Origin of the sequence: Kribbella orskensis (assembly GCF_004342085.1) — a bacterium.
In the GTDB taxonomy this organism is placed as follows: Bacteria; Actinomycetota; Actinomycetes; order Propionibacteriales; family Kribbellaceae; genus Kribbella; species Kribbella orskensis.
The window spans coordinates 1-54890 of the sequence record NZ_SLWM01000023.1; the positions used below are offsets into that span (position 1 = coordinate 1).

Sequence of the window (54890 nt, forward strand, 5' to 3'; positions counted from 1 at the left end):
GCTCCGGGCGAGCTCCCAAGGGCAGCCAGCGGGACACCGGCCAACCAACCAAAAAACAACAAAACTGAAGTCTCTACGGTTTCAGGGGATTGCCGCGACCCTGAGCAGGGCCCCGCCCGCGCTCGTCGACGCGCGGAGCGGTGCGGAGGGGTTGGCGAAGACCCCGACGACGTCGGTGCGGCGCTTGATCTCCTTGTTCACCCTCTCCAGCGGGTTGGTCGACCAGATTCCTTCCAGTGGCTGATCGGGAAGTCGGCGAAGGCGGTGACGTCGTCGGCGGCCTGGCGCAGCATCGTCTCGACCTTGGGGAGTTGCCGTCCGAGCATGGTGGCGATCACGTCGAGTTGTTCGCGGACATGCAGCGGGTCGGGTTGGGCGAAGATGGTGCGGATCGCGGCGGCGACCATCTCGGCGTGGCCCTTTGGGCACCTGGCTGAGCACGTTGCGCAGGAAGTGGACCCGGCATCGCTGCCACGCCGCGCCGAGCAGGTCGGCCTCGATCGCTTGCTTGAGGCCGGCGTGGGCGTCGGAGATGACAAGCTGGACTCCGTGCAGGCCGCCGGGTCTTCAGGCTGCGCAGGAACGCGGTCCAGAACACGCCGTCTTCTGAGTCGCCGACATCGAACCCGAGCACCTCCCGGCGCCCGTCAGCCGCACACCCGGTGGCCACCACAACGGCCTGCGAGACCACCCGTCAAGGTCGCTGGCTTCCAAAGCATTGAGAGTGCCGCCGGGGGTGAACATGAAGATCATCCGTGTGACCGTGTGGGCCCTATTCCGCGATCAGGTCGAACTGGTTTCCCTCGACGTCGAGGAAGGTGATCGATTCGGTGGAATGCCACTCGCCGCGACGGACCTCGGTTGCCCCAAGTTCACGAAGGCGGGTGGCGTCGGCGTCGAGATCATCGGTGGTGAGGTCAAGATGGATGTTGTTCTCAACGGTCGTTTCGGATGTGGACCGGCGAAAGTACAGCGGGATCGCAGCCAGGATCGCCGCAGATCCTGAGTCCGCTGAAGCCGCAACGTGGCGGCCCAGGGCGTGGGCCCAGAACTCGGCCACCTTGTGCGGATCTTGACAGCTGAAGGTAACTGCCCCGATGTTTGTCGTCATCTAGCTGTCCGTGATCTAACGATTCGCCCCGGCGGTGATTGAAGCCCGGTGCAAACAGGTCATGTGTGCCCATGACTCTCATTCGATTAGTGCCCGGGAGGCTGCGTCTCTTTCGTCTCATGTACCGGGCTCTTCGTCACTTCAGCCGGCGCGGCCGAAATGGACGACTTCGTCCAATACGGGATAGCGTCATCAACCGCTAAGCGCGCCGTCGGTGCGCCCCGTCCCCGCATCGAGGAGCAGCGTTGACTCACGAGGTAACTATCATCGGTTCGACCATCAGTACGCCCCGGTTGCAACTGCGTCCGTGGCATCACGATGACTCAGCCGGGGCGCTCGACATCTACGGCAGCCTGGAGGTCTCCCGGTGGCTGGCCCCGGCGATGGATCGCGTCAACGACCTCGACCAGATGTGCGCGGTGATCACCGGATGGATCGCCGCACCTCTGGGATCCGACGGGCGCCCAAGTGGCCGGTGGGTGATCGAAGAGACCGAGAGCGGGCGCGTCGCAGGCTCGGGCCAGATTCTTCCGCTGCCGCCGGAAGGCGACGACCTGGAGTTGGGCTACCAGCTCGCTCCATGGGCGTGGGGCCGGGGGTTGGCGGCCGAGGCGGGGCACGCACTGGCCCACTATGCCTTCAGCAACGGCGAGGAAGAGGTCTTCGCCGTCGTACGGTCCAATAACGCACGCGGCACACACGCCGCCCGCCGTATCGGGATGGAATGGGTCGGGGAAACGGACAAGTACTACGACCTTCGCCTTCAGGTCTTCCGGCTCCGCAAGGGCGACTTGGACACCTCCACGCTCGAGCCAGGCCCCGTCGAACGCTGATCCCTGATCGGGTCCATTGACTGTTCTCGAGCAGCACCGCCATACCCTGCCCTGAGCCCGCTGGACCTCCACGCGATTGGCGCATTAAGTGGACTGTATAGTCCTAACGCGTGGCAGGATGCGTGAGCGGCGCCGGGCTGGCCTTAGGGAGGAACAGATGAGGACACACTTCGCGGAAATCTTGGCCCGCGAGGGCGCTTGTCTGGCTGGAGTCACTGACGGGGCGAAGCTGGCCGGTTGGCGACGTCGGGTGGTCGAGGAGCTCATGACGCCGCGCTCACCGTACGCGCTGGCACTGCGGCAGACCGGTGATGTGCCCGAGCGAGCCGACTTCCTCGGTCGGTGGCGGGGATTCATCGAGGAGGCAGTCGATCGCTTGCTGCAGGCCGACGTGACACTCAGCACCACCCGTTCTGCAATACAGGCAACGAGCAACGGCCACGACGTCGACCCCCACAAGACCGCGGTTCTGATCCTCGCCGCGCTTCATGGCGGCAGCACCCTGAGCCAGATTGCGCAAGACCCATGGCCCCTCAACGCCGCGCTCGACATCGCGCTCGCGCCCCTGGGGGGGCCAGAGGACGCCAACAGCGGTGACACCACAACGGAACGAGCCAATCAGTAACATGAGTCCGTGATGACGACCGCTGACTCGCACAATGGCCGACGCCTGACGGCGCGCGGTGCAAAGACGCGGGCCAGAATCGTGGCCGCAGCAGCCGACCTCATGTACATCCAAGGAGTCGGAGCTACCACGCTTGATGACGTGCTCGCGGCGAGTGGTGCGAGCAAGTCACAGCTCTACCACCACTTCGACGGTAAAGAGGCACTCGTGCGCGCCGTCGTCGAGCATGTGGGCCAACGCGTCATCGAGCGCGAGCGCGACGCACTCGGCCATGTATCGACGTTCCGGGGCCTGCGACGCTGGAGGGACGCGTTGGTCCAGAACAACGCGCTCCGGCATGGCGCCTACGGGTGCGCGCTCGGCTCACTGGCCTCTGAGGTTTCCGATCACGACGCTCTCGCACGCCAAGCCCTGGCCGGGTTGTTCAGCGAGTGGCAGGGACTCCTGGCAGGTGTGTTGCAGAGGCTTCAAGACGGTGGTGCCCTTCCGCCCGACGTCTCGATCGATCAGCTCGCAACCGGGCTCATGGCCGCCCTCCAGGGTGGCTACATGCTGTCTCAGACCGCGCGGAACGTCACCCCGATGGCAACCTCGATCGATATGGCGCTTGCGCACATCGAGAGCTTGTCTGAACGAACCAACTGATTGAAAGCCAAGATCCCTACGCTGCGAGCCTCGCTTCCCCGCGGTCAAACGAGGGCGCAGCGAAGATCGCGGCGGGCACCATCGTGGCCGGCCACACCGCGACCCCGGGCCTTGGGCTGCAGATGCCATCTCATCACGAGCTTGGGGATCGCCGGGGCCCGAAGGGAAGCAGGGTCGCGCCGACGAGCTGACCGTCATCGGCGGCCTCCACTGCCCACAGGCCCTGCGGCAGAGAACTCTGAGACGATTGCACCTCCCACTGGCCCAACAGCTTCCGCATCTCGGCGAGGTCACGCACAGGCTTTCGCATTCCGGTCGCCTCGGCGGTTCCGGGGTCGCCGTAGATCTCGAACGCAGCCTGGGCATCTTCGGCAGACCAGGACCGCAGGATGAGGGTCGAGGTGACGATGCGATCAGGCTCGATGGTGACGTGCAAGCCGTCCATGGCGTCAGCGCCCGCTGGTCGTGTCTCGGGCGGTGCGAGTGGCGATGAAAGACGAGCGGTTGATCTCGACGGCGTTGTTCCATTCGGGGTGATCTTGGACGTAGTCAGCAACAAAGCCGCAGTAGATACCTGTCTTGGTCTGACTCTGGCTCAGGTCTTCTAGCGCATAGCGCGTCAGGGCCGAAGCGACACCTCGATGCCGTTGGTCTTGGTCCACGTAGGAGTGCGTGAGCGAGACCCGCCCGCCGGTAGTCTCATAAGCCAGGTTACCGACGACCTGGCCATCGATCAGTGCCTCGTAGAGGCGGGTGGACTCGTCCTTGCGCACCTCGACGGCGGCCGGTGATGGCTTCATGCTCTCTTCTCGCCTCGTTCGTCTCTAGTCGGTAGGCCTAGCCAGCACCCGCGAGGGCGTGTGCGGACTATCCAGTCCAAACTTACGGCATTGCAGCGTTGCATCGCGAGCATCCCACGCCATACTTGGACTGCAGAGTCCGAAGTGGGCACTGCCCGATTGCAAGCCGGAGATACACGTTGAGGGAGTGGGCCGATGAGCAGTGAAGGACAGGCAGCGGCTGCCGAAGACCTGATTGACAACACCGGCCAAGGCCGCTTCGAGCTCTGCCGGGACGGCGAGCTGGTCGGCTGGCTCTACTACACCCATCTGAGGCCCAACCGGTACGCCCTCCAGCACACCGAAGTCGAGTCGAGTCATCAACACCAGGGCGTGGCGGGCGCGATGGTGCGTCGAGTGCTCGATGAGATCCGCTCCCGCGAGGGCACGATCACCGCAATCTGCCCCTTTGTGGTCGACTACCTCTCGCGAACGACCACCTATGCCGATCTGATCGACGGCCGACACCCGGGCTACTCCAATCGTGCTGCTGCCGAGTCAGCGGCGCGCGCGAAGGCTGGTGGCTGAGCCCACGCAGCCGCGCTCAGGAGATCCCTCGGAGGATCTCCACACTCGGGACGTTCCTCTACGAGACGCATGAAGACCGCCCCTAGGGTCGCAGGGGGCGCTGCAACGTTCGGGAGGACTTACGGCGGTCAGGTCGTCCGCCGATCGAGGTACCAGACCGCAGGGCCGGCTAGCGCTTCCTCGGAAAGTGCGCGCCCGCGTCCAGGTCCGGCGCAGACGGTCGGCTGTCTCCTGCTGGTAGGGACCCCCATTCGACAAGACCTCAGTCCCTCCACCTGCTGCTCCGACCGAAACGGTGCTGATCGTCGGGGACGACGGAGGCGGCGGCTATCAATCGTCGGGCTCGGTCGGTTTGCCTTCTTTTGCGGGGTGTTCCACCAGGGCAACGACTCGACTCGCCATGAACCGTGCTGTGCGGACTACGGCGCCACTACGGGTCAGCTCGGTGACCTCGACCAAGCCACGTCGTACCGCAGTCTCTACTCGACGTCCGGCCTTGGTCGCCACCACCTCGTAAGTGCGGGTGGCATCTCCGACATCGACGACGATCTCGACTCGATCACCCTTCATCGGAGGCCTCCTGCCGTCTGCCCGCCGCCTGCGCGCCGCGTATCAGCACGCCCTCCGAGGATATTCGATTGCTTGGCCCGGCAACTCCACGTGAAGTCTGGTCGGCAAAGAGTAATCAAGGGAGGTGACAAGGAGAGTGAGGACGGTGGCGGCGGACTTGCGCCCGGTATCAGGATCGCGTTCGGACTCAGCGGGCTCGGGCTCGTCGCGGCTGGGCTACTGCTCGCGATCGCGGTGCCACGATGCACTGTCGGCGTCCTCGTCAGAGCACGTAGCCGAGCACGCGACCGCGGTCGTCAACGTCGGTGGCCAGCGACCCGTTGCCGGCGGCGCCGCGCGGTTTGATCTCGGTGAAGCGGCCCTGGTCGAATAGGAAGCAGTTGTCGATTCACGGAATGGTGCGACTTGTATGGCGGCATACACCAGGTCGACCCCGACCTGGGCGTTCTCGATCCGGCCCGCGGTCCCGGTGTACTGACGCTGCACCCAACGGTGTGAGTGCCTTTCTTCAGGTCGCCGGTCTCATCCACCACCGCACCGCGTCGGGATCGGCCAGGTGATCCACGACATAACCCCGTAGATCGTCACGGACCGCGTCGGCGTCCCAGGCCGCGCGAGCAAGCAGGTGCTGCATGCAGTCCGGGGACACCTCACCAGCGTGCTCGGCGATCGTCCAGCAGTTCACCCGCGGCAGCCCAGCCAGCAACCCCAGCAGGAACAACCCGAGCTGCCAACGATCAGGGTCTTCGCTATGGCACGCAGCCACCGCGCGACCGTCTTGACTCCACACAACCCGAGATCATCAACCGGTGGCTGCGCTACGTCCCGGACCGCCACACCGCCACATCACGACCTACGGCTGGACCTCCTAGACCCTGGGAAGACGCCAGGGAGGAAGAAACAGGCGATCCCCAACGAGCCGACCATGGCATAGATCCGATGAACAGCCAGCCAAGATGTTGTGAACCGACATAGCTCGCGACCCCTCACGGGTCCAACTGAGGAACTAGTCCATGCCATCGAACTGATGGGCGTTGAGCGCCGCGACGTAGCGCAGGTACCAGCCATGCAGATGGTTTCAGTCCTTGCTTGCCCCTTACCAGCTCAACGTCCCAAGTTCGTCCTGAAAGGTCCCCGTCGGGCCGTCCGCGCCGAGCGTGGCCAAGTGCACGATGGTCTTGGCGCTTTCCGCCGGTGGCCTTCCGCCTCCGAGGGCGGCCGTCAGGTCGGTGGCGGTGTAGCCGGGCTCGATCGCGTTGAACTTGATATCCGGCTGGAACTTGGCGTACTGGACGGTGAGCATGGTGGCCGCTGACTTGGACGCCGAGTAGAGCGCGGCCGGCACATTGAACTCCGGCCGGTCCGGATTCGTCACCGCCCAGAACGATCCCGTGCTGCTCGAAACGGTGACCACCGTGGGATTCGAGGACTTCCGCAGCAGGGGCAGTGCCGCCTCCGTGACGCGGACAATCCCCACCACGTTTGTGTCGAACACTTCGAGGGCCGTCGGTCCGTCGACAGTTCCGACTCCGAAGACGCCCGCGTTGTTCACCAAGACGTCTAGTCGACCCTCGGCCGATGCAATGGTTGCCAGCGCGTCGCTCACCGACGCGTCGTCGGTCACATCGAGCTGCACGAATCGTGCGCCCAGCGTCGCCGCGGCCTTCTCGCCTCGAGGCCTGGCCTGCTCGCCCGAGAACGCCCGGATCTCCGAGATCCTGGCCACCGGCCGGGCCGCCACCGAGTCCGCTCTCGAAGAACGGCTGTCCCGCGCGGCGAGGGAGGGGGGACCTCCCGGCCGGTGTGGAGGCGCGGGCGCTGGCGCGATTCGTGATGGCGCTCAGCGAGGGTCACGCCGTCCACGCCGCGGCGGGTATCGGCCGCGAAGAGCTCCAGGCCTCCGTCGACATCGCTCTGCGAGCCGTCATCGCGCCCCACTGCTGACGAGCGGCTACCCGCGGCGACACCTCCGACGATGAGATCAGCTACGCCTTCTTGGGCAAACTCCGCGCCCTGGCCCAACGACTCGAAGGTCCCACTCAACCAGGTCAAGGCCGCCGTCAACTATTTCCGCGAGAGTGCCGGAGAACGCTGGGACGGCGTCGAGTGGAAGCCCTGGCCCGCAGAGAGTCCGATCTGATTCGACTAGTTGCCTAAGGCACCCATCACTCGTGATTGAGCGTCGCCGACCTCGGCCGCGGAAGGTCCAAGCTGTCGTCGCTCACTGGATGTATACGCCCGATGTCGACCTGGACCATGTTGTTCCGTCCTCCAGGACCGGATACTCCAGCCGCGTACGTACGAGTTCCTTACGACGTGATCTCTCCAAGACCCTGCAGGTGTTGGGTCTCGTTCAGAGACACGACCTGATGGCTGAAGTGGGTGTCGTTGCGCAGGAGGGTGGTGATACCGCCTGAAGTCAGCGGAAAGAAGACCCGGTCTGTCGACGTCATCGGCATGCCGATCCAGGCAGCAATCAGATAGCTCGACGCGGACCCGTGAGACACCAGTATCTGGTTCGCGACTGGTCGACGGAGGATGTCATCGAGAGCCGGGTACAGGCGTTCGACCAATGCCATTCGTGTCTCCGCACCAGCTGGTCCGTCGTGGTGGCCGAGTCGGTCGCCGTATTCCGGAAGTGGGATGCGGCGCTCGGCGAGCCACGCTTGGGGACGCCCGTCAGCCTCACCGTTGGACCTCTCGCGAAGCCGCGCATCAGTCCGGACCTCGACGAAGAACCTGCGAGCAATTCGCTCTGCCGCTTGGCTGGCTCGACGCAGATCAGAGGAGTAGACCTCGACCGGCTGGTGTCCGATCCTGCTCGCCAGGACCTCGGCGATGCGTTCGGCCTGCAGGCGCCCACGGGCTGTCAGATCTGAGTCGTGCCAGCCTCCAACGATGCCGTCAACGTGATGCTGGGCCTCGGGATGCGTGACGAGGTAGATGTGTCTCATTACCCTCCTTCGACCCACCTTTGCGGGCTCAGAGCCTCTCACGAGTCAGCACGACAGGCCTGGGAGACGCTCTGCACGGGTCCCATCTGGGTCCGTCAGAGATCACAAGCCCTTCCCATGCTGACGGTGCAGGAGTGACGTTCGCCGACGTGCACGATCGGCCGGACGGCAGTGCCAGGGGGCGGCGCTGAGCACGATGACACGGTGGGCTCCGCTGCGGAGCTGCAGACCCGGGTCTCGCTCGCGTTGGCGGCGAGCCGGATGAGCACCGGGCGCGCCTGGTGGAGCAGCGCCGGCCGTGGCCCGACGAGCGAGGCCAGTGCGACTGCGCGACCGCCCACCCGGTAGCCGCTGCGCCCGATGTGGTCGACGTAGCCGTGTTCCTGGAGGTCTCGCAGCACCCGGTAGGCCTTGGTCCGGGGCATGCCGGCGCGCTCGGCGATGCGGGCTGCTGTAGGCCGGCGAGCGTCTCGAGGATCCGGAGCGCACGGATGTGCCCGTCCTCGGCCATGACCAGACCCCTTCTCCGGTGGTTGCATATTCTGCATCGATCGCAGGATGGCGCTGATCGCCATTCTCCAGGGCACAGTGAACTGCTCAAACCACGGCGTCGAGGCATACGAGCTCATGCACGCGGTCCGCAACCTCTGCGCGGGAGCAGAGGAGGATCCTGATCAACTAACTTCGTTGCAGAACCGCGGTAGCGGATGCACTTGGCGGGAATAGCCCTAGCAAAGGGCTGGCGCCAGTCCCAGGGGCTCCCGGTCGGCGGGCCGTCAAGTTCGCCAGGGCGCATGACTCCCACGTCCGGACGGTTGACCATCAGGGCGCGTGCGCACGGCCGCTCGCTTGAAGCGCCGGCACCTCTGTCGCCGGAAGCGCTCGACTCGAGGATTTCAGCCCGGCTGCGCCGCAGTTTGTACGACGACGGACGCGTCGCGGCGACCCAGAATTCCTTCGACGCCAAGCCGGAACGTCTCGCAGATCGGCTCCGGAGCCGACAGGCAGCCAGCGGCCATCGCGCCATCCCGCAACATGACGAAATGCCTTGCGGCAGGCTCGGGCGCCGACTCGCCAGCCTGTGCCAGCAGTTCGGTCATGGTGTCCAAAAACCATTGCCGGTGTTTCAAGACGGCTTGGTGCACCGGATGGTCCAGAGAGGGGTACTCTGCCGCTGCGTTGAGAAATGCGCACCCGCGGAAGCCATCGGAGCGAATGCCGTCTGTGATGGTCTCACCGACAGCCCGAACCACATCGGATGCCGAGTGCCCTGCAGCGCGAGCCTTTTCGACCTGCGCGCGGATCGCGTGATCCGCCCCATCCAGATAGGCAACGACCAGATCGTCCTTGCTCGGGAAATGCCGGTACAGCGTGGCGCGCGTGACATGCGCTTCAGCGACGATCCGGTCGATGCCGACCGAATGCAGCCCCTCGGCATAGAACAGCCGGCTTGCTGTGCGAAGTAGCCGGGACCGTGCTTCGGACAATTTGTTTCACCTGTCTCCTGGTCGGCCTCCAGTGTAGGTAGAACGTTCGGTGTTGACAATCTCGAGACGCGCTGACAGCGTCTTCCAACCGGCTCAACGAGCCCGAGATGTCGCCGGCGCCGTGACCTACCTTCTGCGCGCCAGCGGCACGCGGATGGTCCTCGACGGTGGCTGGAGCGCGTCCTAGCGACGCCGAGCTCGTTGCCGATCCTCGGCGAAACCGCGGACCAGTGCGACGAACGCGGGTACGTGAGACACGTACGTCGTACCGTCGAAGCTGGTGGCCACCGACAGGCCGTCGGTCATCGCCCTGCCGAGCACCGCCAGCCGCTCGACGAGTTCCGTGTCTTCCGGGGAGTCCACGGGCGCGAAGACCGGGGTGAGCGCCTCGACCCACGATGTGTAGCCGTAGGCGCGAATCCGGCGCACCGTTCCCCGCACGGTGTCGGCGTCGGCGTGTGAACCGATGCTGACCGCGATCAGCAGCCGGAGGTACTCCGGCCGCTGATCGAGAGCGGTGCAGGCTGCGGTGAACCAAAGCTCGAAGCGCTCGAGGGGCGGGCTGCCGTCGAAGGCCGACGGGCTCGGGAACGAGGCGTGCAGGTCCTCGAACGTCCGCTCCAGGAGCGCGACGAGCACGCCCAGCTTGTTCCCGAAGTGGTAGTAGATCGAGCTCGGCGGCAGCCCCGACTGTTCGGACAGGTCGGAGATGACCATTCCGTCGTACCCATGGCTAGAGATGAGAGTGCGAGCGGTGTTGAGGATCAGGTCGCGGCTGCTGAGCGCACCGCTCCCGTTGCCCCACCGTGAGTTTGCGGTGTCCGCAATGCGAAGACGCCGTCCTGGCGCAATGCGTCCAAGCCCTCGCCGGCAGGCCGCTCGTTCTGTTCCACGTTTCCGGCATGGGCGCGCAGGATCTCAGTGGTCTCGGCGCTCGCGTAGTCGATCACCCTACTAACTCAAGCACCGGTCACGCGTGCCGTGCCATGCGCGAACGGCACCGGTTCATACGCGGCTGTGCGCGGATGAGTGCGTCGTCAAGTTCGTCGGCATGGATCTGATCAGCGAGGTGATCCGCACCGTGCGGATCGGCTACGCCGGCGCTCGGCTGACCAGGCAAGCTGCACCGGGGGGCGTCCGGTTCCCCGCGTTCGAGGGCAGTGGATCCCACATCGTCATGCACGGCGCTTGCTGGCTGATCGGCCAGGACGATCCCGTGCCCCTGTGTCCGGGCGACATCGTGCTCACCTCGTCCGGCGCTGAGCACGGTCTCAGCCAGGCGCCCTGCGCGCTGCGGGACCTTCCGCTCCTGGAAATGGACCCGCGCCCGCCATCTCCAGAGCCTGCATCCTTCGAATTCCTTTGCGGCATCTACCGGCTCGAACACGGCCAGGCGCCCCAGTACCTCCGCGCGCTGCCCGACCTCATCGTGTTGTCGCCGGACTACGACCGCCATCCGGCGATGCGGTCTCTCATCGACCTCCTCGCCGCAAACGTCTCCATGGCCCAGCCGGGCTCCGGCGCAACGCTACGGGCGCTACTGGATCTGATTCTTGTTCAGATACTCCGTCAATGGCACGGAGACAACACGTCGTGGTGGCCGGAGGTCGCCCATCCAGGTATCGCTGCCGCTCTGCGCGAGATCCACGAGAACCCGCACCGGCAGTGGACGGTGGGCCGGCTGAGCGAGGTCGCAAGTATGCCCCGCACTGCTTTCTCCAAGCTCTTCACGACCGTGGTGAGCCAGCCTCCGATGCGCTACCTGACCGGCTGGCGGCTCAGCCGCGCCGCCCAACTGCTCCATGAGACCGACGCCTCGCTGGCGAGGATCGCCCCCCAGGTCGGCTATTCGACAGAATTCGCCTTCTCGGCAGCCTTCCGCCGCGAGTACAGGTCACGTACTCGCAGTTCCGCAAGCTAGCCACGGCGCGCGCGCAGTCAACTGCACCGCCGCAGGGGCCGCGACGTATATCGTCCGAGTTGTTCGCTGCGATATACGCCGAAGGGATGGCCAAGTGAGCGACAGGTCATTGCTGCTCTCTCTCCGCCCCCGCTCCGCCGGAGCGATCCCTCAGCGGCGCCACGACCGTCGAACTTCGACGACTCCTCGTCAAGGCCTCCCCCGGCACAGTCGTAGTCCTCTACGCAAGCGCACCAACGATGGCCGTCGTCGGGATAGCAGTGCTCGTCGATGTCGTTGCCTTGAGCCCCCACACCGCGTGGCGGCGATATCGGCACACGCTCTCGCTGTCATGGGCCGAGTTGACCGAGTACCTCGCCGGGGCTGAGCAGGCGCACCTACTTCGTCTCGACGACGTCAAAGAACTCGACCGACCGCTGACGCTCCACAGACTCCGCGGCGCGAGCTTCGCGCGGCCGGTCAGGCCCGCGCTGCAGCGACGACATCTGCTTCCAGCTCGGCCGCTATGCCGAGGAAGAGGCTCGGAGACGACGCGACGACCTGCTCGGCGCTACGGCGGCCGGACCATCGGTAAAATGTCGGCGTTCGGCAGCAGGCAGCCGCTACAGTGCCTCCATGTTGGATGCTCGCGAGCGATTTGTGGCCTCCGGACCGCTGCGGATTTGGACTGACCGGGTCGGGGATCCTGGGCTTCCCGCTGTTTTGATGGTTATGGGGTCGGCTGCTCAGGGGGTCCTTTGCCCTGATGCGCTGGTTGGTCGGCTTGTGGAGCGTGGGGTTCAGGTGATCCGGTTCGATCATCGAGACACCGGTCGGTCCAGCGTTGTCGACTTCGATGCTCACCCGTACACGATCGGGGACATGGCTCGCGACTGCCTGGCCGTGCTGGACGGTTATGGATTGGGATCCGCCCATGTGGCTGGGACTTCCCTGGGCGGCATGATCGCGCAGTGGCTGGGTGTGCACGCGCCGGACCGGGTCCGGTCTTTGACGCTGATGTCCAGCTCGCAGATGGGTCATGATCCGAGCCCGGCGTGGGCACGGGCGCGGGCCGGGGAGCCGGCCGACCCGGATGATCTGCCGCCACCGTCGCCGGCGTTTCTCGCGCATCTGGCCGCCGGGCTGCCGCCGGGCGTGGAGTCCGACGTGGCCTTGTTCCGGGTCTTCAACGGGCCGGTTCGGCCGTTCGACGAGCCGGCCGCCCGGGCGATGCTGGAACTGGCGCTGTCGCGGGCTACCGACCCGGCGGCCGCGGCCAACCACGGCCGGGCCGTGTGGATGGACGCCCCTGACCTGCTCGCCCCGCTGTCGTCGATCACCGCGCCGACCTCGATCGTGCACGGCGATCAGGATCCGGTCTATCCGCTCGGTCACGGGGAGGCCCTGGCGGTCGCGATTCCGGGCGCGGTACTGCACGTCGTGCCCGGGATGGGCCACGTCATGACGTCACCCGGCCTGCCCGAGGAGGTCGCCGACCTGATCCGGCTGTGACCCGCCTTGCGGGGGCGGCGCCGCGCCGACATCACCCGGCTGACGACCACGCCCAGGTGACCCGTCATGGCTTGTGCTGTCAGGCACCCTCGTGGAGAACCAGAAGCCCCACCGGGGCGCTCCACTTCTCGTGACTGTGCGTCACATCACTGTGGGCCTCGCCTGGATCACCTCGACGCCTTCAGCAAATCCACAGCCACCGTCCTCGACAACGACGGCCAATCCGCCCGCCAAATCGCAGACCACGGCGAGGAGCACCAGGTCCAGATGGCGACCCAGTAGGTGGCGAACATCGACGCCGTCATCAGGCAGTACGACGTGAGCGTCATACGCCAGCCCGTCCGCTCGGAGAAGCGCAGGGCCGGCCGCTGCGGTCAGCTGCTCATAGCCCTCGGACTCGCATCACGACGCCGGCGTGGTCGGACGGCCACAGCCCGGTCGTCGGGTCGCGCGGGTCGCCGTCGCGGCCGGTCACCTGGCCACGGTCGGTGGTGAGCGCCTCCCCGTCCGCCGTACGGCCGAACACCATGTCGATGCGGTGTGTCCATGATCCGGGAACCGCCTCGTCCACCGTCTCGTTGAGGCCGGAGGTGTCGCCGGCGTCGAAGCCGGGCAAGTCCGCGGGCCGGCCGGAGTCCTTCCACAGGTCGGTGTAGCCGCCGGCGCCAGTGATCAGTTCGTACGGCGCCTTGTGCGGCACATGGTCGATCGGCTTGATCGAGCTGTTCACCGGGTCGGAGTTGCAGTCGCAGACGAACACCGTGCTCAGGTTCGGCGACGTGGCCTCGGTGACCAACTCGTTGGCCTGGGCCAGCGCGATGTCGGAGCTGAACGCCTCGAGGTGCGTGTTCACGAATCGGAACCGCTGCGCGCCCGCCCGGACGTCGACCCACTGGTAGCCGCGGTCGAAGTCGAAGCCCACTCCGGCAACGCCGACCTGCAGGTTCACGTCGTAGATGTCCTGGCCCTCGTCCAACGTGGTGAGGCTGCTCGACGCGCGCATCAGGACGACGTCGCGCATCGTCAGGCGGATGTCGCGGGGGTTGCCACCAGGCGCGGCGATCGAGCCGGTGAAGCTCGGCGACTCGACATCCGCCCGGTTCGCGATGCTGGCCGCGACGTACGGCGTGCCGCGCTCGGCCAGCTCGTCGAGCAGGATCTGCAGGAAGTCGTAGTCGACGGTCCCCGCGTTCGGCACGCCCACCTGATTCAGCTGCAACGGCCCCTGCCGCCACAGGGCGACCTCCTGAAGGCCGACCAGGTCCGGCCGTGCATCGACGATCTCGTCGGCCAACAGCCGTCCGCGCACGTCGAAGTCGGTGCGGTCGACGATCGCGCGGGTCACATGGGTCGCATTCGCCAGGGCGGTGACGATCGTGAGCTGGTTTGCTCCTGGTTGCGCCGCCGCGCGGAGAGCCGCCTCGACCGGTCGGTTGATGTCCGCGCCGAGGTAGATATTGCGCGTCATCACCGTGACCGGCTTGGCCGGCGGATCCTGCGCCTGCGCCGTACCAGTCACCGCCAGGGGTCCCAGCAGCAGCCCGATCGACCACCCGACTGCCATGACCCGTCGCCTCGTCATCCTCATGCGCCTCTCCCAAAAGCTCGATGATTCCTTGCATCCTCGACCTGGGAGCACGGGTTGTCCATGACCCGTGTCCGGAGTGACTGCGGTCGGCCGGCGCTGAACGCCTCTTGGTAGCGGCAGCCCAGCATGACAGCCTCCACTACCGCGCAAGCACCGTGAGCAAAATGGTGACTTTCCATCGGTACGGACTTCTCAAGCCGATTGAACTTCGGGGTCGTGGGTCGAGTTGACGGTGAGCTCGCCGACTGGCAGGTCCGCAGGCACCGTGTTGCCTGCTGGTGCGAGCGGGCAGGTCCAGAGCGGGCTGTAGGCACACGAGGGGTTGTAGGCGAAGTTCAGGTCGACGACGAGCCAGCCCTCTCGGAAATCACCGCCCAGGTCCGCACCCTTGACCGTGTCCAACAGATAGCGGCCGCCGCCATAGGTGCGGGCGCCGGCGAGGGCATCCTTGACGGGCACAAACACACCACCGCCGTACGACTCGAGCCACCACACATCCAAGTCGCCAACCGCCGGAAGGTGCAGGGCCCCGATTCGGGTGAAGGGAATCACGCCATCGGTTGCCGAAGGCACCTCCCACCGCACCGGCTCCACATCCGTGTCGATGGCGACCTCGAACCGCAGTTGCGGCTGGTAGTCCCCGATCTGAACACCACGAAACACGTCACGTTCCTCGACCGGCAGGGGCGACGCAGCGTGTCTCGCCAGCAACTCGTCCCTCCCAGCCCGCCAGATCGCGTGTGCCTCGGCTCGGTCGGTTGCCTCCCGCACGTCGCCGTACAGTGCGAACACCCTGCGGCGCCAGTCCGCAGTGTCAAGTGCCGATGGCACGGACTGCTGATTCACGCTGTGCCCCTTGCTTTCGGTGATCCGTCCACCACGACAGTACGGGGGTCAGTGGACGCACCCGAGCGGTCACAGGCCAGAGCGACAAGGCGGCAGACGACAATGAGGTCCGCGCCGCGACCTGGGAAGCCGTACGCCAAGGTCGGCACAAGCTGACCCCCACCGCCGGCCGCGTGCGTGCGGAGTTGGTCTCCGCACGTACGCGGGTAGTGCTCAGTTGGTTGCTTGGACGGCTCGTTCGATGACTGCGGTGACCTGTTGCGGTTGGGTGATCATGCTGAGGTGGCCTGCCTTGACGCGGGTGATCTCGGCGTGGGCGCGCTCGGCCATGAACTGCTGGGCTGTAGGGGTGATGATGGCGTCCTGGGTGCCGAGGACGTACCACGACGGGATGGTCGCCCAGGCCGGCGGTCCGGAGGGCTGGCTTCCGGAGCTCAGGGTGAGTGGGCGCTGGCTCGCGTACAGAAGTTCGGCTTCGGGGCGGGGTACTCCGGTCGCGAACGAGGTCAGGAACACGTCGTGCTTCAGGTACAGGTCGACGTCGCCCGGAGGTGCTCCGGGGTAGGGGACGAAGTCGAAGACGGTCGTCGGATCGGCTGCCAGCGCTGAGTCCGCCCCGGCGAGCGAGAGGATGATCTCGCCCTCGGCAGGCGCGAAAGCGTCGACGTAGACCAGGGCCTTGACGTTCGGGTTGCCGGTGGCGGCATTGGTGATCACGGCGCCGCCGTACGAGTGGGCGACCAGGACGATTGGTCCGGACAGCGTCGAGAGGAAGTCCCTGATCGTTGCCGCGTCGCCGGGGAGACTGCGCAACGGGTTGGGTGGGACGCGGACGGTGAATCCGTCGTTCTGCAACCGGCGGGTGACCTTCGACCAGCCGGAACCGTCCGCCCAGGCGCCGTGGACGAGCACGAGCGTCGGTTTCGTGCCCGGCTTGTGGGACTGGTCCGTCGCGACGGCGGTGGATGTCTGGGTTGCTTTCTGCTGCGGTGCGGCCGAGGCCGGGGCTGCGGCGGCGACCAGGACGGCGAGGAACCCGGCAACGGCCAGGAGCCGGTGGCCTCGCGTCTTGCTGGTGCTGTTCATGCGACATGTCCTTTCGTCGAGCGTCGCCCCCCTGAGCGGGGAGTGGAGTTTCGCCGTGGAGTGCCGCCTCCAGGACCGCGGTACGCCGGCCGCGCGGTGGTCGGTGGTGCAGGTACGGCGCGGTCTCGGTGTCCCCCTTGATCAACCCACGGTTTCGTGAGCCGTCCCTCCCATTGGCTCAGGGTAGGACGATTCGGCCCGGCTGAACACGACAGCCGCCCCCGGTGAGGTCCACTGGACCGTGCTCGCCGGGGCGACGGCGTACCCGCGCAAGTTCTTACCGTCCGCGAGGAAGGCGACGAGCGGACGGCCTGGCCTCTAACGGCGGATGATGCCGAGTCCGGTGGCGGTCGCAACAGCCGCGGTGCGGGAATCTACGTCGAGCTTGACGTAGATACGGGCCAGATGGGACTTGACCGTTCCTTCGGTGAGGTGGAGCCGGGCGCCGATGGCCTGATTGGACAGGCCCTCGGCGACCAGCGCCAGAACTTCGGACTCACGCCGGGTCAGGGCGGTGCCGGGAGTACGCAGCCGGTTCATCAGCCGGTCCGCGACGGCCGGGGCCAGCGTGGTTCGGCCCGCCGCGGCGGTGCGCACGGCGGCGGCCAGGTCTTCGGGTGGGGCGTCTTTGAGGAGGTAGCCGGTGGCTCCGGCCTCGATGGCAGGCAGGGTGTCGGCGTCGGAGTCGTAGGTGGTGACGATCAGAACGCGTGGAGCGGCAGGTCGGGCGGTGATCGCGGCGGTGGCCTCGGCACCCCCCATCCCCTTGCCGAACTGCAGGTCCATCAGTACGACGTCGATGCCACCCTCGGCGGCGCGGGCGACAGCGTCCTCGGCGGTGGCGGCTTCGGCCACCACGACGAGGCCGGGTTCGGTCTCGAGCACGGCGCGCAGCCCGGCTCGCACCACGGGGTGGTCGTCGGCCAGTAGTAGTCGGATGGGGTTGTCGGTCACCGGCGGGCCTCGGACTTGGTCTCGGCAGGCTGTGGCAGGGGGAGTTGGGCGGCCAGGGCAGTGCCATGGCCGGCGGCGGACTCGATGGCGAGAGTCCCGCCGAGAGCGTGGACGCGGGCACGCATGGCGTTCAGGCCGAAGCCACCGCTCTCGGGATCGGGGACGGGCAACTGGCCGGGGTCGAAGCCGGTGCCGTCGTCGACGATCTCGATGACGATGTGATCGCCCAGGTAGCTGAGGGTGACGTCGGCGGTGGTGGCGTGCGCGTGGCGAACAGTGTTCGTCAGGGCGGACTGGGCGACACGCAGCAGCGCGACCTCGTGCGCGGTGGGCAGCGATACAGGATCGCCGGTGAGGTGGAACCGTGCGGTGAGCGGGTGCCTGGTGGAGGTGGTGGCGCAGAGTCGCTTCAGAGCGTCGGTCAGGGTGGTGCCCTCCAGAGCCGGCGGGGTGAGGGCGGCAACGAATCGGCGGGCTTCGGCGAGGTTGTCGACGGCGGCCTGGCGGGCCTGGCCGACGTAGCGGACGGCGTTCTCCGGCGCGTGCGGCAGGGCGCGTTCGGCGGCGCGCAGCAGCAACTGGATACTGGACAGCCCCTGGGCGATGGTGTCGTGAATCTCGCGGGCCAGGCGTTCGCGCTCGGCCAGCACACCGGCGGTGTGCTGCACCTGGGCGAGGTCGGCGCGGGTGGCGGTGAGCTCTTCGATCAGGCGCCTGCGTTGTTCGCTCTCCCGATACAGGGCCTGATACCCCCACACCACCGCCACCGCCACCGCGGCACCGAGGGCAGGTCCGATCACCACCGCCGCGCTGAAGGAGCCCTGGTGAGCGGCGAAGCCGACGATAGCCGCTGCCGCTGTGGTCACCACGGCGACCAGGCCGGCCCGGCGCGGTAGCAGGTGCAGCTGGAGAAAGTACAGGGGGAACGCCAGCCACACCCCGTCGGCGGAGAGCGTCAACAGCAGCAGCCAGACGGCACCCACGGCAGCCAGCCACAGCGCGGCGGCCCTCCGCGAGCGGCTTACGCGGGGCAGCAGCGGACCGGCCGCATACACCAGGGCGCACGCTGCGGCCGCGGCGACGATCAATCCGGCGTGCGGACGGCTGTCGGCGAGGGCCCGACCGGCGGCCAGGGCGAGCAGCCCGACGATCAACAGGTGCAGGCACCAGGCCAGTGGCCGGGTGGGAGTCAGGGTGTTGGCGGTGGCGTTCACAGTCCTTCCAGCCTAAGGAGCGCCGCCCGGCCATGCCTCCATCGAAAGTTAGAGCCGGCATGCCGCCTTTCGACGCGCCAAGTACTGTCCTGGGCCAGATGCCGATAAACAGAGTGGCCGCGAAGGTGGAGACACACCAATTCCACCCCTGAAAGGGCAGGCCGCAGCGTGTTCGTCGCATGGAGAGATCTGAAGTTCGCCAAGGGGCGCTTCGCCCTGATGGGCGCCGTCATCGTGCTGATAACCCTGCTGGTCGGGCTGCTGTCCGGTCTGACCGCCGGCCTGGGGCAGCAGAACATCTCGGCCATCACGTCCCTGCCCGCCGACGAGATCGCGTTCAACAGTGGAGAAGAACTGTCATACTCCAACTCCACCGTCACAGAGAAACAGTGGCGGCAGTGGGCCAAGACCCCGGGCGTGGTCAGCGCCGAGCCGCTGGGCATCACCACCACGAAGGCCACCGCCGGAACCAAGAGCGCCGGTGTGGCCGCCTTCGGCGTCCGGCCCGGATCCGCGATCGCCTCTGACAGCGACAAGCTCGACGACCAGACGGCGGTCCTGTCCACCACCGCCGCAGACGACCTCGGCCTCGCGGCGGGTGACACCTTCACCCTCGCCGGGCAGGAGGTAACCGTCGCTGCCGTCAGCGGTGATGCTTCCTTCAGCCACACCCCGGTCATCTGGATCAGCCTCGGCGCCTGGCAGAAGACCGCGCCCCCCACAGGCAAGGCCGGCGAGCAGACCGCCACCGTCATCGCGGTGATCACCACCTCCGGCGCCGATCTCAAGGCCGCCGACCGGGCAGCGGGCACCAAGACGGTCTCCCTGGACGACTCGCTGCCTGCGATCGGCTCCTACTCGTCCGAGAACGGCTCCCTGCAACTGATGCGTGGCTTCCTGTTCGCGATCTCGGCCCTCGTCATCGGTGCCTTCTTCACCGTGTGGACCATCCAGCGCAGCGGCGACGTCGCCGTCCTGAAGGCTCTGGGTGCCTCCACCGCCAATCTGCTGAAGGACGCCCTGGGCCAGGCGGTCGTCCTGCTGGCCGGTGGCAGCTTGGTCGGCACCGGCATCGCCGCCGGTCTCGGAGTTCTCGTCGCCGGCTCAGCCGTGCCGTTCCTTCTCACCCCCGCAACGGTCCTCGTGCCGGCCGCCGTGATCATCGCACTCGGCGCGCTAGGCGCCGCGCTGTCCATCCGCCGAATCACCTCGGTCGACCCGCTGACCGCCCTGGGGAGCACCCGATGAGCCTGAACCTGACCGACATCACCCTCACCTACCCCGACGGCGGTTCCCGGTTGACCGCCCTCGACCAGGTCACCGTGGACGTACCCGAAGGCACCCTCACCGCCGTCGTCGGCCCTTCCGGATCCGGCAAGTCCAGCCTCCTCGCCGTCGCCGCCACCCTCATCAGCCCCGATGCCGGCACCGTCACCATCGACGGCACCGCCACCACCGCCCTGACCCGCGCGGAACTGACAGACCTGCGTCGCCACAAGATCGGGATCGTCTTTCAACAGCCTAACCTGCTGCCATCCCTCACCGCTGCCGAGCAGCTCCAGGTGATGGCACAGATCGACGGCCGCAAGCCGCGCACCGCCCGGAACCGGGCCATGGAACTGCTCGACGCCGTCGGACTGGCCGACCAGGCCGGCCGACGGCCCCACCAGCTCTCCGGCGGACAGCGTCAGCGTGTGAACATCGCCCGCGCCCTGATCAACGATCCCAGGGTGCTCCTGGTCGACGAACCGACCAGCGCCCTCGACCACGAACGCGGCGCCGCCGTCATCGACCTGATCACCCGCCTCACCCGCCAACAGGCCACCGCCACCGTCCTGGTCACCCACGACCGCACCAATCTCAACGCGGTCGACCAGATCGCCGAAGTCCACGACGGACGTCTCCACCTACCCGCCTCAGCCCGACAGTCCACCCGACCAGGACCCGCGCACGCAGCGCAGGGCCGTGCGAGGTGATCCATTCAGCTCTCAGCACCGGGCGGGTCCGAACGGCAGATCCCTCGATGCTGCGACGGCGGCGATAGTTCAGCATCCTGTCCGTCGTTTGTGCTGCTCCGGAGGTCATCAGGGCGTTGAGGCGTCCGATCCTGATGCGGGCGTTGCCTGTTCGGCTTCGGACACGGGTCTGACGTGTACACGGCTGCCCGTCAGAGCCGCTTTGCGGACCAGTTCGGTAACGCCGGCCGCGTCGGTCACGGTGGATTCAGTGGCGTCCTGCCCTGGCAGGTAGTGAGTCACTACGTAGCGCATCGTTGCCTTCCATGCGTCATCGTGCGGGGGGCGGGGCGGCGATTTTCACAGTGCTGCAGATCAGCGCAGATCCTGCGGGTGTGGGTGAGCAGGCTCCGACGGGACGACGACGCCGTTCTCCATCGCCAGTCGAAGCAGGCTGTCGAGTTCTCCGGCGTAGACCCGCTCGGCGTCGAGCTCACCGGCATCTTCTGCGTTCGACAAGGCTTGCCGGGCGCGGGCGATCCTCTGCAGCAGTTCGTCAGCGAACGAGCTCATCGGGTTCCCTACTCCTCGCAGGTTGCTGCTGATCTCGGCCGAAACTGACCGCTGGGTGCGACTACATGGCAAGACTTGCAGAATTCTTCAATTCATGATGCCATCCATCGTGCATGCTGTGAAGACGTGTGCCTGTCCCTGACGATGAGCCTCGTCACGGTCGTCTGCCGGAGACGATCTCCGGACCGCGGCGGAGAGGTGCGTGATGGAAGATCCCGCGGGATCGCAAGCCCAGTTCGCAGTTCAGGCGATCGGCCGCCCTCGGCGAACGCGACAAGGGCAGGCTCCGCTGCGAGGCCTTGGAAGGAGGAGAAGTGACCACACCGCTGCATCAATTGAAGGCTGAGTTCTTCAAGACACTGGGGCATCCCGCCCGCATCCGAGTTCTGGAGCTGTTGAGCGAGCGGGAGATGTCGGTGGGAGAGATCCTCCCGGAGGTCCGGCTCGAGGCGTCGAACCTGTCCCAGCAGTTGGCCGTACTGCGGCGCGCTGGGCTGGTCACGACCCGCAAGGAGGGCTCGGCGGTGTATTACTCGCTGACCAGCCCTCACGTCGCCGAACTGTTGGCGGTCGCCAGGGTGATCCTCACCAGTGTGCTGACCGACCAGACCGAACTGCTCGACGGTCTGAAGGCCGATGCCCAGGCAACGGGTCGGGCACGGGTTCCGCGAGGCTCGGAATGAGAAGCCTGTTCCGCAAGATCCTCACGACCGGTCGGGTCGCCCAGCCGGCTCCGGCTCGCGCCACAGGCCTGGCCGCGGACGCCGGCGTACTGCGCGGCTCTGTGCAGATACGCCACGTCGATGCCGGGTCCTGCAACGGTTGCGAACTGGAGATCGCCTCGGCGTTCGGCCCGGTGTATGACGCCGAACGCTACGGCGCCCGGCTCGTCGCATCCCCACGGCACGCGGACGTGCTGCTGGTGACCGGTCCGGTGACGCGCAATATGGAGGACCCTCTGCGCAAGGCGTTCGAGGCGACGCCGGCACCCAAGCGGGTCGTCGCCGTGGGTGACTGCGCCCACAACTGTGGCGTGTTCGCGGGGGGTTACGGAGTCGTCGGAGCAGTCGGTGACGTCGTGCCCGTGGACGTCGAGATCCGTGGCTGCCCACCGGAGCCGGACGTGATCGTCGCCGCGTTGCGGGATCTGACCGGTCGATGAACCTGGTTGCACAAGCCCTGCTGGGCGGCACCTTTTTCGCCCTGGCGGGAGCTGTCGGCGCGGCCCTGACCGGTCCCCGGGTTCGTGCAGTCGTGGCTGGTGTGTCGACCAGCGCTTGTGGCGCCGGCGGCTTGCTGGCCGGCATCGCGCTGTTGGACGGTCAGACCTACTCCGCAACGATGCCCGGTCTGCTGCCTCTGGGCACTGCGGCAGTGGCGGGCGATGCTCTCTCGGGAGTGTTCGTGGCCCTGGTGGGTGCGGTCGCGGTGATCGCCGGGATCTACAGCATCGGGTACACAAGCCCGGGCTCGCCGCTCGATCATGGTCCTGGATCCGGGGCAGGGTCCAGGACGGTTCAAGCAGTTCTACCGCTCTTCGTGGCGACGATGGTCTGGGTTCCGATCGCGGGCAACGTCACCACGTTCCTGGTGTTGTGGGAGCTGATGGCGCTCACCTCGCTGGTACTGGTGCTGGCTGAGCACCGTGCCCGCCCGCAGGTGCGCACCGCCGCCGCGTGGTACGCGTCCATGACCCACGCGGGCTTCGTCGCGATCCTCCTCGCCCTGGTGCTGTTCTCTTCCCAGGTCGGCGGCGATTCATTCGCCGCACTGCGGGTGGGTGCGGCCGAACTGCCGACCACGCTGCGGTCTGTGATCTTCCTGCTGGCCTTCGTCGGATTCGGATCCAAGGCCGGGATCGTGCCGCTGCATGTCTGGCTGCCCAGGGCGCACCCGGAAGCTCCAAGTCACGTCTCGGCGCTGATGTCAGCGGCAATGGTGACGCTCGGCCTCTACGGGATCCTGCGGGTCGGTTTCGATCTGCTCGGTGGTGGACAGCGCTGGTGGTGGGTGCTCGTTCTCGCCGCCGGCGCCGTGTCGGCCCTGTACGGCGTACTGCAGGCGTGCGTCGCGGTAGATCTGAAGCGGCTGCTCGGTTACTCGACCACCGAGAACATGGGCCTGGTCTTGATGGGAGTCGGCGCCGCCGGGATCTTCGCCGCCGACGGTGACCGGCTGCTGGCGACACTGTTGCTGGCAGCATCAGTGCTCCACGCGATCAACCACGCCGGATTCAAGACGTTGCTCTTCCTCGGTGCTGGGTCCGTACTGCGCTCGACCGGGTTGCGCGATCTCGACAGCCTCGGCGGTCTGGTGTCGAGGATGCCGATCACCACTGCGCTGTTCGGTGTTGGTGCACTGGCCGCGGCCGCACTGCCACCAGGGAACGGGTTCGTATCGGAGTGGCTGTTGCTGCAAGGTCTCATCCACAGCCTGCCCGCGGCCGGATCGCCATCCGTCCTGATCGCCGTGGCGATGCCCCTGGCGGTCGGCGTCGTCGCCTTGACTGCCGGCTTGGGGGTCGCGACGTACGTGAAGGCGTTCGGGGTCGGATTCCTCGCCCGACCTCGCTCGGTGGCCGCCGGCGACGCCATCGAGAGCCCGGTCAGCATGCGCGCGGCGATGGCGCTGGCCGCCTCCGGTTGTGCCGTGCTCGCGATCCTCCCCGCCATGGTGGGACCGTCCCTCAACAGGGTCGCGGCCACCTTCCCGACGGTTCGCGATGGCGCACCGTTGCAGGGCGGAGTGACCTTGCGGCTGACCAGGATCGCGGGTTCGATGTCGCCGCTACTGATCCTTTGCGGGCTGTTCGCCGCAGCACTTGTCATAGTCGTGACGCTCCGTTTCGCCGGTCGCCGGCTGCCGCGTCGCCAGGCACTGGTGTGGGGCTGCGGCGGCACGCGGCTCGATCCCCGGATGGAGTACACGGCGACGTCCTTCGCCGAACCGCTGACGCGAGTCTTCGACGACGTTCTCGCACCGGAGCAGGACATCGACGTCACGCATCATGCCGAGTCGCGCTACCTGATCGAGAGTGTCCAGTACCGCCAGAAGGTCGCCGACCGCGTCGAAGTCGCGTTGTATCCGCCGCTGCTCGGCGCAGCGATCGGTTGGGGTCGCCAGGCCGGCCGATTGCAGAACGGCAGCGTGCACCGGTACCTCGCGTTCGGGTTGGTGGGCCTGCTCATCGTCCTGGTCGTTGTGGGGGTGACGTCATGACCCCGGGCGCGATAGCCGGTGTGCTGCTCCAGTTGGTGCTTCTGATCGCGGTCGCGCCGTACGTCGTTGGCGTGATGCGGCAGGTCAGGGCCCGCTTGGAGGGCCGTGCCGGCGCAGGGATCGGGCAGCCGTGGCGGGATCTGCGCAAGCAGCTCGCCAAGGAGGCAATCAGCCCAGAGGGCTCGAGCTGGGTGTTCACCGCCGCGCCGGTGGTTCTGCTGGCCTCGACGCTGGTAATCGCCGCCGTCGGCCCATTCATCAGCACCGCGTCACCGCTGGATCGAGTCGCAGACCTTTTCGCCGTTGTCGCCTTGCTGCTGCTCGGCACCGTCGCACTCGCCCTGGCCGGTCTGGACACCGGAACGGCCTTCGGCGGCATGGGCGCCAGCCGGGAGATCACCGTCGCGGCACTGGCGGAACCGACGATTCTGCTCGTCGGCTTCGCTCTGTCAGCGAGGGTCGATTCATCCAATCTTGCGGCGATCGTCGACCGCATCCAGCACCAGCCCGCCCAGATCCTCTCGCCGGCGAGTCTGCTCGCTGCTGTCGCCCTCGCGGTCGTCGTTGTCGCAGAGGCCGGCCGGCTCCCGGTGGACAACCCGTCCACGCACCTGGAACTGACCATGATCCACGAGGCGATGATTCTGGAGTACTCCGGACGCGACCTGGCCACGATCGAGCTCGGATCCGCGCTGCGGCTGACCGTTCTCCTCGGACTCTGGGCCAACCTGTTCCTACCCTGGGGCGTGGCGACCAGCACGTCACCGTCGGCACTGGGGATCGGTGCGGCTGTGTTCGTCGGCAAGGTGGCCATCCTTGCTGTCGCGCTCGCCGTAGCAGAGGTGTTCATGGCAAAGCTGCGCCTCTTCCGGGTCCCGGAATTGCTTGCCGGGTCGTTCCTGTTCGGTGTCCTGGCCGTGTCCTCGTCGTTCTTCCTCGCCTGATGAGCGCCGAAAGGAGACTGCTCCGATGAGCAACAGCTTGTACGGGCAACTGCTGTACCTGGCTGTGGGTGGCTTGCTGCTGTCCTCTGTGCTGGTTCTCTGGCGGCGCGAGTTGTCGGCCATCGTTCGGCTCCTCGTCGTCCAGGGCGCACTGATGGCCGTCGTCGCGTTGCTGCTCGCGACCGAGCGCGACAGCATCGAACTGGTCGTCGTCGCAGCTGAAGTTGTGGCACTCAAAGCGTTGCTTATCCCCGCAATCCTCCGCCGGGCACTGCGTGACAGCGCCGAGGCACGCGAGACCGAACCGCTCATCAACGTCACCGCCTCCATCCTCACCGCGGCTGTACTCACCCTCGTTGCCTACGGCATCAGCCGCCCACTGGTCCGGCTGGCACCGTCGATCGAGACCCAGGCAGTGCCGGTGGGCTTCGCAATGGTGCTGATCGGCTTCTTCGTCCTGGTCACGCGGCGCCGCGCCTTGTCACAGATCGTCGGATTCCTGCTGCTGGACAACGGAATCGCGACCACCGCATTCCTGCTCACCGGTGGGGTCCCCGGCGTGGTCGAGCTCGCCGTGTCTCTCGACGTACTGCTGATCGTGCTCGTTCTGCAAGTCCTCACCGCCCGAGTGCGGCTGACCTTCGGCGGCACCGACATCGACGAACTACGCGACCTCCACGACTGAGCATGAACCAGACCATGAACGAGACGAGACCCCGATGATCCCCGCCCTCACCACCGGGAGCGGCGCGACCGACGCCCTACTGGTCGTTGCTCCGCTCCTTGCGCCGTTGGCCGCCGCGGCTACGGCCGCAGTACTACGGTGGCGCCTGGCAACCGGACTCGTCACCATCGGCGCGGCCGGGATCATCCTGGCCACCGGCATCACAGCCGCCACCCGGACCATTGACGGCACCGCCCTGACCATCGGCGACTGGTTGCGCGTCGACGCGCTCACCGCCCTGATGCTGATCGTCATCGGCGCCGTCGGACTCATCGCCACCTGCGCCGGCCTCGGCCACCTTGACGGCGAACTCGAACGCGGACACATCGACGATACCGGGGCACACCTCTACAGCGTCCTGGTGCCGTTGTTCCTGGCGGCGATGGTGCTCGCCGTGCTTGCGAACAACCTCGGCCTGCTCTGGGCCGCCATCGAGGCGACCACCATCGTGACCGCGTTCCTCGTCGGACATCGCCGCACCCGCGCCGCACTGGAAGCAACCTGGAAGTACGTCATCATCTGCTCTGTGGGCATCGCCTTGGCCTACCTCGGTACGGTGCTGGTCCATTACGCCGCCCAGCAGGCCGGCGTCGCCGAACACGGCAGCCTCGACTGGACCCAACTCTCCGCCCATGCCGAAGATCTCGATCCCGGCGTGATGAGACTGGCATTCGCCCTGCTCGTGCTCGGCTTCGGCACCAAAGCCGGCCTGGTGCCCTTGCACAGCTGGCTCCCCGACGCCCACAGCCAAGCGCCCGCACCCGTATCCGCGCTGATGTCCGGCGTGCTGCTCCCGGTCGCGGTCTACGCGCTCCTGCGGTACCGCGTCATCGCCATGGCCAGCATCAGTCCGGGGTTCGTCCGGGCCCTCCTGCTGACCATCGCGCTCGCGTCCCTACTGCTGGCCGCCTCTCTGCTCATCACCCAACGGGACTACAAGCGTCTCCTGGCCTACTCCAGCATCGAGCACATGGCGCTGGTGATCATCGGCGTAGCCATCGGAACACGCCTCGCGATCGCAGCCGCCCTGCTGCAGATAGTCGGACACGGCATCAGCAAAGCAACGCTGTTCTGTGGCGCGGGCGAGATCCTGTCCCGGACCGGAACCACCTCGATCGCCGAGGTGCGCGGCCTGCTCACTCGGGCGCCAGTGCTGGGCGGCGCCTTCGCCCTGGGTCTCGCCGCCCTACTCGGATTGCCGCCCTTCAGCTTGTTCATCAGCGAAATCGGGCTCGTACGGGCCGGCTTGACCGCAGGGCTCGGCTGGGCGATGGCTGTGATGCTCGTCCTCTTGCTCATAGTGTTCGTCGCCATCGCCGTCAAAGCCAGCGGGATGTTGTTCGGCGAACCCACCACCCAGCCGCGTCCGACCGTTCGCACAGTTGCGGCACTGCCGTTCGCCACTGCGGCGCCGATCATCGCCGGACTCGGTGTGGTCGCGACGCTGGGCATTGTCGACTGGCCGCTGGGGCCGCTGCTGCACAGCGCCAGTCTGATTGCGGGGACTCCATGACTCAGATCGGCAGGACTCCGCGCCCACACCGGCCGGCGGACCAACGTTCCTACCCCAACCGGCGACAAATACCCGTCACCGCGGCCGACCTCCTGGACCGCGCCGGCGCCCTGCTGGCCGATGGCCACCGACTGGCACTGATTGCCGCTCACGACGACCTCGACAGCTTTCGCGTCGTCTACCTGTTCATGGCCGGCCAACCCGACCGACGCGTCGAGCTGATCTTGAGCACAAACCACGCGCGACCACAGATCCCCAGCCTGGCCGGGTTGTCGTTCCCGGCCGGACGGTTCGAACGCGAACTGTCCGACCTGTACGGCATCGAAGTACTGAACCATCCCCTGCCGCGACGGCTGGTGCTGCACCAGCACTGGCCGACCGAATGGCACCCGATGCGCCACGACGCCGGCGCGGCTCCCGCGTTCGGTTCACCTGACGAGCCGTACCCGTTCCTGACCGTCGCCGGACCCGGTGTGTACGAGATACCGGTCGGCCCGATCCACGCCGGATTGATCGAACCAGGCCACTTCCGCTTCTCCGTCGTCGGCGAGACCATCCTCAAACTCAAGGCTCGTCTGTGGTTCACCCACAAGGGCATCGAGAAGCTTGCCGAGGGCCGGCTGCTGGCCGACGTGCTGCCACTCGCCGAGCGAATCTCGGGCGACACCGCAGTCGGCCACGCGCTGGCCTACTGTCTTGCCATCGAGGAAGCACGCGACTGGCCGGTCCCGGATCCCGCGTCCATTCTGCGTTCGGTACTACTCGAGCTGGAGCGGCTCTACAACCACATCGCCGATATCGGGGCCCTCTGCAACGATGTCGGTTACGGCATCATCAACGCTCACGCATTGCGGATACGCGAGCAGTTGCTGCGTGTCAACAAGGAAGTCACCGGCCACCGGCTGCTCCGCGGCGCGATCGTGCCCGGCGGAGTCCACCTCCTGGCGTTGCCCGATCCTGCTCTGTTGTCAGCCATCGCCGCCGACATCCAGCAGGTCGTCGACATCGCCCTCGAGAACAGCGTCGTCCTGGACCGAATGACCAATACCGCCATCCTGAGCATGGAACAAGCCCATGACATCGGCACCCTCGGCTATGTCGCCCGCGCGAGCGGACTCCGGCAGGACGCCCGCCTGGACCATCCCATCACCCCTGCCACCACGGCTGCTGATCTCCCGGACCACAGCGACGGCGACGTCCTCGCCCGCTTCCTCACCCGCGCCGACGAAGTACAGGCCTCCGTGTCGCTGATCATCGAACTCCTCCGCACCCAGCCACCCAGGAGTGCGGACACGCCCAAGCCGACCTGGCTTCAGGCCGGACGCTCCTCGGGGGTCGGCATCGTCGAAGGATGGCGCGGCACGATCGCCCATCGCGTCGAAATGGCCCCTGACGGCACGGTGTCCAGACTGAAGATCGTCGACCCCTCGTTCTTCAACTGGCCGGCCCTACCGGTCGCGCTGGCCGACACGATCGTCCCCGACTTTCCCCTCACCAACAAGAGCTTCAACCTCTCCTACGCCGGGAACGACCTGTGAACCAGCACCTCGAGCACCAGCCGGGACCTCACCGGCCAACCTTGCGCAGCCACCCGTCGAAGCGGCGGGGAATGAAGATCGAGACTGTCCAGCGATGGGTCGTCTCGGTCATCCTCATCCACATCGGCGGATCCCCGACCCTGGCCCTCGCGGCCTACAGCCCTCACCTGGAACAGATCAAGCACTCCTCCGGCGTGGGCCTCTGGGTGATGTCCGGTGTGGTCGGCATCGCCACGGCGGCCGGCGTCCTCCTCATCTTCCAGCGCTCCCTGCTGTCCCCCTGGCTCATCATCGGAACGCTCCCGATGATCGTCTCGGCCTTCTACGTCTTCTGACCCGCCGGGTTCCGCCGTTGTTACCTAGCCTTGACAACGCCAGCACTGGACCTCGGAGAGCGACCCGACGCATGATCGAATATGGCCCGGTACGACGTGATTGTGCGGGTGCGATCCGGCTGGCCACCGTCCGGCTCGGACCTGTACGCGATGCGCCGCGCTGCCCGGCAGATGCCGGGACCACTGCGGCTCCGTTCTGTGCTGTTCTTCGTCGACGGTGACAGCGAGATTTCGCTTCGGGTCCGCGGTCCTCTACCCACCGCGATGGCAATCCAGCAAGTCCGCCTCGCACTGCCGATGCTCGGCCTGCGCCGTGACGCCGTACGCCGCATCGACGTGGTTCGGGTGCACCTACTTCGATCCCATCGTGAGGTGCTCACCAGTTGGCTCCCCACAACCCGCGATCGCACCAGCCCACCGCCTCCACCCTGGCCAGGAAGGCGACGCTCGGACACACTCAGCGCCGGCTGACACCACTCGTCCAGCACACAGCGCTGTCGCCGGGCCGCAGTCGGGCCGAGTCGCGGCGAGGCAGGAATGTGCGCCCCGGCCCCTGTAGATCTTGGGTATTGATCCATCCGGATCATCCAGTTGGACAGGATTGTGCAATAACTAGATCGATCTGGTCTCACACCTTCGGGCGTCGGGTCGTTCTGATTGATACATGACCAGTTCAGGAGAATCACCCAAGAAGATCGCCGTCGTGACCGGATCCAGTTCGGGGATCGGGCCGGCTGCCGCTGTCCGGATCGCTGAGCGCGGCGCCGGCGAAAACGTCGAGGTCCCGGGTGGCTTCAACCTCTAGCTGGACTCGGCCAGCAGGTTGATGACGCTACTGCCAGATCGTTGACATAGCGAAGACCTCCGGGTGTGGTGGAGATTGGTGCCTTCACCGACCAGGAGGTCTTGGTGTCCCGACATGACGCCTGTTGGTGCCGGGCTGGGACTGACTGTGGCCATTGGCAACTATGCCTGCTGTAGGTGGTCAGAAGCCGGTGACGAGCAAGTCGTCGATGTCGTACCTGAGACTGCTGTGCACGGAAACTGCTCCCGCGACTCGCGACGCGGCCATGATCGCGTGCTGCACCTGGCTGCGGTAGGTGAGCTGGCCGGCAAGGCTGACCACGCCGTTCTCAACCTGGACGGTGAGATCTGCCGGGGTGCGCGCGGGCCGGCTGCGGTCGGTGGTGACGGCTGCGCGGACATTGGCTGCGATGTCGGCGTCCGGACGCCGGTAGATGGCGATGAGGTCGCGTTTGGTGAGCAGGCCTGCGAGCCGCTGTTCGTCGTCGAGAACGCACAAGGGCGGCGCCCCAGGGCGGGTCAGGCGGCACACGGCGGCACTGATCGGTGCATTGACACCAATGGTGTCGACGGGCGAACTCATCAGCTCGCGCGCGGTGTGTGCGGCGGCCTTGCGCCGCCGTCTGCGAGCCGTGGCACCACCGAGCAACGGCGGTGGATCGATCCCGCCGTGGTACTCGAGGTTCGCCAGGAGATCGCTCTCAGTGATTACGCCGATGGGCCGGCCATCCTCCGTCAGGACGGGCACCGCCGACGCATCAGACACGAGCAGAGCGCAGGCGACCTGTTTGAACGGGGCGTCGAGCGTCACCGTGACCGGTGACCGGGTCATGAACGTGGCGACGACAGGTTCGAGCATCGGTCCCACCTCGCTTGCGGACTTGCTAAGATTAGCAAGTCCGCAACTACAAGGTGAAGATGTTGGCTGGAGGAGGGTCCGTGAGCAGGCCGCTGTACCAGCTGAAGGCAGAGTTCTTCAAGACACTGGCCCACCCTGCTCGGATCCGCGTGCTGGAGCTGCTCAGCCAGCGCGACCACTCGGTGGCTGAGATGCTGCCAGAGATCGGCATCGAGCCCGCGAATCTGTCTCAGCACCTCGCGGTGCTGCGCCGCTCGGGACTGGTCACGTCCCGCAAGGAGGGTGCCACGGTGATCTACTCACCGACATCCCCATATGTAGCGGAGCTGCTGGCAGTCGCCCGGCGGATTCTGGCCGGAGTCCTCACCGACCAGGTGGAACTCTTGGACGATCTGCGCGAGCCGGCCGGCCACGCCAGCTCTGGCAGCGGTTCGCCTCCCTAGAGCTGCGGCCGCTCTGCTGATCCCTGGCTAGTCGCCCAGCAGAGCGGCCGCACCGCAACCCCGCGTAAGGGCAGCACGAACCCGACCTTGACCACGGCCGATCGCCTCTCAGAACCCGGCCGCTGGGCACCGTGTCCAGCCCCCTGGACGATCTCGCATACCCACGACGGCGACAGACGGGACCTCTGGAGCGCCCGAGAGGAGCGTCTCGACCTCCGTCTGGGCATGCCCCGTCCACTCATCGGCGTCGCAGGTGGCCCGCTGGAGTGCCATCAAGTTTTCAGGCGTTTCAGCGTCGGTACGCGAGCAACCGGCTATCCGCGTGATCTCCAGCGCAATGTGCGAGCTCCGCCGCGAGCGTCTGGGATCGGGCGGTTGATATCTGCCGACCGTCGGACACCTTGCGGCTCCGAGGATTCGCTCGGAGACAAAGGGTGTGCCAGTCCCCCCGCGAGCAGCCCACCTCCACTTCAGGACGGGTCGTCTGCTCGGTATCTCGGGTCTTCGTACAGGTTGGCCAACTCAATAAATGGGTGTTGGCCCGGATGGTCGTTGCGGTCGATGTCGACCATGGTTAGAGGTTAAACGCTTTCGAGGCGAGCGGCGCGACGAGCGAATCCGTCGGCATCAGCGCTTCGACCTACATCCCCGCGTTCGTGAGAGGACGTGCGTCAAGTGAGCACCCAAGCGGCCCGTTCCGCGCAACTGACCGTGCATGAGGCCCGCCAGCGATTGGAACACGAACGCGGCTCGCGACTCACCCAACTGCGCGCCATCGGAGAGCGCGCAGCGCACGGCGCAGAGGAGCTCGTATTGGCTCAGACGGCCGCCATCCACCGCGTACTGGCCGAGATCAGTGCTGCTGAAGATCGTCTGACCGCGGGTTCCTACGGCATGTGCCAGGGTTGCGACACCCGCATTCCAGTCGAGCGTCTGGAGATCCTGCCCTACGTGCGCAACTGCGTCGGCTGTCAGCAGCGCGCTCTCTGACCTGGACCGGCGCCTATAAATACCACTCGGTCTTGATTGGTTCCGCAGCCGCACTTGATGTGCGTCCGAACCAGTCCGTTTCCTACGCCTTTGTTGAGAGGTGTGCAGTCTTGAAGTACGTGTTTGCCGCTATCGGCGAAGTCCAAATTGGCCCCAAGGCGCTGGCTGCGCTGCGCGCGCAGCTTCATGACGAGCAGACGTTTCGGCTGGAACAACTGGAGGGCATCTCCGAAGTCTGGCCACTGTCCGTCGGCCGTCGAGACGACCAGCAGACATTGGCTCGAGAAGAGGTGTTGAACGCACTCGCCGCAGCCGCCCGCGTAGTCCTCGCCGATGTCGAAGCGGCTCTCAGCCGGATGGACGCGGGCCGCTACGGAAGCTGCCACCTTTGCGACTGGCCGATTCCGGTGCAGCGTCTGAAGATCGTGCCGCATGCTCGGTACTGCGAGCCGTGCCACCAACTGACGGAGGCAGCCGCGTGAGAGCGTCTCGACGCCCGGCGCCGCTGCGACGGCGCGGCATCTGGTCAGCCGGCCAGCGGTCCCCGGGGATCGCGATCGACCTGGGCAGCGCCCGCACCCGGGCATGGATACCCGACCATGGTCTGGTCATCGACGTGCCTACGATCACGTCCCGTGGCGGCCAGGGGGTCTGTTTTCCCGTACGGCGCGGCCACGTCGTCGACCTCGCCGGGGCCGTGCGCCTGCTCGATCACCTGCTTGGCCGACGAGCCGGCCTCGGCAACTGCTCCATCGTCGTCTTGACCACCCCGGTGCTGTGCCTCGACGAGCACCGCGTCGCGACTCTGGCCGCGCTGGAGGTCCTCGACGCCCGCACTGTGCTGACCGTCGACAGCGTGAAAGCCGCTGCTCTCGGAGCAGGCGCCGATCTGAAACAACCGCTGTTGGTGGTGGACATCGGCGCTCAGTTGACAGAGATCGGGCTGCTGGTGGACGGAGCAGTGACACAACCTCATCGTCTCGACGTGGGGACCTCCGATCTTGGCGCTGCGACGACCGTTGCGGATCTCGTACGTTGGATCGCGACGGTGGTCATAGATCTGCTGCGTAGTGACCTCGGCCCGCAGGTTGTCGACGCCTTGGAGCGCGGGCCGATGCTCACCGGAGGCGGCGCGCTGCGTCCCGAGATCACGTACCGACTGGCAAAACGACTCTGCGCCCCGGTACGGTCTGCGCCCGCCCCTCATCTCGTCGCCGTCCGCGGCGCTGGCCTCGCCTTGACCGCCGCCGACCGCCACCCCAGCTTTGCGGGCGAAGTCACGACGGGCCACACGACGCTGCCCAACGCGGGCAGTTGACCTCGAGGTCCAGGCAGCATTCGCGCGAGTTGTGCCCCAAACGGTCCCGATTCCAGTCGGGTGGCATTTCGGCGCCCGCGTCGGAGCAGAGTGGGGGGTGGATAGTGGGCCTACGTGCGATTGAGGAAGGCGACGTTGCCATGGCGTTGTTCTGGCGGATATTCGGACTCAATGCGGTGGTGCTGGGCGGGGCTACCTCACTGCTGCTCTGGGCGCCGGTGACCGTGTCTGCGCCGGTGGTCCTCACGGAGGCCATCGTGCTTGTCGGCGGCCTGGTGGTCATGCTGGTGGCCAACGCCGTCCTGCTACGCGTCGGCCTGGCACCGTTGGAGCGAGTGACGCGCCGAATGGCCACCGTCGATCTGCTCCGCCCTGGGCAACGCGTGTCGGTAGCCGGCCACGGAGGCGTCCCTGACCTCGTGCGCGCCTTCAACGACATGCTAGGCCGCCTTGAGCACGAGCGAGCGACCAGCAGTGCGCGTGCACTGTACGCCCAAGAGTCTGAGAGGCGCCGAATCGCTCAGGAACTGCACGACGAAGTCGGCCAGAGCATGACAGCGGTACTGCTCGAACTGAAGCGCGCGGCCGACCATGCTCACGACCCAGATCTGCGAACCGACCTGCAGCATGCACAGGAGACCACCCGTGCAAGTCTCGATGAGGTGCGTCGTCTCGCCCGGAGACTCCGGCCCGGTGTTCTCGAGGATCTCGGTCTCGTCAGCGCCTTGACCACCCTGACCACCGACCTGTCCACCCACACTGGGCTGGCGGTCCATCGCCGCTTCGAAGCCGACCTGCCCAAGTTGGATCAGCAGACGGAACTGGTGCTCTACAGGGTGGCTCAGGAAAGCCTCACCAACGTGGCCCGTCACGCCGACGCCACCGAGGTCGGAGTGCATCTGTACCGCGACGGCGATCGCATCCAGTTGCTGATCTGTGACGACGGCCGCGGTTTCGGCCTCGCCAACGAGGGCGCCGGACTACGCGGCATGCGTGAGCGTGCCTTGCTGATCGGCGCGGCCCTGGAACTCGAGGCGGCTCCCGGGGGCGGCGTGCAGGTCGGCCTGTCCGTACCACTCCAGGGGGACGGCGGTTGATCATGTCTGAACAGCCCCCTACGCGCATCCTGCTCGCCGACGACCACGCCCTGGTCCGGCGCGGAGTACGTCTCATCCTCGAGGGCGAACCGGACCTGACCGTGGTAGCCGAAGCAGGCGACGGCGCGGAAGCGCTCGCCTTGGCTGCGCGTCAGCCCATCGACCTCGCCATTCTCGACGTCGCGATGCCCCGGATGACAGGCTTACAGGCGGCCCGCGAACTGTCCGCCCTCCAACCGGGCCTGCGGATCTTGATGCTGTCGATGTACGACGACGTGCAGTACTTCTTTCAGGCCCTCAGAGCCGGAGCTTGTGGTTACGTCCTCAAGTCCGTCGCCGATCGCGACCTGTTGGAAGCATGCCGGGCGGCCATGCGTGGCGAGCCCTTCCTCTACCCAGGTGCGGCCACCGCGCTCATACGCGACTATCTGGACCGTGTTCGCCGTGGCGAAGGCGTACCCGCGGAGATTCTCACCGTCCGCGAGGAGGAAGTGCTCAAGCTGGTGGCGGAGGGTCACTCGTCCAAGGAGATCGCAGAGAAGCTCTTCATCAGCGCCAAGACCGTCGAGCGGCACCGTTCCAACATGCTGCACAAGCTCGGCCTGCGCGATCGTCTGGATCTCACTCGCTACGCCATTCGGGCCGGCCTGATCGAACCGTGACACCCGACGGGTACTCGATCCGAGGCCCGTTCCTGCCTGGCCATCGCGGGCAGGCCATCCTTCGTACGGCTGGTAACTGCGGGATCCAGCCCGCAGAGGCCGAAGCGCTGGTCTGGTCGCAGAACCGGCGCTGTTCACCACGGACAGATCCGGCTCATGAGGTGGTGCCGCGGGGGACCAGTGCCCTCGAGCAGGGTGAACCCATCGCGGACTGACCGTGTCACGTGGTCGGATTGCTTCCTCAGCGGGCGGGGGCTGGGGGTTGTTTGGTTGCGGCAAGGTTCGCCAATACGTCGTGATACGCCTTGTTGAAGCTGGCGATGCCGTTGTCCTCCAAAGTGCGACCTACGGCGGTCATGTCGACGCCGACTGCCGCCAGACGCAGCATCAGCTCGGCGGCCTGCGGCACACCGGTGTCGACGGTGCGAGCCATCGTGCCGTGATCCTCGAAAGCGGCGATGGTTGCTTCGGGCAAGGTCGTGACGGTGTCGGGGCCGATGAGCTCCTCGACGTAGCGGGTGTCGCGGTCGTGTGGGTTCTTGGTGGACGTCGACGCCCACAGGGGACGCTGGAGATCTGCGCCCAGGCTGGCGAGCCGGTGCCAGCGCTCGGTGCAGAACTGTTCGGCGAACAACCGGTAGGCCAGTTTGGCCTGGGCGACTGCGGCTTGGCCGCGCAGGGCGAGCGCCTCGTCGGTCCCGAGCGACTCGAGCCGGTGGTCGACCTCAGTGTCGACCCGGCTGACGAAAAACGAGGCGACGCTACTGACCGTCGAGGGATCGCCGCCGTTCGCGCTGAACCTCTCCAACCCGCACAGATAGGCCTCGATGATCTCGGCGTAGCGGGTCAGCGAGAACAACAGCGTGACGTTGATGCTGCTGCCCTCGGCCGTCAGCGTCTCCACGGCCGTGACGCCTTCGGCGGTCGCCGGAATCTTTACGAGCAGATTGGGCTGGTCCATACGACGGCGCAGCCACCGAGCGGCGGCGATCGTGGCCGGAGCGTCGTGAGCCAGCTCTGGAGACACCTCCACCGACACGAATCCGTCGATACAGTCACCGCCATCGAACACCGGACGCAGCACTGTAAGCGCCTGGCCGGCGTCGGAGATGACCATCTCCCAGTAGGCCTCGTCCACCGACTTTCCGGCCGCCATCAGCGCCGCGAACTGTTCGTCGTATTCGTGCGACCCGGAGATACTCCGGGCGAAGATCGACGGGTTCGCGGTGACGCCGCGGATCCCGTTGGCAACCATGCGCCCGAGGGTTCCGTCACTCAGATAGGCGCGGGTGAGGTTATCCAACCAGGGGCTCTGCCCGTAGTAGCCGTAGAGGTGTTCAAGCTTGGTCATCGCGGTCTCGGTTTCCCTGGCAGATGCCAGTTGCGCTTTGGGCGTCGTGGGGCGGGCCTCAGTTGTCCGGGCCGTGGATCAGGCCGTCCCAATCGATCGGGGGATGGCCTGGAACGCTGTCTCCCAGTACGAACCTGCTGGGGTCTCCCGCAGCTCTGGCTCCTGATGCCAGCCACGCGGCGATGCCCCGGGCGTTGCGGTTCTCGAGCTCTTCGAGATACGCCCGGCGCTCATCGACGATCCATAGCCGTTGCGCCGGTGAGCCGGCCCTTTGCAGAGCCGAGAAGCTGGCTCGCCACGCCAGGCACAGAGCGTCGTCGCTCAGTGAAGCCGGCGAGACGTGAGGCTTGGCTTCCTCGCCCGGTTCGATCCACGAGGTCGGCGCCGGCGCGGACCCTGCCGAGCGCTCGGCAGGGTCCGGCGGGTTTGGCTGCGGTGAAGGACTGGGCAGGTGGCCGTGTTCCCTGAGCCAGCGAAGGCAGTAGTCGATGGTGTAGGGCGACCCGGCGGCCGTGATCGCCAGCAGCAGGACCGCCATCGGACCACCCACCAATGTCCCGACGCCGATGAATGCCATGGTCCCAGCCCCGGCCAGGATCGAGCTCACGGCGACTATTCGTCGGCTGTCGCGCGGGAGCCTGGTCTCGCGGTCAGGATCCAGCACGACCATCGCGGCGACGCCGCCGGTCAGGGACGCGCAGATGAATAGCAACATGACTGTCGACAGGGACCAGGTGCAGGCGGCGACGGTGCCCAGGGCGCCGAGCACACCACAGAAGAACAGCCAGAAGATTCGATAGGCCCTCATGGTGTGTTCTCCTGCACCGTAGCGTCGGGCGCGTCGGGGCGGGCGGCGGCTGATCGGTCCACGACAAACCTCCTTGCTGCGGCGGGCGAATCCCGAAAGACCGGCCCGTGACTCGGCCATGCACACGAAGGACAGTCCGCTTCGAGGTTCGCGCTCGGCGAGCCGCAGCTCGCGGGCCTTGTTCGTGCAGCTATGACTTTGCCGCCGCGTGGCGATGACAGGTACGGCACCGATCGGCGAACCTGAGGCCGGCCTGTTGGCCGACGCCCGGCAACGATGGCCCCCGTGGGCCAGAGTCGAGTCGGCTAGGCGTGGGTCTCCGCGCCCGAGGGAAGATCACGCGCAGGCCATTCGAGAAGGCGTGCGCCGAGGACGGCGATGTGCAGGGTGAACCGCTGCGCTGGATCGCCCGGGTCATGGCCCGTCAGAGTCTTCACCTTGTCCAGCCTGTAGGTGACGGTGCGGACCGACATGTTCAGGCGTCGCGCGGCCTCGGTGGCGACCTCGCCGGTCGCGAAGTACGCCTCGAGGGTCTGTACCAACGGCTCTGCACCCCCACGGGCCTGGGTCAGCGGGACGAGCACGGCCTGGATGAGATCGACGATGGCAGCCTGGTCGCGGACCAGGACCCGGTACACGAGCATGTCGCGGGCATCGACGACGGCTGCGTCGAGCTGTAGCCGGTCGGCGAGCATCAGCGCTTCACGCGCCTCCTCGTACGAGCGCGCGATGCCGTAGGCGCCCGGGTAGGCGCGGCCCGTCGAGACGCGCCAGGCACGGTCCGCCCGGTGCCGGACCAACGCGTCGTGGATGAGTTCCCCGATGTCCTTGGTGGTGGTGCGCGGTGCTGCGGACGGGGCGGTTGCCGGGATCAGGACCACCAGTAGGCCATCCTTGGTGGCGACGAGAACCTCGCGGTCGCCGAAGCGGTCGAGAATGAACCGTTCCAGCATGCCGGCAGTCGTGTCGCCGTCAGGCAGCCCGTCGGCGGGCGCTGCTAGAACCACCTGGTGGGGCCGGCCGAGGTCGAGCCCGAAGGGTTCGGCGCGCTCAACCATTCGGGAGACATCGGCGTCGCCGCGGAGCAGGTCGTCCACCAGTTCGCGGCGCAGCGATTCCTCTTGCCGGATCAGTTGCTGGGTGGCGGCCTGGTAGCTGTCGACGAGTACGGCGATCGCTTCACCGACAGCGCGCAGTACCGCCTGCGCCGAGGCACGGACCGTGTCGCGGTCGCGGTATGGGACGACGTCGGGCAGGTCTCGCCACATCCGCCAGGCCGCGGACAGGTACAGGTCGACGACACGTCCGGCCGGGATGCCCTGCTCGGCGGCGCGTCGCCCGAGTTCACGCACGATCGCCAACTCATGCTCGCGCGGTCGCCGCCCGGAGATGGCCGCGTCCGCGAGCAGGGTGAGGTATTCGACCAGCAGCTCCAGCGGCGCCTGGGCATCGCCTGCGGCCGCCTGCGCGATCGCCGTCAGCCAGGCTTCATCCGCGCTGTTCGTGGGACCGGTCCCCGGCCACGACAGCCCACCGGATTCGCTCATCTCACTTCCCTTCGCGCGGGATCGATGCGTCTGTGCGGTGTGGATCCCCAGTAGAGCATCGTTGCCGGGCGTCGGCCATCAGGCTGGTCACAGGTTCGCCGATCGTGGCAGTACCTGGAGTGCCGCCGGAACGGCACAGTCGAAACCGCAGAGCATCCAGAGCAGGAGCGGAGCGGCCCACATGACGAAGACGTATGCAGTAGATAACTGCGGCCGGCCGCCGGTCGTGGTCGGTGTCGACGGGTCGATCTCTGCCCAGGCCGCCCTTGCCTGGGCCGCCGCGGAGGCATGGTCTCGGCGTTGTCCACTCCGCATCATTCACACCTTCAGCTGGCCGATGGTCCGCAACGCACTCGACATGACATTGGTCGGGGACATGAACAACGCGCTCCAGTCAGCGGCCGAGTGGGTGCTGGCCGAAGCGGAGGCGCACGCGCGCCATGTCGCCCCCGGTCTCAGAGTCGGCGGCGAGCTGTTCGTCGGCGGGGCTGCGCCGACATTACTGAGCCAAGCCCAAGGGGCTGCGCTGGTGGTCGTGGGCAGCCGGGGCCTCGGCGGCTTCCGTGGTCTGCTGGTGGGTTCGGTGAGCGCTGCCGTGGCCGCGCATGCTCCGTGCCCGGTGATCGTCGTCCATCCACACCGCGATGGCACAGCGTTCCCGACCGTTCCAACTGGCCGGGTCGTCGTCGGCGTCGACGGGTCGGAGGTCTCGACCGCGGCGATCCGGTTCGCCTTTCAGGAGGCGGCCCGTCGTCGCATCGGAGTCACCGCCGTCCATGCCGCGACGGCGACCCGACAGCACCCATCGTTCGCCGTCCCCGCGGACATCGTCGAGCAGGTCGAACAGCAGCTGTTCGCCGAGTCGATGGAGAGCAAGCGGGTGCTCTTCCCCGGCATCGATCTGGAGGTGAAGCTCGTGCACTCTCATCCAGCCCAGGCGCTGATCGATGAATCCGACGGCGCCGAACTGGTCGTGGTCGGCTCGCATGGGCGCGGTGGCTTCACCGGCATGCTGCTGGGCTCCGTCAGCCAGGCCGTCCTGCACCACGCCGCCTGCCCCGTAGCCGTCGTCCACCCCCTCCGGACCAAGTCCCTCAAACCGCTGCCTGCGCGCCGGCGCAGCCTCCAGATCGCAGCACCGAGCCACCTCGCAGAGCTGAAGGAGCGGTCATGACGTCCGCGTCGCAAGGCCTGCCGGAAAGCCTCGGGCTGAACAGCCAACTCCTCGACCTGGACCCCACAGAGACCCAGGAATGGCTGGAATCGCTCGACCAGGTGGTCGACCACGCAGGGCGGAACCGGGCGCGGTACCTGATGCTCAGCGTGCTGCAGCGAGCCCGCGACCGGCGCGTCGGCGTGTCGAATCTGCGCAGCACCGACTACCTCAACACGATCGCCTCTGACGCCGAGCCCGTCTTCCCCGGCGACGAGCACGTCGAGCGGCGGATCCGGGCCTACAACCGCTGGAACGCGGCCGTCATGGTCCACCGGGCACAGCGGCCAGATATCGGCGTCGGCGGGCACATCTCCACCTATGCCTCCGCCGCGGCCTTGTACGAGGTCGGGTTCAACCACTTCTTCCGCGGCCACGACGCGCCCGGTGGCGGCGACCAGATCTATTTCCAAGGCCACGCCTCCCCCGGCATCTACGCGCGGGCGTTCCTGGAAGGGCGGCTGACCAGCGACCAGCTCGACGGGTTCCGGCAGGAGTTCTCCCACGCCGGACCCGGCGGCGGGTTGTCGTCTTATCCGCACCCGCGGCTGATGCCGGACTTCTGGGAGTTCCCGACCGTCTCGATGGGGCTGGGGGCGATCAACGCGATCTACCAGGCCCGCTTCAACCGCTACCTGCACGACCGCGGCCTCAAGGACACCAGCGGCCAGCGGGTGTGGGCGTTCCTCGGTGACGGCGAGATGGACGAGCCGGAGTCCCTCAGTGCGATCGGTGTCGCGGCGCGCGAGGAACTGGACAATCTCACCTTCGTCGTCAACTGCAACCTGCAACGCCTCGACGGCCCGGTCCGCGGCAACGGCAAGATCATCCAGGAACTGGAGTCGTACTTCCGCGGCGCCGGCTGGAACGTCATCAAGGTGATCTGGGGCCGGGAGTGGGATCCGCTGCTGGCCGCCGACACCGACGGCGCACTGCTGAACCTGATGAACACCACCCCCGACGGGGACTTCCAGACCTTCAAGGCCGAGTCTGGTGCGTTCGTCCGAGAGCACTTCTTCGGCCGCGACCCCCGCACCGCCGCTATGGTCGAGCACCTGTCCGACACTGGGATCTCGAACCTCAAACGCGGCGGACACGACTACCGAAAGCTCTACGCCGCGTACCGAGCGGCCACCGAACACACCGGGCAGCCGACGGTGATCCTGGCCAAGACCATCAAGGGATGGACCCTCGGATCCCATTTCGAGGGGCGCAACTCCACTCACCAGATGAAGAAGTTGACCCTTGAGGACCTCAAGGGATTCCGGGACCGGCTGTTCCTGGAGATCCCCGACTCGGCGCTCGACGAGGTGAAGCCGCCCTACTACCGGCCATCGGAGGACTCACCCGAGCTGCAGTATCTGCATGAGCGGCGTCGCACCCTCGGCGGCTACCTGCCGGCCCGCAGAGTCGCCGGCAAGCCTCTTCGACTACCCGGCGAGGCTGCGTACGACGTAGCCCGGCGCGGCTCTGGCCGACAAGAGGTCGCCACCACAATGGCATTCGTCCGCCTGCTCAAGGACCTGATGAAAGACCCACAGATGGGTCACCGGTTCGTGCCGATCATCCCCGACGAAGCCCGGACCTTCGGACTGGATTCGTTGTTCCCGTCCAAGAAGATCTACTCCCCGCACGGGCAGAACTACCTGTCTGTGGACCGGGAACAGATGCTGAGCTACCAAGAAGACACCCACGGCGTTCTCCTGCACGAGGGCATCACCGAGGCCGGCTCAGCGGCTTCCTGGACCGCGGCCGGCACGTCGTACGCCACCCACGGCGAGCCGATGATCCCGCTCTACATCTTCTACTCGATGTTCGGGTTCCAGCGCACCGGCGACCAACTGTGGGCCGCAGCAGACCAGATGACCCGAGGATTCCTGCTCGGCGCCACCGCCGGCCGTACCACCCTCAACGGCGAAGGACTGCAGCACCAGGACGGCCACTCGCTGCTGCTGGCATCCACCAACCCGGCCTGCGTGGCCTACGACGCCGCCTACGCATTCGAACTCGGCCACATCACCGCCGACGCACTCCGGCGAATGTACGGCGAACCACGACCCGGCGAAGACCAGAACGTCTTCTACTACCTCACCCTCTACAACGAACCGATCTCGCAACCGGCCGAGCCCACCGCCGTCGACGTCGACGGCATCCTGGCCGGGATGCACCGCTACTCCCCTGCCGCAGACGACAGTTGGCCGAAGGCGCAGATCCTTGCTTCAGGCATCGCTATGCCGTGGGCGCTGGAGGCGCAGCGCCTCCTGCACTCCGACTGGGGTGTCCAGGCCGACGTGTGGTCGGTGACGTCTTGGACTGAGCTGCGTCGCGACGCTCTCGCCGTCGACGAATGGAACCTGTCGCACCCTGACCAGCCCGCTCGGATCGCCTATGTCACCAGGCGCCTGAGCGAATCGCGAGGCCCGGTCGTCGCAGTGTCGGACTGGATGCGGGCAGTGCCCGATCAGATCGCACCTTTCGTCCCGCGAGCGTGGGCCTCGCTGGGCACCGACGGATTCGGTCGGTCCGATACCCGGGCCGCTCTCCGCCGCCACTTCGGTGTCGACCCTCCATCCATCGCTCTACGGGTGCTGCAGCAACTCGCCGGGTGCGGCGAACTGGACTCCTCCGTGCCGGGCGCTGCGCAGAGGACCTATCACCTGGGCGCCCACACCAACCGTCCTGGCACCGGCCATGGCCCAGCACAGTGAGCGCCGCGCGGGGGTGTCCGTCCGGTGCTCGACTCTCCAGGAGGAATTATGCGTGTCTTCGTAGCCGGGACAACCGGCGTCATCGGTAGGTGCTTGGTGCCACTGCTCATCTCGACCGGGCATGAGGTCATCGGGTTGGCACGGTCGTACGGCGCCGGCGTCGCCATCGAGGCGCTGGGCGCCGACGTGGTGCAAGCCGACGCACTGGATCATGCTGCGATGCGCCGTGCCGTACGGGTAGCCGAGCCCGACGCCGTCGTCCATCTGCTCACGGCGATCCCGCCCAGGATCAATCCGAGGCGGATGTCCCGCGAGTTCGCCCAGACCAACCGGTTGCGGACCCAGGGCACCCTCAACTTGGTGGACGCAGCGCAACAGGCCGGAGCCAAGCGCATCATCACCCAGGGACTCGCCTACGCCTACGACCCGGACGGACAGGGCCTGGCCACCGAGGCCGTGCCCTTCTGGCAGCACCCGCCGAAGCAGTTCGGTCCGGTGCTCGATGCCCTGCGGGAGCTGGAAGATCTCACCGAGGAAGCAGGCGGACTCGTCCTGCGCCTCGGTCATCTGTACGGCCCCGGCACGATCTACGCGCCTGGTGGATCATTCGTCCGCCAGGTGCGGGCCGGCAAGGTGCCGATCGTCGGCACCGGTGACGGCACCTTCTCTTTCACCCACGTCGACGACGCCGCATCGGCCATCGCCGCAGCGCTGCACGGCCATGTGCGCGGCGCTCTCAACATCGTCGACGACGAGCCGGCACCGGTCCGCGAGTGGCTGCCCATTCTGGCCGAACTGCTAGACGCTCCCACGCCGAGACACATCCCCGTGGCTCTTGCCAGATTGGCCGCCGGAGGCTGGGGAGTCGCCTTCATGACCCAATTGCGCGGCGCCGACAACACTCTCGCCCGGCGCAACCTCGACTGGAGTCCGCGGTACAGCTCCTGGCGACAGGGATTCGCCGCGGAGCTGACCCACGCCGCCCGGCCCTGAGCCGATCTGGGTGTTGCCGATCATCGGCAACAAGAGGGGCTCGAAGTCAGCCGATGAGGGGCGGTGCTACTCCGAAGCGGCGAGGCAAGCATAGAAGGACATCGACGCTCTAGAAGGAGCAAATTGTGAGCACTGAGGGGCGCACCGCCCGCACAACCGGCCGGGAGTCGCTGTCCGACCCGGCGTACCAGGCATTCCTCGCCCTGCGAACTGTCTTCACGGTGGCGCCGATCGTGTTCGGTCTGGACAAGTTCGCGAACCTGCTCACCGACTGGCCGGGCTATCTGGCCCCGTGGATCAACGACATCGTCCCGGGCTCCGGGCAGGACGCGATGTATGTCGTCGGGGTCATCGAGATCGTCGCCGGTGTGGCCGTCGCCCTGATTCCGCGCTACGGCGCGCTGATCGTCGCGGCCTGGCTTGCGGGCATCATCCTGAACCTATTGACGCTCTCAGGCTTCTACGACGTTGCGCTGCGCGACTTCGGCCTCCTGGTCGCCGCCCTTGCGCTGGCCCGACTCGCCACCAAGTACGCGCCGGCACGACACGGCTCCTGACGAGAACAACGACCGACATAACCCCGTTGGCGTTGAAGGATCCGCCCACCGCCTGCGGTGGCTGGAGGTCTGGTATCCGCAACGCGTCCCAAGGTGACTGTTGCTTCGCGCAACACGAACGTCCTCGTTGTGACGTCCCTCAGGCAAGCATCCGGGAGTGTGCCATGCAATCCCTTGTCGCGACCCGAAGTGAGTTGCTAGACCGCCGCAGGCGGGCGGTCTTCGTCGCTCAAGGCCGGGATCTGCTCAAAGACAAGAGAACGGCGCTGGTGCGGGAGTTCCGCCACCACCAGACCGAGCTCCTGGACGGGCTGGAGCGGCTGCGCAACCTCGCGGTCCAAGCCCGGCAGCGTCTTGACCAGGCCACCGCGGTCTACGGCCCGGAGGCACTCGCATCGGGTGCCCTGGCCGCCGCGACCGGGATCGGCGCGGATCTGCGATCCCGGACTGTGGCCGGCGTCCACGTGTTCGACCTGCGTCACGATCCGGTACGCCGCAGCCCAGCCACCCGCGGCTGGGCGCCTTCCCTGGTATCGGCCCACCTCGACACCGTCGCGCTCGCCTACGAGGAACAGCTGGAGTGGCTGCTGGACCTGTGTGCGGTCGAGTTGAGCGTGCGCCGTCTGGCCACGGAGATCGAGCGGACCACCAAACAAGTCAATGCCTTGGACAACATCGTGCTCCCCCAGCTCCACGACGAAGCGCGCCGGATCGCGCTGACGCTGGACGAGCGCGAACGCGAGGAGCACGCCCGGCTCAGGCGAGCCCGCACCCGCCGGGCCTCCCGCGATGCCACGAGTGACGGACCCGAGCGCACCTGGAGCGCCGCATGAGCCGCACGCACGACAGCAGCGAAACAACGGACCGTGCGACGCCGCACGAGTTGGTGCGGGACCTTGAGAACTCGATCGCCGCCCGGCTGGCCGCGGCGGACCAAGCCCGCGATGAGGTGGCACTAGCTCAGGTGCAGGCGGATCACCTCATCGCCGAGGCCGAAGCGCAGGCGGCGGAGGAGGCGCGGCAACGAGCAGCCGCGATCCTGTCCGCCGCCCGCGCCGAGGCCGCCCGGTTGACCCAAGCCGGCATCCGCAGCGCGGCCGACCTGACCTCAGTCGCCGCCCAGCGCCGCGACCAGGACGTCGCCACTGTCGTCGACGCGGTCCTGCCGCAGCCGGCCTGCTCATCGCGGGACGAGGCGAGCTGATCATGATGGTTCCGCTCACCCAGCTCGAGGTCGCCGGGCTCCGACCCAGGTTGGACGACGCGCTCGCAGCCCTGCAGGAACTGCGGCTGGCCGAAGTCGTGACCATCGTCGATCCCGGCGAGACTCCGTCTGATCTGGCCGACCTGATCGTCCGCACCGACGCCGTGCGCGCCCTGGCCGACCAGCCGGCGATCGGCGCTGTGCTGGGTGATGCCGCGCTCCGGACCACCCTCGACCACCTCGAACCCGAGGTGGCGAAGCTGCTGGCCGAGGAAGAGGAGCTACGCGGCGAGGCTGAGGCCCTGCCCCGCTCCATCGAAGCCCTTGACGCGCTGCAGCCGCTCGTTCCCGAACTGGGTCGGTTGAACGACCGGCAGCTGGCGAACCTGGGTCTGGCCAGCATGGCGCTGGTTCTCGACGACCCGGACCTGCGGATCGTCCCCGAGTTGACCCGGCAACTCGCCGAGCTGCTCGGCCGAGGCCACTTGATGGTGACCTCGGCGGCGACGCCCGGCAGCCCGGTTGGCTGCCTACTCGTTCTTCGCCGCGCCAACCTGCCCGACGTCAACGCACTGCTCGGCACGGAGCGCATCGTCGAGGTAGGTGTCCCCGCCGCCTACGCCGGCAAGTCCCTGCGCGCGACCGTCGAGGCGATGCGGAGGCGACTCACCGCATTGCCCGGCGAACGCGACCGCGTGCGGGCCCAGCTGGCCGCCACGGTCAAACCGGTCGCGGGGTCGCTGCACGCCACCAGCGCCGACCTGCGGGCCCGCGCCGAACGCGCTGTCGCAGCCACGCAGGCGGACCTGTCCTCGCGCACGTTCGTCCTCAGGCTCTGGGTCCCGGCCAAACAGACCGCACGGGTCGAGCGGGCACTGGCCGACCGGCTCGGTCCGGCCGTCGCCGTCGAGCGCCTCGACACCCGTGCACACGCCGAAGACCAACCAGTACTGCTGCGGAACCCGACCAGCTGGCAGCCATTCCAGCAGTTGGTCGGGCTCTTGTCCTGGCCGGCGCGCGGCGACTTGGACCCCACAGGGCTGACAGCGCTGGCACTGCCGATCTTCTTCGGCGTGATGGTTGGCGACGTCGTCTACGGCGCCCTCCTACTGGGCGCCGGATGGTGGCTCAGACTGCACTGGCCAAAGAGGACCACCATCAGTGAAGTAGGCCGGGTCGTGGCGCTCGGCGGAGCTTGGACGGTCCTGTTCGGTCTTCTGTACGGCGAAGCGCTCGGCAGCTTGGGTCACAGCATCGGCATGCCAGCGCTCTGGTTCTACCGAGGCGGCCCGACCGCGCTCCAGCCGTTGCTGCTGTTCTCTCTGGCCATCGGCCTCATCCACGTCGTCTTGGGCTTGCTGCTGGGTGTCTGGACAGCCGCCCGCGGACACCACCACCGGCATCTGGCCTCGAAAGCAGGCACCTTGCTCGTGCTCGCCGGGCTATTCGGGTTGGCCGGTGTCGCTGCCGCGGGATTCCCCCCGGAGGTACTGACCCCTGCGGTTGCGGCGCTCGTCGTGGGTGTCGTTGTGGCCTGCGTGTCCCAGGGCGCGCTCGGGCTGCTGCTGGGCCCCCTCGATCTGCTCGGCACCCTCGGCAACGTCTTGTCCTACCTGCGGCTCGCGGCGGTCGGTCTCGCCTCTACCTACCTCGCCGAGGTCGCCAACCAGCTCGGAACCAGGGGACCGCTGCTGCTCGGACTCCTCGTCGCCACCCTGTTCCATGCGCTGAACCTCGCCCTCGCGGCCTTCAGTCCGACGATCCAGGCGCTCCGGCTGCACTACGTCGAGTTCTTCGGACAGTTCTACGAAGGCGGCGGCCGACTCTTCGCACCTCTGGGCGGTTCCGTTGCCCAGGGCCCCGAGTCCGAGAGCGTCACTGCGCTGCCCTCCCCCGCCCTCACTTCACCCGAGCCGGTTCCGGCAGGGTCGCCTGTCTGAAAGGACAAACATCATGGAACTCGGACTTATCGCCCTCGCCGCCGGCCTCGCTGTCGGCCTGTCCGCATTGGCCACTGGCTACGCCCAGGCGCGGATCGGGGCCGCAGCCATGGGCGCGGTGGCGGAGAAACCTGAGCTGACCGGCCGCGCGATCCTGCTCGTGGCCATCCCGGAGACGTTGGTCATCCTCGGGTTCGCGGTCGCAGCGATGATCATCTTGCTGCTCGGGGGCAAGTGATGGCGCTGCGCGACCTGCTCACCGCGCTGGAGGAAGAAGGAGCAGCAGAACACGAGAAGGCCCAACAGGACCGACGCCGACAGGCAGCTCAGATAGTCGCCGATGCCCGTGAACGCGGAGCCCGGGTCCGAGCGGACGCTGTGACTGCGGCCGAGACCGCCGCCCAGCAGGGGGCAGAGAGTCTGTTGATCGCAGCCCGTTCGGGTGCCCGCAGGGCAGTGCGAACCGCCCGGGACGACGCGCTGGCGGAGGTCCTCGGGAAGGTCCGGGAACAGCTGCTCACCCTCCCGGGCAGCCTGGCCGGCGCGAAGGCCGCAGTCGCCTGCGTGGACGAAGTACTCGCCGCGCTGCCTCACGCCACCACGCTCCGCGTCCACCCGGCCGACGCCGCGACGCTACGCCCTGACGTGTCGGCGAAGCTGGTCGCCGACCTCGGGACAGGTGGCGCCATCGCCGAGGACGACGAGGGCCGCTGCGTCGACAACACCTACCTCACTCGGCTGGCGAACACCTGGCCGGAGATCAGGGCCGGACTGAGCCGCTCCTGGGAGCAGGGCGCATGACGGCCCGCGCCGACTTCATCGCCGGCAACACCCGGCTCAGGGCGCGGCTGCCGGCCCTACTCGGCCCAGTCGACTACGACCAGCTGGCCGGCGTCTCCCGCGAGGCGGCCGCCGAACGGCTCGCCGCGTCGACCTACCGTCCCTACCTGAACCGCGACCAAGTGGGCGACCGCCGGCTCCTGGAGGCGGTCGGCCGGCGGCTGCGCGACCTGCTGCGCGGAGTCCGGGGACTCTACGCCGGCACGGCCGGTACCGCGGTCGGGGTGCTGCTGGCCCGGCACGACCTGCTAGACACCCTTGCGCTGCTGCGCGGCGCGCGTACCGGGCAGCCCGCAGCCGTCCGGCTTGCCGCGGTGATGGGTGTCGGTGCGCTCGACCAGCGAACCGCGGCCGACATCGCCGCGGCACCTGACGGCGCGAGCGCGGTCCTGCGGCTGGCGGCACACCGGCTCCCCGATCCGCTGACCGCCCGAGCGCTTCCCGCGGCTTGGGAGCACTACGAGCTGAACGGCGACCCCGACGACTTCGAGACGACCGTCGCGGCGGCCGCGATCGACGGCTGGACCGACCGGCTGGAATGGGTCGGCCGGGCCGCCCGCCCCATCCTGGAGCTGATCCAGGCCGAGTGCGACCGGGCCAATCTGCTCGCCGTACTGCGCGACCCGGCGCTGGAGACACCGCGGCTCCTACCCACAGGGCTGGTCTCCGTGGCTGCGCTGCTGGCCGCCCGGCAAGGCGATCCGCAGCCCGCTGTGGCCGCCCGCCCGGGCTGGCGGCAACCTCTTGAACAGCACCTCCGCGACGAAGACCTCGCTGCGCTCGAATGGGATCTGGACGTCGCCGTGTGGCGCCAGGGCGTGCGCGGCGTGCGACGCGGCGACCCCCTCGGTGCAGACATCCCCGTCGGCTACGTGCTGGCCGCCGAATGCGAGGCGCGCACCGTCCGGCTCCTGCTCGCCGGCATCGCCCCCACCTACGACGTCCGAGACCTGCTCGTCCGATGAAGACGACGTCGCCCAGAACAGACCAGCCCATGGCCGATGCACTCGTCGTCGCTACACCCGCAACCGCCACTGGCTTCCGTCTCGGCGGCGCGCGAACCGTCACCGCCGCCGACGCCGACCAGACCATCGCCGCGGTCACCCAAGGGATCGCCGACGGCCAGACCGCGGTCATCGCCGTCCACGGAGCACTTTGGTCGCTCGTCACAGCACCGATCCGCGCGACCTGGACCAAACAGGCCTCCCCGCTCATCCTCAGCCTCCCCGACGAGGACGGCGACGTCTCCGCAGCCAAGGACGCCGCGCTGCGCGACCTGCTGGCCCGCGCGATCGGCTACCAGATCACCTTCACCCCCAGCGGAGGCACGCCATGACTACGACCAGACAACACAGCGGTTCCGCGACACGAGATCGCAGAGGCGCGGCCAGACAGGTGATCACCGACACCGGCCGAGTAGCCAGGATCTCCGGCCCGGTGGTCAGCGCCACCGACCTGCCCCACACCCGCCTGTTCGACGTGGTGCGGGTCGGCACCGAACAACTGCTGGGCGAGGTCATCAAGATCGACGGCGACCTGGTGGTGATGCAGGTCTTCGAAGACACCACCGGACTGCAGGTCGGCGAACCGGTCGAAGCGACCGGCGAACCGCTGTACGCCGAACTCGGACCCGGGCTGCTCGGCGGCATCCTCGACGGCACCCAGCGGTCGCTGGAGAACCTGAGCACCGACGGCAACCTGTACATCGCCAGAGGCGCCGACCCGCCACGGCTCGACCGCGACCGCCGCTGGGATTTCCGGCCGGCCGTCGAGGTCGGGGATCGGGTCGGGGCTGGCGACCTGCTCGGATCCGTCCCGGAGGGACGAGCGATCGAGCACCGGATTCTGGTGCCCCCAGGTATGGCCGGCATCATCAGCGCGATCCGGCCCGGCCCGGCCACAATCCTCGACCCGGTGGTCGACATCGACGGGCTTCCGGTTGCGATGATGCGCCGGTGGCCGCTGCGCCGCGCGCGTCCGGTCGCGAACCGGCTGCCGCTCACCGTGCCGCTGATCACCGGCCAGCGGGTCCTCGACCTGCTCTTCCCGGTCGCCCGCGGCGGCAGCGCCATCATCCCCGGGGGTTTCGGGACCGGCAAGACCGTGCTGGAACAGGCCCTGGCGAAATTCTCGACCGCCGACATCGTCGTCTACGTCGGCTGCGGCGAACGCGGCAACGAACTCACCGAGGTGCTCGAACAGTTCCCTCAGCTGACCGATCCGCGCACCGGCGCCCCGCTGATGGAACGCACCGTCTTGATCGCGAACACCTCCAACATGCCGGTCGCCGCCCGCGAAGCCAGCATCTACAGCGGCATCACGATCGCCGAGTACTACCGCGACCAGGGCTACGACGTCGCCATGATGGCCGACTCGACCAGTCGCTGGGGCGAGGCGCTGCGCGAGGTGTCGAGCCGGCTGGAGGAGATGCCCGCCGAGGACGGCTACCCCGCCTACCTGGCCACCCGGCTGGCCGGGTTCTACGAACGGGCGGGCGCGGTCCAGTGCCTCGGCGCACCGCCGCGCACCGGGTCGGTGACGATCGTCGGCGCCGTCTCACCGGCCGGCGGTGACTTCTCCGAGCCCATCACCCAGAACAGCCTGCGGCTCGCCGGCTGCTTCTGGGCACTCGACACCGCCCTGTCGCGGCAGCGTCACTTTCCCGCCGTGAACTGGCTGCGGAGCTTCTCCCAGTACGGCCTGGACGAATGGTTCGACCGGGAGGTCGGCGCCGACTGGTCGCCACTGCGCCGCTGGGCGTCAGCAGCCCTGCAAGACGAGGGCGCCTTGCAGGAAGTGGTGTCGCTGCTCGGCGTCGAAGCGCTGGCCGCCGAGCAACGGATCACCCTGCGCATCGGGCAGGCGTTGCGTGAGGACCTGCTCCAACAGTCCTCGTTCGACGATCTCGACGCGTCCTGCCCGCCCCAGCGGCTCCTGGCCATGCTGCGCGTCGTCCACGAGGCCGGTGCCGCGATGAGCGCCGCGCTTCAGCGGGGCGTCGCCATCACCGACATCACCGCCACGAGCGTGCTGGCCGACCTCGGCCGGATGCGCCGCTGGCCCCCCGAGAACGTCGACGAATCCGCCACCCGCCTCATCGAGCGGATGGCCGAAGAAATGAGCTCGCTGTGACCACCGCCGAAGCCCACGCTTCCCCCTTCACCGTCGGTCACCGCACCGTGACCCGGGTTGCCGGACCCCTGATCATCGTGGACGGTATGGACGGCGTCGGTTACGGCGAACTGGTCGAGGTCGAGACCGGCGACGGGCCCGTCCGCGAAGGCCAGGTGCTCGAGCTCGACGGCTCCCTGGCCGTCGTCCAGGTCTTCGGCGGAACCGTCGGCATCGGACGCCGCGAAACCGCCGTCCTCACCCGCGGCCGCGCCGCACGGACCGGCGTGGGCGCCGACTACTTCGGACGGGTCCTCGACGGCGGCGGCCGGCCACGCGACCGCGGCCCGCAACCGGTCCCGGACGACTACCGCCACGTCAACGGCCTGCCACTCAACCCGATCACCCGCACCCACCCCGACCAGTTCATCGAGACCGGCGTGTCGGCGATCGATGGACTCGTCACGTTGGTCCGCGGCCAGAAACTGCCGATCTTCTCCGGCGCCGGGCTGCCCGCGAACGGCCTCGCCGCAAGGATCGCGGCCCAGGCACGCGTGCCTGGCGACGACGCCGAGGTCGTGGTCATCTTCGCCGCCATGGGCGTCACCCGCCGGGAGGCGGAGTTCTTCCGCGCCGAGTTCCTGACCGGAGGCGCCGCCGCCCGCAGCGTCCTACTGCTCAACCTGGCCGACGACCCCACCATCGAGCGCCTGCTGACGCCCCGGGTCGCGCTCACCATGGCCGAATACCTGGCGTTCGAGCAGCACCGGCACGTCCTCGTCGTGATGACCGACATGACCGCCTACTGCGAAGCGCTACGGGAGATCTCCGCCGCCCGGGAGGAGATGCCTGGCCGCCGCGGGTACCCCGGCTACATGTACACCGACCTGGCCTCACTGTATGAACGGGCCGGCCGAGTCCGCGGCGGCACCGGATCGCTGACCCAGCTGATGATCCTCACCATGCCCGACGACGACATCACCCACCCGATCCCCGACCTCACCGGCTACATCACCGAAGGCCAGATCGTGCTGTCGCGTGATCTCGATCGGCAAGGCATCGAACCACCGATCGACGTGCTGCCGTCACTGTCACGCCTGATGAACGCAGGCATCGGCGCCGGAAAGACCCGCGACGACCACCGAGGCCTGGCCGACCAGCTGTACGCCTGCTACGCCCGCGGCCGCGAGGTCCGCCGCCTGATGTCCATCGTCGGCGAGAGCGGCCTGCCGCCCGAGGACCGACGCTACCTTGCCTTCGCCGCCGCGTTCGAGACCATCTACCTCGACCAGGGACCGGAGCGCCGCATCCTGACCGACACCCTCGAACTGGGATGGCAACTGCTCTCCCCCTTCCCTGCAGGAGAGCTCAAGCGCGTCAGCGCTGAACAGCTCGCGCTCTACCACCACGAGGCTACGGAGACGATGGCCGGCGCCTGATGGAGATACCCCTCCTCATCTGGCACTGACGATCCTCGGGAGCATCATGGCCCGCTTCAAGGTTCCCGCCCTGACCAGCAGAAGGTGTTGCTCTACGGCCGGGCTTTTCGTGCCCGGGTAGCTCCCTTGAACGAGACAGTTGCCATGTCGCGCTTCCATTCCCTCCGTCCGGCAGGAACATGCCGGACGATCTCGCCGCCTACCCCATGTGCGCCGTTCCGGGCCCCTGCGACCTGCCCACGGCGATCATGTTGCCCCGTGAACCTGCGAAACGTGATCAGGGAGTCCAGGCAATCCTCAGGGTTGCCAGGCCGGGTCGGCAGAACCGACGGGTAGTCCGCCCCAATCAGTTTGCGCCGAACCGGCCGTTTCGTCGGGCGTGGTCACGCTTGCGTCGGCCAGGAGCTGTGCCGTAGCGGTCAGTCCGCTGGGCAACTTCGATCGACCCGGTGAGACTGGTCCACCGGTCTGCTCGAGCTCGCGCACCTTCTGGAGGTCGGCCGCGGCGGGAACCCGTGAGCCGCTTCTCGCGGCGGGTGACGCAGTGGTCGTCGGGTCAGCGCCGGCGGTTGGCTTGGGGTTCTCGGCCGGTGTCGATCGTTCCAGGAACCGGAGAAGTTCGACCGGGAAGGGCAGAACCAGTGTCGAGTTCTTCTCCGCGGCGACCTCGACGACGGTCTGTAACAGGCGCAATTGGAGGGCGGCCGGATGTTCCGACATCACCTCGGCGGCCTGCCCCAGTTTCTCGGAGGCCTGTAGTTCGCCGTCGGCGGTGATGATGCGGGCCCGGCGCTCTCGCTCCGCCTCGGCTTGCCGCGACATCGACCGCTTCATCGTCTCCGGTAGTGCGACATCCTTGATCTCCACCCGCTCGATGTGGACGCCCCAGTCCAAAGCGGGACTGTCGATCATCAACTCCATGCCCTGGTTGAGGCGCTCCCGGTTGGACAGCAGATCGTCCAGGTCGCTCTTGCCGATGATCGATCGCAGGGAGGTCTGCGCGACCTGGCCGATGGCAGAGATGTAGTCCTGTACGTCGACGGCCGCGCGCACCGGGTCGATCACGCTGAAGTAGACGACCGCGTCGACGCGAACCGTCACGTTGTCGCGGGTGATGCCGTCCTGCGCGGGCACGGACATCGTGATGATCTGCATGTTGACCTTCTGCAACCGGTCAGCGATCGGCACCAGCACGGCAAGCCCCGGGCCGCGCACCTCCGGACGAACCTGCCCGAACCGGAACACCACACCGCGCTCGAACTGCTTGACCACACGGATGGAAGCCGCCGCTCCGATCAGACCGACCGCCAAGGCAATGAGCAGTACATAAAGGATGATCATTTCTTCTCCGATTGAAGGCGCCCGCGGTCTCGTCGATACCAAACTCGACGACCGACGGGCATGCTGCCGAGAATCTCGTTCCTCCTCCGCCTTTCACCCTGCTGATCCGGCGGTCCAACGCCACCGGTCGGGCATTTCAGCGGGCTTCGCCGCGGCCAGCTGTGGCGCCTGC

General features: G+C 67.3%; 61 protein-coding genes and 3 pseudogenes. 39 read left to right on the top strand and 25 right to left on the bottom strand.

Translation table 11 applies throughout. From position 1 onward, the window contains the following. Nucleotides 1–120 precede the first annotated feature (120 nt). Nucleotides 121–694: pseudogene (locus EV644_RS36230) on the bottom strand (IS256 family transposase); the annotation flags it as partial. Nucleotides 695–772: 78 nt separating this feature from the next. Then, entirely contained in the window at nt 773–1111 is a 339-nt protein-coding gene (locus EV644_RS36235; protein WP_132195019.1) for a VOC family protein, read from the bottom strand. 245 nt (nt 1112–1356) lie between these two features. Here EV644_RS36235 and EV644_RS36240 point away from each other — a divergent pair, with 245 nt between their 5' ends. The 3 genes from EV644_RS36240 to EV644_RS36250 all read left to right on the top strand — a co-directional run bounded on the left by EV644_RS36240 (nt 1357) and on the right by EV644_RS36250 (nt 3214). Continuing rightward, on the top strand, nt 1357–1944 hold the full coding sequence (locus EV644_RS36240) for a GNAT family N-acetyltransferase (protein WP_241999285.1): 588 nt from the start codon (nt 1357–1359) through the stop codon (nt 1942–1944). Between the two features lie 157 nt (nt 1945–2101). Next, entirely contained in the window at nt 2102–2569 is a 468-nt protein-coding gene (locus EV644_RS36245; RefSeq protein ID WP_132195017.1) for a hypothetical protein, read from the top strand. 12 nt (nt 2570–2581) lie between these two features. Next, nucleotides 2582–3214 (top strand): TetR/AcrR family transcriptional regulator, encoded by a 633-nt coding sequence (locus EV644_RS36250; RefSeq protein WP_132195045.1) that lies wholly within the window; start codon nt 2582–2584, stop codon nt 3212–3214. A gap of 133 nt (nt 3215–3347) precedes the next feature. On the opposite strand, the gene EV644_RS36255 is transcribed toward EV644_RS36250, so the two are convergent. After that, nucleotides 3348–3659, bottom strand: a complete 312-nt coding sequence (locus tag EV644_RS36255; protein ID WP_132195015.1) for a GNAT family N-acetyltransferase — start codon at nt 3657–3659, stop codon at nt 3348–3350. Nucleotides 3660–3663: 4 nt separating this feature from the next. Continuing rightward, nucleotides 3664–4014 carry a GNAT family N-acetyltransferase gene (locus EV644_RS36260; RefSeq protein ID WP_132195013.1) on the bottom strand — a complete coding sequence of 117 codons (351 nt, stop codon included), beginning with the start codon at nt 4012–4014 and terminating at the stop codon, nt 3664–3666. 195 nt (nt 4015–4209) lie between these two features. On the opposite strand from EV644_RS36260, the gene EV644_RS36265 reads away from it, so the two are divergent. Continuing rightward, a complete protein-coding gene (locus EV644_RS36265; protein ID WP_132195011.1) occupies nt 4210–4581 on the top strand; it encodes a GNAT family N-acetyltransferase in 372 nt (123 codons plus the stop codon). Nucleotides 4582–4911: 330 nt separating this feature from the next. Here the strand turns inward: EV644_RS36265 and EV644_RS36270 are convergent, their stop codons facing one another. The 3 genes and pseudogenes from EV644_RS36270 to EV644_RS36280 form a co-directional block, all read right to left on the bottom strand. After that, entirely contained in the window at nt 4912–5151 is a 240-nt protein-coding gene (locus tag EV644_RS36270) for a DUF8836 family protein (protein WP_132195009.1), read from the bottom strand. Between the two features lie 411 nt (nt 5152–5562). Then, nucleotides 5563–5917: pseudogene (locus EV644_RS36275) on the bottom strand (transposase); the annotation flags it as partial. A gap of 330 nt (nt 5918–6247) precedes the next feature. Beyond that, nucleotides 6248–6892 (bottom strand): SDR family NAD(P)-dependent oxidoreductase, encoded by a 645-nt coding sequence (locus EV644_RS36280; RefSeq protein ID WP_132195007.1) that lies wholly within the window; start codon nt 6890–6892, stop codon nt 6248–6250. 62 nt (nt 6893–6954) lie between these two features. Between EV644_RS36280 and EV644_RS45675 the strand changes: the two genes are divergently transcribed. Further along, nucleotides 6955–7095, top strand: coding sequence for a hypothetical protein (locus tag EV644_RS45675; protein ID WP_199240191.1), 141 nt, complete (start codon nt 6955–6957; stop codon nt 7093–7095). Between the two features lie 365 nt (nt 7096–7460). Here EV644_RS45675 and EV644_RS36290 read toward each other — a convergent pair whose 3' ends face one another. From EV644_RS36290 to EV644_RS36310, 5 genes are all read right to left on the bottom strand, one after another. Next, nucleotides 7461–8105 (bottom strand): histidine phosphatase family protein, encoded by a 645-nt coding sequence (locus tag EV644_RS36290; protein ID WP_132195005.1) that lies wholly within the window; start codon nt 8103–8105, stop codon nt 7461–7463. 95 nt (nt 8106–8200) lie between these two features. Continuing rightward, nucleotides 8201–8734, bottom strand: a complete 534-nt coding sequence (locus EV644_RS36295; protein ID WP_369410586.1) for a helix-turn-helix domain-containing protein — start codon at nt 8732–8734, stop codon at nt 8201–8203. Between the two features lie 267 nt (nt 8735–9001). Beyond that, the gene (locus EV644_RS36300; protein ID WP_132195003.1) at nt 9002–9592 is read right to left on the bottom strand and encodes a TetR/AcrR family transcriptional regulator; all 591 of its coding nucleotides are present in this window, start codon (nt 9590–9592) and stop codon (nt 9002–9004) included. A gap of 183 nt (nt 9593–9775) precedes the next feature. Beyond that, on the bottom strand, nt 9776–10444 hold the full coding sequence (locus tag EV644_RS36305) for a TetR/AcrR family transcriptional regulator (protein WP_199240209.1): 669 nt from the start codon (nt 10442–10444) through the stop codon (nt 9776–9778). After that, nucleotides 10357–10542: a hypothetical protein gene (locus tag EV644_RS36310; protein WP_199240193.1), complete on the bottom strand. Its 186-nt coding sequence runs from the start codon at nt 10540–10542 to the stop codon at nt 10357–10359. The genes EV644_RS36305 and EV644_RS36310 overlap by 88 nt, the downstream gene beginning before the upstream one ends. A gap of 101 nt (nt 10543–10643) precedes the next feature. Between EV644_RS36310 and EV644_RS36315 the strand changes: the two genes are divergently transcribed. Together EV644_RS36315 and EV644_RS48320 are read left to right on the top strand one after the other, a co-directional pair. Continuing rightward, entirely contained in the window at nt 10644–11513 is an 870-nt protein-coding gene (locus tag EV644_RS36315) for an AraC family transcriptional regulator (RefSeq protein ID WP_132194999.1), read from the top strand. A 188-nt stretch (nt 11514–11701) separates the two neighbouring features. After that, nucleotides 11702–11932 (top strand): annotated as a pseudogene (locus EV644_RS48320) (DUF365 domain-containing protein); the annotation flags it as partial. A 40-nt stretch (nt 11933–11972) separates the two neighbouring features. Here the strand turns inward: EV644_RS48320 and EV644_RS46825 are convergent. After that, nucleotides 11973–12356, bottom strand: coding sequence for a hypothetical protein (locus tag EV644_RS46825; RefSeq protein WP_241999289.1), 384 nt, complete (start codon nt 12354–12356; stop codon nt 11973–11975). Between EV644_RS46825 and EV644_RS36320 the strand changes: the two genes are divergently transcribed. Beyond that, nucleotides 12264–13004, top strand: coding sequence for an alpha/beta fold hydrolase (locus EV644_RS36320; protein ID WP_241999288.1), 741 nt, complete (start codon nt 12264–12266; stop codon nt 13002–13004). The genes EV644_RS46825 and EV644_RS36320 overlap by 93 nt on opposite strands. A 382-nt stretch (nt 13005–13386) precedes the next feature. Here the strand turns inward: EV644_RS36320 and EV644_RS36325 are convergent, their stop codons facing one another. The 5 genes from EV644_RS36325 to EV644_RS36345 form a co-directional block, all read right to left on the bottom strand. Next, entirely contained in the window at nt 13387–14568 is a 1182-nt protein-coding gene (locus tag EV644_RS36325) for an exonuclease/endonuclease/phosphatase family protein (protein WP_132194995.1), read from the bottom strand. Between the two features lie 216 nt (nt 14569–14784). Beyond that, nucleotides 14785–15438, bottom strand: a complete 654-nt coding sequence (locus tag EV644_RS36330) for a DUF1684 domain-containing protein (protein WP_132194993.1) — start codon at nt 15436–15438, stop codon at nt 14785–14787. A gap of 213 nt (nt 15439–15651) precedes the next feature. Continuing rightward, entirely contained in the window at nt 15652–16524 is an 873-nt protein-coding gene (locus EV644_RS36335; RefSeq protein ID WP_132194991.1) for an alpha/beta fold hydrolase, read from the bottom strand. Nucleotides 16525–16842: 318 nt separating this feature from the next. After that, nucleotides 16843–17478, bottom strand: a complete 636-nt coding sequence (locus EV644_RS36340; RefSeq protein WP_132194989.1) for a response regulator — start codon at nt 17476–17478, stop codon at nt 16843–16845. After that, a complete protein-coding gene (locus EV644_RS36345) occupies nt 17475–18692 on the bottom strand; it encodes a sensor histidine kinase (protein WP_132194987.1) in 1218 nt (405 codons plus the stop codon). Before EV644_RS36345 ends, EV644_RS36340 begins: the two co-directional genes overlap by 4 nt. Before the next feature lie 168 nt (nt 18693–18860). On the opposite strand from EV644_RS36345, the gene EV644_RS36350 reads away from it, so the two are divergent. Both EV644_RS36350 and EV644_RS36355 read left to right on the top strand, forming a co-directional pair. Next, the gene (locus EV644_RS36350; protein WP_132194985.1) at nt 18861–19940 is read left to right on the top strand and encodes an ABC transporter permease; all 1080 of its coding nucleotides are present in this window, start codon (nt 18861–18863) and stop codon (nt 19938–19940) included. Next, nucleotides 19937–20668, top strand: a complete 732-nt coding sequence (locus EV644_RS36355) for an ABC transporter ATP-binding protein (RefSeq protein WP_132194983.1) — start codon at nt 19937–19939, stop codon at nt 20666–20668. The genes EV644_RS36350 and EV644_RS36355 overlap by 4 nt, the downstream gene beginning before the upstream one ends. Nucleotides 20669–20776: 108 nt before the next feature. Here the strand turns inward: EV644_RS36355 and EV644_RS48325 are convergent, their stop codons facing one another. Both EV644_RS48325 and EV644_RS36365 read right to left on the bottom strand, forming a co-directional pair. After that, nucleotides 20777–20962, bottom strand: coding sequence for a DUF8834 family protein (locus tag EV644_RS48325; RefSeq protein WP_132194981.1), 186 nt, complete (start codon nt 20960–20962; stop codon nt 20777–20779). A 60-nt stretch (nt 20963–21022) separates the two neighbouring features. Beyond that, nucleotides 21023–21220, bottom strand: a complete 198-nt coding sequence (locus EV644_RS36365; protein ID WP_132194979.1) for a hypothetical protein — start codon at nt 21218–21220, stop codon at nt 21023–21025. Between the two features lie 314 nt (nt 21221–21534). Between EV644_RS36365 and EV644_RS36370 the strand changes: the two genes are divergently transcribed. The 10 genes from EV644_RS36370 to EV644_RS44870 all read left to right on the top strand — a co-directional run bounded on the left by EV644_RS36370 (nt 21535) and on the right by EV644_RS44870 (nt 30298). Further along, nucleotides 21535–21903, top strand: a complete 369-nt coding sequence (locus EV644_RS36370; protein WP_132194972.1) for an ArsR/SmtB family transcription factor — start codon at nt 21535–21537, stop codon at nt 21901–21903. Continuing rightward, on the top strand, nt 21900–22382 hold the full coding sequence (locus tag EV644_RS36375) for an NADH-quinone oxidoreductase subunit B family protein (RefSeq protein WP_132194970.1): 483 nt from the start codon (nt 21900–21902) through the stop codon (nt 22380–22382). Before EV644_RS36370 ends, EV644_RS36375 begins: the two co-directional genes overlap by 4 nt. Continuing rightward, complete coding sequence (locus tag EV644_RS36380; RefSeq protein WP_132194968.1) at nt 22379–24439, top strand: proton-conducting transporter transmembrane domain-containing protein; 2061 nt, start codon at nt 22379–22381, stop codon at nt 24437–24439. Before EV644_RS36375 ends, EV644_RS36380 begins: the two co-directional genes overlap by 4 nt. Next, the gene (locus EV644_RS36385; RefSeq protein ID WP_132194966.1) at nt 24436–25383 is read left to right on the top strand and encodes a respiratory chain complex I subunit 1 family protein; all 948 of its coding nucleotides are present in this window, start codon (nt 24436–24438) and stop codon (nt 25381–25383) included. The genes EV644_RS36380 and EV644_RS36385 overlap by 4 nt, the downstream gene beginning before the upstream one ends. Before the next feature lie 25 nt (nt 25384–25408). Further along, on the top strand, nt 25409–26068 hold the full coding sequence (locus tag EV644_RS36390) for a hypothetical protein (RefSeq protein WP_132194964.1): 660 nt from the start codon (nt 25409–25411) through the stop codon (nt 26066–26068). 34 nt (nt 26069–26102) lie between these two features. Then, a complete protein-coding gene (locus EV644_RS36395) occupies nt 26103–27620 on the top strand; it encodes a proton-conducting transporter transmembrane domain-containing protein (RefSeq protein ID WP_132194962.1) in 1518 nt (505 codons plus the stop codon). Beyond that, nucleotides 27617–29158 (top strand): hydrogenase large subunit, encoded by a 1542-nt coding sequence (locus tag EV644_RS36400; protein WP_132194960.1) that lies wholly within the window; start codon nt 27617–27619, stop codon nt 29156–29158. Before EV644_RS36395 ends, EV644_RS36400 begins: the two co-directional genes overlap by 4 nt. A 71-nt stretch (nt 29159–29229) precedes the next feature. Continuing rightward, nucleotides 29230–29493 (top strand): hypothetical protein, encoded by a 264-nt coding sequence (locus EV644_RS36405; protein ID WP_132194958.1) that lies wholly within the window; start codon nt 29230–29232, stop codon nt 29491–29493. Between the two features lie 81 nt (nt 29494–29574). Then, nucleotides 29575–29964, top strand: a complete 390-nt coding sequence (locus EV644_RS36410; RefSeq protein ID WP_132194956.1) for a hypothetical protein — start codon at nt 29575–29577, stop codon at nt 29962–29964. A gap of 193 nt (nt 29965–30157) precedes the next feature. After that, a complete protein-coding gene (locus tag EV644_RS44870; protein WP_158293024.1) occupies nt 30158–30298 on the top strand; it encodes a hypothetical protein in 141 nt (46 codons plus the stop codon). A gap of 180 nt (nt 30299–30478) precedes the next feature. On the opposite strand, the gene EV644_RS36415 is transcribed toward EV644_RS44870, so the two are convergent. Then, nucleotides 30479–31156: a CBS domain-containing protein gene (locus EV644_RS36415; protein WP_132194954.1), complete on the bottom strand. Its 678-nt coding sequence runs from the start codon at nt 31154–31156 to the stop codon at nt 30479–30481. A gap of 80 nt (nt 31157–31236) precedes the next feature. On the opposite strand from EV644_RS36415, the gene EV644_RS36420 reads away from it, so the two are divergent. From EV644_RS36420 to EV644_RS36445, 6 genes are all read left to right on the top strand, one after another. Then, nucleotides 31237–31599, top strand: coding sequence for an ArsR/SmtB family transcription factor (locus tag EV644_RS36420; protein WP_132194952.1), 363 nt, complete (start codon nt 31237–31239; stop codon nt 31597–31599). 675 nt (nt 31600–32274) lie between these two features. Continuing rightward, a complete protein-coding gene (locus EV644_RS36425; protein WP_199240196.1) occupies nt 32275–32589 on the top strand; it encodes a TraR/DksA family transcriptional regulator in 315 nt (104 codons plus the stop codon). 119 nt (nt 32590–32708) lie between these two features. Further along, a complete protein-coding gene (locus EV644_RS36430) occupies nt 32709–33071 on the top strand; it encodes a TraR/DksA C4-type zinc finger protein (protein WP_242001037.1) in 363 nt (120 codons plus the stop codon). Nucleotides 33072–33205: 134 nt separating this feature from the next. After that, nucleotides 33206–33907, top strand: coding sequence for a rod shape-determining protein (locus EV644_RS36435; RefSeq protein WP_199240198.1), 702 nt, complete (start codon nt 33206–33208; stop codon nt 33905–33907). A 140-nt stretch (nt 33908–34047) separates the two neighbouring features. Next, nucleotides 34048–35004, top strand: a complete 957-nt coding sequence (locus tag EV644_RS36440; protein ID WP_132195039.1) for a sensor histidine kinase — start codon at nt 34048–34050, stop codon at nt 35002–35004. A 2-nt stretch (nt 35005–35006) separates the two neighbouring features. Continuing rightward, the gene (locus EV644_RS36445) at nt 35007–35666 is read left to right on the top strand and encodes a response regulator (protein ID WP_132194948.1); all 660 of its coding nucleotides are present in this window, start codon (nt 35007–35009) and stop codon (nt 35664–35666) included. 241 nt (nt 35667–35907) lie between these two features. Here the strand turns inward: EV644_RS36445 and tal are convergent, their stop codons facing one another. The 3 genes from tal to EV644_RS36460 all read right to left on the bottom strand — a co-directional run bounded on the left by tal (nt 35908) and on the right by EV644_RS36460 (nt 39372). Continuing rightward, nucleotides 35908–37017: a transaldolase gene (gene tal, locus EV644_RS36450; protein ID WP_132194946.1), complete on the bottom strand. Its 1110-nt coding sequence runs from the start codon at nt 37015–37017 to the stop codon at nt 35908–35910. Between the two features lie 58 nt (nt 37018–37075). Continuing rightward, on the bottom strand, nt 37076–37825 hold the full coding sequence (locus EV644_RS36455; protein WP_132194944.1) for a hypothetical protein: 750 nt from the start codon (nt 37823–37825) through the stop codon (nt 37076–37078). A gap of 305 nt (nt 37826–38130) precedes the next feature. Continuing rightward, entirely contained in the window at nt 38131–39372 is a 1242-nt protein-coding gene (locus EV644_RS36460) for a PucR family transcriptional regulator (RefSeq protein WP_132194942.1), read from the bottom strand. A 181-nt stretch (nt 39373–39553) separates the two neighbouring features. Between EV644_RS36460 and EV644_RS36465 the strand changes: the two genes are divergently transcribed. The 13 genes from EV644_RS36465 (at nt 39554) to EV644_RS36525 (ending at nt 53377) form a co-directional block, all read left to right on the top strand. After that, entirely contained in the window at nt 39554–40546 is a 993-nt protein-coding gene (locus EV644_RS36465) for a universal stress protein (protein WP_132194940.1), read from the top strand. After that, nucleotides 40543–43293 carry a pyruvate dehydrogenase (acetyl-transferring), homodimeric type gene (gene aceE, locus EV644_RS36470; RefSeq protein ID WP_132194938.1) on the top strand — a complete coding sequence of 917 codons (2751 nt, stop codon included), beginning with the start codon at nt 40543–40545 and terminating at the stop codon, nt 43291–43293. Before EV644_RS36465 ends, aceE begins: the two co-directional genes overlap by 4 nt. A gap of 48 nt (nt 43294–43341) precedes the next feature. Beyond that, nucleotides 43342–44286 carry an NAD-dependent epimerase/dehydratase family protein gene (locus EV644_RS36475; RefSeq protein ID WP_132194936.1) on the top strand — a complete coding sequence of 315 codons (945 nt, stop codon included), beginning with the start codon at nt 43342–43344 and terminating at the stop codon, nt 44284–44286. 125 nt (nt 44287–44411) lie between these two features. Then, on the top strand, nt 44412–44843 hold the full coding sequence (locus tag EV644_RS36480; RefSeq protein ID WP_132194934.1) for a DoxX family membrane protein: 432 nt from the start codon (nt 44412–44414) through the stop codon (nt 44841–44843). A 164-nt stretch (nt 44844–45007) separates the two neighbouring features. Further along, entirely contained in the window at nt 45008–45676 is a 669-nt protein-coding gene (locus EV644_RS36485; RefSeq protein WP_132194932.1) for a V-type ATP synthase subunit D, read from the top strand. Further along, nucleotides 45673–46047: a hypothetical protein gene (locus EV644_RS36490; RefSeq protein WP_132194930.1), complete on the top strand. Its 375-nt coding sequence runs from the start codon at nt 45673–45675 to the stop codon at nt 46045–46047. The genes EV644_RS36485 and EV644_RS36490 overlap by 4 nt, the downstream gene beginning before the upstream one ends. A gap of 2 nt (nt 46048–46049) precedes the next feature. Continuing rightward, complete coding sequence (locus EV644_RS36495; protein ID WP_132194928.1) at nt 46050–47987, top strand: V-type ATPase 116kDa subunit family protein; 1938 nt, start codon at nt 46050–46052, stop codon at nt 47985–47987. Nucleotides 47988–48000: 13 nt separating this feature from the next. Further along, a complete protein-coding gene (locus tag EV644_RS36500) occupies nt 48001–48225 on the top strand; it encodes an ATP synthase subunit C-like protein (protein ID WP_132194926.1) in 225 nt (74 codons plus the stop codon). Then, nucleotides 48225–48788, top strand: coding sequence for a V-type ATP synthase subunit E (locus tag EV644_RS36505; RefSeq protein ID WP_132194924.1), 564 nt, complete (start codon nt 48225–48227; stop codon nt 48786–48788). Before EV644_RS36500 ends, EV644_RS36505 begins: the two co-directional genes overlap by 1 nt. Continuing rightward, entirely contained in the window at nt 48785–49792 is a 1008-nt protein-coding gene (locus EV644_RS36510; protein ID WP_132194922.1) for a V0D/AC39 family V-type ATPase subunit, read from the top strand. Before EV644_RS36505 ends, EV644_RS36510 begins: the two co-directional genes overlap by 4 nt. 29 nt (nt 49793–49821) lie before the next feature. Then, nucleotides 49822–50163, top strand: coding sequence for a V-type ATP synthase subunit F (locus EV644_RS36515; RefSeq protein WP_158293026.1), 342 nt, complete (start codon nt 49822–49824; stop codon nt 50161–50163). Between the two features lie 59 nt (nt 50164–50222). After that, nucleotides 50223–51959, top strand: a complete 1737-nt coding sequence (locus EV644_RS36520; protein WP_199240199.1) for a V-type ATP synthase subunit A — start codon at nt 50223–50225, stop codon at nt 51957–51959. Further along, complete coding sequence (locus EV644_RS36525; RefSeq protein WP_132194919.1) at nt 51956–53377, top strand: V-type ATP synthase subunit B; 1422 nt, start codon at nt 51956–51958, stop codon at nt 53375–53377. The genes EV644_RS36520 and EV644_RS36525 overlap by 4 nt, the downstream gene beginning before the upstream one ends. Before the next feature lie 297 nt (nt 53378–53674). Here EV644_RS36525 and EV644_RS36530 read toward each other — a convergent pair whose 3' ends face one another. Continuing rightward, nucleotides 53675–54718 (bottom strand): slipin family protein, encoded by a 1044-nt coding sequence (locus tag EV644_RS36530; RefSeq protein ID WP_241999274.1) that lies wholly within the window; start codon nt 54716–54718, stop codon nt 53675–53677. Between the last annotated feature and the right edge of the window lie 172 nt (nt 54719–54890).

What these genes read in the sequence shown, in the direction of transcription:
- EV644_RS36235 (WP_132195019.1), bottom strand. Translation starts at nt 1,111, where the DNA reads ATGACGACAAACATCGGGGCAGTTACCTTCAGCTGTCAAGATCCGCAC.
- EV644_RS36245 (WP_132195017.1), top strand. Translation starts at nt 2,102, where the DNA reads ATGAGGACACACTTCGCGGAAATCTTGGCCCGCGAGGGCGCTTGTCTG.
- EV644_RS36250 (WP_132195045.1), top strand. Translation starts at nt 2,582, where the DNA reads ATGACGACCGCTGACTCGCACAATGGCCGACGCCTGACGGCGCGCGGT.
- EV644_RS36255 (WP_132195015.1), bottom strand. Translation starts at nt 3,659, where the DNA reads ATGGACGGCTTGCACGTCACCATCGAGCCTGATCGCATCGTCACCTCG.
- EV644_RS36260 (WP_132195013.1), bottom strand. Translation starts at nt 4,014, where the DNA reads ATGAAGCCATCACCGGCCGCCGTCGAGGTGCGCAAGGACGAGTCCACC.
- EV644_RS36265 (WP_132195011.1), top strand. Translation starts at nt 4,210, where the DNA reads ATGAGCAGTGAAGGACAGGCAGCGGCTGCCGAAGACCTGATTGACAAC.
- EV644_RS36270 (WP_132195009.1), bottom strand. Translation starts at nt 5,151, where the DNA reads ATGAAGGGTGATCGAGTCGAGATCGTCGTCGATGTCGGAGATGCCACC.
- EV644_RS36290 (WP_132195005.1), bottom strand. Translation starts at nt 8,105, where the DNA reads ATGAGACACATCTACCTCGTCACGCATCCCGAGGCCCAGCATCACGTT.
- EV644_RS36295 (WP_369410586.1), bottom strand. Translation starts at nt 8,734, where the DNA reads ATGAGCTCGTATGCCTCGACGCCGTGGTTTGAGCAGTTCACTGTGCCC.
- EV644_RS36315 (WP_132194999.1), top strand. Translation starts at nt 10,644, where the DNA reads ATGGATCTGATCAGCGAGGTGATCCGCACCGTGCGGATCGGCTACGCC.
- EV644_RS36325 (WP_132194995.1), bottom strand. Translation starts at nt 14,568, where the DNA reads ATGGCAGTCGGGTGGTCGATCGGGCTGCTGCTGGGACCCCTGGCGGTG.
- EV644_RS36335 (WP_132194991.1), bottom strand. Translation starts at nt 16,524, where the DNA reads ATGAACAGCACCAGCAAGACGCGAGGCCACCGGCTCCTGGCCGTTGCC.
- EV644_RS36355 (WP_132194983.1), top strand. Translation starts at nt 19,937, where the DNA reads ATGAGCCTGAACCTGACCGACATCACCCTCACCTACCCCGACGGCGGT.
- EV644_RS48325 (WP_132194981.1), bottom strand. Translation starts at nt 20,962, where the DNA reads ATGCGCTACGTAGTGACTCACTACCTGCCAGGGCAGGACGCCACTGAA.
- EV644_RS36365 (WP_132194979.1), bottom strand. Translation starts at nt 21,220, where the DNA reads ATGAGCTCGTTCGCTGACGAACTGCTGCAGAGGATCGCCCGCGCCCGG.
- EV644_RS36375 (WP_132194970.1), top strand. Translation starts at nt 21,900, where the DNA reads ATGAGAAGCCTGTTCCGCAAGATCCTCACGACCGGTCGGGTCGCCCAG.
- EV644_RS36380 (WP_132194968.1), top strand. Translation starts at nt 22,379, where the DNA reads ATGAACCTGGTTGCACAAGCCCTGCTGGGCGGCACCTTTTTCGCCCTG.
- EV644_RS36385 (WP_132194966.1), top strand. Translation starts at nt 24,436, where the DNA reads ATGACCCCGGGCGCGATAGCCGGTGTGCTGCTCCAGTTGGTGCTTCTG.
- EV644_RS36390 (WP_132194964.1), top strand. Translation starts at nt 25,409, where the DNA reads ATGAGCAACAGCTTGTACGGGCAACTGCTGTACCTGGCTGTGGGTGGC.
- EV644_RS36395 (WP_132194962.1), top strand. Translation starts at nt 26,103, where the DNA reads ATGATCCCCGCCCTCACCACCGGGAGCGGCGCGACCGACGCCCTACTG.
- EV644_RS36400 (WP_132194960.1), top strand. Translation starts at nt 27,617, where the DNA reads ATGACTCAGATCGGCAGGACTCCGCGCCCACACCGGCCGGCGGACCAA.
- EV644_RS36405 (WP_132194958.1), top strand. Translation starts at nt 29,230, where the DNA reads ATGAAGATCGAGACTGTCCAGCGATGGGTCGTCTCGGTCATCCTCATC.
- EV644_RS36410 (WP_132194956.1), top strand. Translation starts at nt 29,575, where the DNA reads ATGGCCCGGTACGACGTGATTGTGCGGGTGCGATCCGGCTGGCCACCG.
- EV644_RS44870 (WP_158293024.1), top strand. Translation starts at nt 30,158, where the DNA reads ATGACCAGTTCAGGAGAATCACCCAAGAAGATCGCCGTCGTGACCGGA.
- EV644_RS36415 (WP_132194954.1), bottom strand. Translation starts at nt 31,156, where the DNA reads ATGCTCGAACCTGTCGTCGCCACGTTCATGACCCGGTCACCGGTCACG.
- EV644_RS36440 (WP_132195039.1), top strand. Translation starts at nt 34,048, where the DNA reads ATGGCGTTGTTCTGGCGGATATTCGGACTCAATGCGGTGGTGCTGGGC.
- EV644_RS36445 (WP_132194948.1), top strand. Translation starts at nt 35,007, where the DNA reads ATGTCTGAACAGCCCCCTACGCGCATCCTGCTCGCCGACGACCACGCC.
- tal (WP_132194946.1), bottom strand. Translation starts at nt 37,017, where the DNA reads ATGACCAAGCTTGAACACCTCTACGGCTACTACGGGCAGAGCCCCTGG.
- EV644_RS36455 (WP_132194944.1), bottom strand. Translation starts at nt 37,825, where the DNA reads ATGAGGGCCTATCGAATCTTCTGGCTGTTCTTCTGTGGTGTGCTCGGC.
- EV644_RS36460 (WP_132194942.1), bottom strand. Translation starts at nt 39,372, where the DNA reads ATGAGCGAATCCGGTGGGCTGTCGTGGCCGGGGACCGGTCCCACGAAC.
- EV644_RS36465 (WP_132194940.1), top strand. Translation starts at nt 39,554, where the DNA reads ATGACGAAGACGTATGCAGTAGATAACTGCGGCCGGCCGCCGGTCGTG.
- aceE (WP_132194938.1), top strand. Translation starts at nt 40,543, where the DNA reads ATGACGTCCGCGTCGCAAGGCCTGCCGGAAAGCCTCGGGCTGAACAGC.
- EV644_RS36475 (WP_132194936.1), top strand. Translation starts at nt 43,342, where the DNA reads ATGCGTGTCTTCGTAGCCGGGACAACCGGCGTCATCGGTAGGTGCTTG.
- EV644_RS36485 (WP_132194932.1), top strand. Translation starts at nt 45,008, where the DNA reads ATGCAATCCCTTGTCGCGACCCGAAGTGAGTTGCTAGACCGCCGCAGG.
- EV644_RS36490 (WP_132194930.1), top strand. Translation starts at nt 45,673, where the DNA reads ATGAGCCGCACGCACGACAGCAGCGAAACAACGGACCGTGCGACGCCG.
- EV644_RS36495 (WP_132194928.1), top strand. Translation starts at nt 46,050, where the DNA reads ATGATGGTTCCGCTCACCCAGCTCGAGGTCGCCGGGCTCCGACCCAGG.
- EV644_RS36500 (WP_132194926.1), top strand. Translation starts at nt 48,001, where the DNA reads ATGGAACTCGGACTTATCGCCCTCGCCGCCGGCCTCGCTGTCGGCCTG.
- EV644_RS36505 (WP_132194924.1), top strand. Translation starts at nt 48,225, where the DNA reads ATGGCGCTGCGCGACCTGCTCACCGCGCTGGAGGAAGAAGGAGCAGCA.
- EV644_RS36510 (WP_132194922.1), top strand. Translation starts at nt 48,785, where the DNA reads ATGACGGCCCGCGCCGACTTCATCGCCGGCAACACCCGGCTCAGGGCG.
- EV644_RS36515 (WP_158293026.1), top strand. Translation starts at nt 49,822, where the DNA reads ATGGCCGATGCACTCGTCGTCGCTACACCCGCAACCGCCACTGGCTTC.
- EV644_RS36530 (WP_241999274.1), bottom strand. Translation starts at nt 54,718, where the DNA reads ATGATCATCCTTTATGTACTGCTCATTGCCTTGGCGGTCGGTCTGATC.